Below are 57,671 nucleotides of genomic sequence, written 5' to 3' on the forward strand. Positions count from 1 at the left end.
GACGCGTGCCGGACCCTCCGCAAAGGAGGACAGGAGTGATCAACATGGTAAGGTCAAAATCCAATCTGGTTCAAGTCGGTCCTAGTCAATGGTATTCACACTAGCAAGTGCCTGGACAATGTCGCAAAGTTTTTTTGTGGAGATGCGGTATGCTTGCGATATCGCACCCAGTTCCATTGCAAATTCGGGCCTTCAAGGTTGGCGTTCTTCTCCACCGTTTCCTGTCATTGTTGGTCCGTGATGGCTTGCGGTGTACCGCTCTTTTCTTATCATCCTTCGAACTGTCTTCGGGCAGCTGGCGGTACCGCCTCAATTCACCCAGTTCCTGCTGGAGCTGGCGTACGGAAACGCAAAAAAGAACGGAGAGATTATGTCGGGTCATGGCTATGAATCGGGTCGTCTGAACCTGCCCTTTGTCGGCATCGCGACCTTTGGCAAGAAGCCCTATGTCGAGGACTGGGACAATATTGATGCCGATGTTGCCATCCTAGGCGCACCGTTTGATTTCGGATGTCAGTTTCGTTCGGGTGCCCGGTTCGGGCCGCGCGCCGTGCGCGAAGCCTCGACCCTATTCAGTTTTGGCCATGCTGGCGCTTATGACCACGAGGACGACGCTACCTATCTGGGTAGTGACGTGCGTATTGTCGATCTGGGTGATGCTGATATCGTTCATACCAAGACGGAGGAAAGCCACGCCAATATCGAATACGGCGTGAAGAAGATACTGGATGCGGGCGCTCTGCCTGTGACCATCGGGGGCGATCATTCTGTCAACATCCCCTGCATCCGTGCCTATGCCGAGGATTGCGAAAAGAACGGTCCGATCCACGTGGTCCAGATCGACGCGCATCTGGATTTCGTGGACGAACGCCACGGCGTCACCGAAGGTCACGGCAACCCGATGCGCCGCGCGATTGAAAAGGATTATGTGTCAGGGATGACCCAACTGGGTATCCGCAACGTGTCATCGACCGCTAGGGAAGGTTATGAGGACGCCCGCGCAAGGGGCTCGGATATCCTGTCGGTTCGGCAGGTGCGCAAACTGGGTACGGACGGAGTTCTGGATCGCATCCCCGAAGGGGCACGCTATTACGTCACCATTGATATCGACGCGTTCTGCCCCTCGATCGCGCCGGGAACGGGTACGCCCAGCCATGGCGGGTTTCTGTATTATGACGTCTTGGAAATCCTACAGGGGCTGAGCAAGCGTGGTGATGTGGTTGGCATCGACTTGGTCGAGGTCGCCCCGGCCTATGATCAGACGGAAAGCACACAGATTCTGGCAGCGCAGCTCCTGCTGAACTTCCTCGGCTTCATCTTCCACAACCGGAAATAGCGCCTATCCCAGATAGGCCCGCAAGCTGGGCGGCGGGTTGTCGAACAACTGCACCGTCGCTGCGGGCGGATGTGCCCGTTCGTCTGCCACAAGCACCGTCTGATCGGCAATGCGGCGGGCGTCCTGCGGGTCATGGCTAACCATCAGTAGGGTTGTTCCGGTCTCGGCCAGCAACCCTGCAACAAGGTCCAACATTTCAGCCTTTAGCGCAGGCCCCAGTGCCGCAAAGGGTTCGTCCAGTAGTAAAAGGTGCCGCCGTTGCACCAGAACCCGGGCCAGCGCGACCCGGCTTTGTTGCCCACCGGACAATTGGGCCGGTTTTCGTTCGCTATACCCGGACAGGTCAACACGGTCCAACGCGGATTGGACCATCGACTGTTCATCCACCGAAAGACGTCCGTTCGGGCGCAGGCCCAGGGCAACATTTTGTTCCACCGTCAGATGTGGGAACAGGTTGCCATCCTGAAACAGCATCGCCAGCGGGCGTTTGCCCGGGGCAAGGTTCGAAATGCGTTCCCCCTGCCACAGGATTTGCCCCTGTTTGAGGTCGCGAAACCCGGCGATGGCCTCAAGCAGCGTCGACTTGCCCGCCCCTGACGGGCCGACGATGGCGACACTGGCCCCGGTCTCGATGGCAAAGTCGGCCTGCAGGGCGAAACCGCCATTTTCAATGACGCAAGCTTCAAGTTTCAGCATGTAATCGCCCTCCGCGATCCAAAAGCCAGAACGCCCCCATCGACAGCACCAAAAGCAGCAGCGCCGCCCCGGCCGCCGCCTGCATCTGATAGGCCCCCATCAGCCGGTAAATCTGCAGCGGCAAAGTTGCGATCTGAGGGTCCGCAAACAAAGCAATCACGCCGAGATCGCCCATCGACAGCGCGGCGGCAAGACCTGCGGCAAAGCGGATTTGCGGGCGCATTCGGGGCAGCAAAATTCGGGTGAAAAAGGTCGTTTTGTCCATGTCCAACGACAGTGCCAGCCGCCCATGGCGCGTAACCACGTCCCGCGCGGCGGGCACCAGAATGCGCAGGGCAAACGGCAGCGCCATGGCCGCGTTCACCAGCGCCGTGACTGGCAGCGCCAGTGCGGTTGGGTTGGCCACAGGACGGATCAGGATGAACAGGCCAGTGCCGATCACCAAGGGCGACGCCGCCAGCCCCAGAATACCGCTGAGCTCGACGATCCCATACCGCCCGGTCGCAACGGCCATGGCCATTGGCAAGGCCAACATCAACAGAACAGCCGTGCTGGCCGCTGCCACCAGAACCGAGATCAGCGCGGCGCGGAACACCAGTGAAGGCATCTCGAACAGCCCCGAGAGCCCCGAAATCACCACCGCTGCCAAAGGCAGCAGCAGAAACGCCGCCGCCGCCAGTATCCAAAACGTATCAAACACAGGCGCACCACCGTCCCAGCGGCGGATGGCCCGGTCCAGACCTGCTCCGAACCCTTCGCCGCGCGAGAACTTCAGGGCGGCCAGTGCAGCCGCCGCAGTCAGGGCCAGTTGCAGCGCCGACAGCAACGCCGCCCGGCCGAGGTCGAAATCGTAGGTAAACGACTGATAGATCGCCAATTCTATCGTTGTCGCGCGTGGCCCTCCGCCCAAGGTCAGGGCAACGGCGAAGCTGGTCAGACAGATGGCGAAGATCACGGCCAGCACACCCGGCAGGATGCGCCTCAGCATTGGCAACTCGATCAGGCGGAACATCGCCAGCCCGTCACAGCCTAGCTGGGCGGCCAGGCGAAAGCGTTCAGCAGGGATTTCTTGCCAAGCCTGCAAGATCAGCCGCGTGGCCAGCGGCAGGTTGAAGAACACATGCGCCAGCACAACACCGTGCAACCCGTAGATCCGCATCGGCGGCAGGCCGAAAAACCCCAGAATGTCCGAAATCCAACCCGCGCGGCCAAAGACCTGCAATAGTCCAAGGATCGCCACGATGACCGGTAGAATGAAAGGCGCCCCTAACAGCGCGATCAACGCGCGCCGCCCAAAAAACCGCCGCCGGGCCAGTGCCCGCGCCACCGGCACCGCCAGCGCTGCACTGAACAGGGCCGACAATACCGCCTGCACAAGCGTAAACCGCAAGGCGGCCCAATCCGCTGGGCCAAACCCGCCCGCCGCATCGGCCCGCAGGGCAACAGCGGCAAGGGTCCCCAAAATCAGCGCGGCCACCAAAGCCGCCGCGCCAACGCCCGGCCAAGGGCTTACTGGCTGAGCGCGCTCAGCCATTCCGCAAGCGCCTGATCCCGCACCGTGGCAGCCTCATCCGGAGAAAACAGCAGGGATTTTTCCGGCTGAATCAGCGTGTCGAACCCTTCGGGCAGACCGGCTGCCGGGGTCACCGCCGGATACATCCAGTTGGTGGTCGGAATAATCTGCTGGAACGCATCCGAGACCATAAACTCTAGGAACTGATCCGCCAGCTCCGGCTGATCGGTTCCGGCCAGCTTTGCCGCAACCTCAACCTGCATATAGTGACCTTCGTCAAAGGCAGCCGCCGCTTTGCTGGCGTCTTCCTCGGCAATCAGGTGATACGCGGGCGATGTGGTGTAGCTGAGGACCATGTCGGCCTCACCTTCCAGAAACAACCCATACGCCTCGGACCAGCCCTTGGTCACGGTCACGATATTGTCGGCCAGACCGGCCCAGATGTCCGCTGCCTCATCGCCGTAAGCCGCCTGTACCCACAGGAGCAGCCCCAAACCCGGGGTAGACGAACGCGGGTCCTGAATGATGATCTTGGTGTCACCCTCGGCCAGTTCACGGAAGTTCGCGGGCGCTGCCGCATCAGCGTTATGAACAAAGGCGAAATAGCCCCAGTCATAGGGCGCGAACACCTCATCCGTCCATTCGATCGGCAGCGTGTATTCGGCGCTGACCGAGCTAGGCGCAAACAGGCCGGTTTCCTTGGCCGCAGTAATCAGGTTGGTGTCGAGACCCAGCACCACGTCGGCATCCGAGTTCTCACCCTCCAAACGGATACGCGACAACAACGCTGCGCCGTCCTCGACGCCGACAAGGTTCAGCTCGCAGTCACAGACCGCCTCAAACGCCTCTTTCACCTGCGGGCCGGGGCCCCAGTCCGAGACAAAGCTGTCATAGGTATACACGGTCAACTGAGGTTTATCGGCCGCCATAGCCGTAGTTGCGCTCAGGATTCCCGCAGCAATCATCAGATGTTTCATGTCATCCTCCATTGCGGCGAGAGGGCAAGGATGGATGAAACCGTCACCTTTCCCTCCGCCGGTTCTAGCCGGTTCAGGTTCAACGGGTTCGCCGAAGGCATCTCAGCGCGGCCACGCCACGCACCCCGAGGTGAGGCTCTGACTAGGCGGGAACCGATCAAAAGACAACCCGTTTCGCAGGCCGCCCGTTGATCGGTTTCAGCTCATTCCGCCGCAATGACCTGATCGGACGCGGCATTGATCGGGGCCCAGCTCAGGTCACCGGTATAGCGCCAGGCCAGCTTGCCCTGGTCGTCCATAGCGATCAGGTGCAGCCAGCCGTTGTCGAACAGCGCCCGCACTTGCGGGTGCCGGTCCAGGATTTCCGACATTGCCGCGCGCGGGGCTTCGATGACCACAGACAGTCGCAGCGGATCGTGCTGATACCCTTCGCCGTCATGGATCGATTGCCACGGCAAACCCGGACGGGGGGCGCCATTGTTGCCTTCCAGCACTCCGATACCGCCGACCACGTTATGCAGCAGCTTGTTGCCGCCGCCGAACAGGCCGGGTGCAACGGTCGAACCGTAATATTGCAGGCTGATCCAACTGACGACCACAACGGGCGCGGTCATGATCAGCTCCAGCACGCCAAAGCCGTCATCCTTGTTCCAATCGTAATTGTGCAGAAAGGCCTGCCCCGCCAGATCCGCCCCATCCGTCCGGTGACGCGGCGCAGCGATGAAGGCCCGGCACCCGGCAAGTCCCCATTCGGGGCGGGTTTCGGCCCAATCCTGTGCGCGGCGCTGAATATCCGTGGCCTTGTTAGCGCGCGGCAGGCGCGCGGCGCGTTCGGCCCGGGCCAACTGCCCGGCCGCATCCAGCCAGTTCTTCACCTGCGCAAGATCGTCGGACTGGTTTCCCGGCGGAAAATCCTGCTCATACAGGCTGACCCGGTCGGTGGTGGTTGAGTGCATTGCAGCCACGAACTGCGTGTCGGCAGGGATGGCGATCCCCTGCCCCTCCAGCCCCAAGCGCACCTGCGCATCGTTCAGCAATCCGGCCAGAAGCCGCGCGTTCACATCGCCTGCATGACCGCCGCACGCGCCACAATGCAGTGCGCTTTCATGCGGGTTGTTGGTCACCTCGGCCCCGTGACCAACCAGCAGTACGATCCGGGCGAAATCGTCGGTCAGAGACATTGCCGTCAGCACCGCCTTGGCCATGCCAACGCGGGCCTCCAGATCGATATTCGGGTCCAGTTGCGGCGTGGGGTCGATTTTGCGTTTTCCGGCAATCCCCAATGCGTCGCGCATCAGTTTTCCGGCGTACAAGGGCCCGGTCGCCTCAACAAATGCAAAGGAAGAAACCGCCGCCAGTTTGAACCGGCCCCAGGCCCGTTTGGCCCGCGCCGAATAGCGACGGGTCAGGTCCTTGCCCGCAGATTCTTTGGCCTGAGAGCACACAGAGGGTTGCAACAACACCGGCCCATGGACCTCGGTGACATCTGACCCCGCCGCTTTGTGTGCACTGGCAAGGCCAAAGAACCCCGCAAAGCCAAACGTTTCGATCCCAGTATCCTGCGCCTCGAGCGCGCGGCGGAACACCTCGGACCGGACGTCGATGCAGAACGCCGCCTGCACCTGCGCCCGACCGTCGGCCTGACGCGCGGTGCCGGGCAGCAGCCTTTCGGCCAGCGCGCGTTGCTGTGCCCGTTCGGCGGCCTCTTGCAGGACAGCATCGATCACGAAATCGGCGGTTGGCGTCAGCGGTGCCTCATGCGCAGCCACAACCTCAGCCCAGCGTTCACCGATCTGATCTTCGTAAAGCGCCAACAGCGCCTCATCGAATACCATGCGCACGGCCAGCAGCTCGGTCACGGTATTGTCCTGTTCGCCTTTCAGGTCGGCGTCCCATAGCAGATAGCGCGCGTATTGCGCCCAACCGCCCAGGGTCGTCAGCCAGCGGTGATAGGCGGTTGCCGCCGCCTCTGTGCTGAGGCCCAACCGTTCTGAAGACCGGCCAATCGCGCGCCAATGCGACCGGTTGGTACCCGCAACAAACGCGCCGAACCCGGTCAGGCCGTGAATTTCCGGCGTCAGGTCGCGAGACGCAAACTCGCGCCAGGCGCTGAAGGCGCCACCCGTCCGAGCCTGTTGCCACAGCGCCTGTCCCTGGTCGAAATGGCTGGCGGCCCAGATGCCTATCCGATCCTCGATCAGGCCGGGCCAGTCCGTGCCCGAGACCTCGGCCGCAAGCTCGGCTACGGTGGGCAGGGCTTGCGGTTGCCGGGCCTCTGATTTCAGCGCAGCCAAAACGTCCTCAAGGCTTGGGGCATTGAACGGACCCTCAATCGCAGATAGGGCGTCCAGAATATCCGCCTCGGTCATCTCACCAGCACTCAGCTTTGCCGCCCAATGCGCCCGATCCGGCGTGATCCGCGTACCCGCAACTCGCGCCAGCCGGGCCGAGGTCACGGCCAACGGCTCATCGGCCTGACCCAGAAACGGGTTCACCGCAACATTCGAGGACAGAGGGAACAAGGGCGGGATCGCATAGGCGGCGGATTTTGCTTCGGCCACCAGTTCCAGCAGCGGCGCGGGATAAGCTTCGAGCTTTGCAAACATCAGATCTGTTCCTTTCAAGCTGCGGACTTTCTGGACCAACCGTCCAGAATCTTGTCGAAAATCGCATTGGCATAGAGGCCGTTTGACAGATGCACCCGCAGGCCCGCAGCAGCCGGGTGCGCCGCCCAGAGCGGGAAGGTCGCCTGCGCCACGGCAACAAACCCAAAACTAAGAAGGGCCAGCACGATCAGCGCCCATTCCAGCGGCCCCGGTGCGGGGGTGGCGGGCAAGGCTCCGGCGGTGACATGCTGTGCAATAACCTGCAGCGCGAAATAACTGACCGAGGTCACCAGCGCGTAGACCACCGTGCGCTGTGTCAGTTGGCGCGGCGCGGCATCGGCAAAGCCCTGCGCCAGCAGGTAGGCCACCCCAAAGATCAGAATGACGCCAAGCGCAATGGCCTGCACAGATTTGCCATCAAAACCCAGCACCGTACCGACCAGCGCATAGATCACGATCGCCGTCCCAAAGGCCCGTAGAACGTTGCTGGCACTGGGCACCGCGATCGGACCGGGGCGGTGAATGGCGGCCACATTTTTGACGGCCTCTCCCGAACTGAGAAAAGCGTGGGCCTTGTAAAGCGAATGCGCCACGATATGCAGCAGGGCCAGCGGAAACAGCGCCAAACCGCATTGCATCACCATGAACGCCATCTGCGCAATCGTGGACCAGGCCAGCGAAGTTTTCACCGCGGGCTGCGTCAGCATCACCAAGCCGCCGAACAGCGCGGTAAACCCGCCCAACATCACCAGCAGAGCCATCACTCCGGGTGCTGCCAGCATCACATCGGCAAAGCGGATCAGAAGGAAACCGCCCGCATTGATCACCCCCGCGTGCAGCAGGGCCGAGACCGGTGTCGGTGCCTCCATCACCTCGGTCAACCAGCCGTGTACCGGAAACTGGGCCGAGGCCAGAACCGCCGCAACAGCAATCAGTAACGCCGCCGTCATGGTCAGCCAGTTGGCCTGTACCGTTGTCAGGACCGTGTGGATATCGGTGGTTCCGGTTGCCGCGATCAGCATCACAATGGCTCCCGCCAGTGCCCCTTCACTGAGCCGCGCCACCAGCGCCTTTTTCCGGGCCGCCCGCTGGGCGGTTGCCCGTTCGGGATAGAACAACAGCAGCTTGTGCAGGGCAAGGCTGGTGGTGGTCCAGGCGAGCATAAGCTGGATCAGGTTGCCCGACATCACCAAGATCAGGACCGAGGCCAGCGTCAACGCCATCCATTGAGTGAACATGCCTTGTCTGGCCTCACCATCCATGTAGGTCGCCGAATACCGCAGAACGACCCAGCCGATGAAGCTGACCAGCACCAGCATCACCGCGCTAACCGCATCCAACCGAACCGAAAGACCCACGCCGAACGCCCCGATCAGGGCCGAGGTGCCGGGGCCACTAATGACCAACAACACCGCCACAACTGCGGCAACCAGAAAAGCCGCAAAGGCCGCGGCTTCGGCCAGTTTCGGAACCCGGCCCGGGCGTAGCCCCGGATGACGCCCGGCATGGATCGCGGCGGCGATCAAAATCAGTGGGCTGAGAAGTGGGAGATAGAGATAGAACATGGTGACTTCCCCTGGATCATCGGCTTGGGACAGTCAGTTAGGGCAGATTTTGTGCCATTAAAAATTCATTGTTCTATCAATTTCGTTCTATTAATTAGAACAATATGCCTTTGAACTATCATCACCTGCGGTATTTCTGGGCCGTGGCCCATGACGGGAACCTGACCCGCACGGCGCAGCGTCTGAATCTGTCGCAATCGGCTTTGTCGGTGCAGATCAAGCAACTGGAAGAACGGCTGGGCCACGACCTGTTCGAACGCCGCGGGCGGCAGCTTTATTTGACCGAGGCCGGGCGTATCGCGTTGGACCATGCGGATGCGATTTTCTCGACAGGACAGGAACTTGTCGCCACGCTGACCGAGACGGTGCAAACCCGTAAAGCCTTGCGTGTGGGGGCCTTGGCGACCCTGTCGCGCAACTTTCAGATCGGGTTTCTGCGCCCAATTCTGTCGCGTCTGGATGTTGAGGTGATCCTGCGGTCCGGCAGCCCGACCGAGTTGATGGAGGGGCTTGAGACGCTGAACCTCGATCTGGTGCTGATGAACCGACCGCCGCCGGATGACAGCCTGACCCCGTTTGAGACCCATCAAATCGCCGAACAGCCCGTCAGCATTGTCGGCACGCCCGACCGGCTGAACCCGAAAACACCGATCAAAGAGCTGTTGCACACGCAACCCTTCATCCTGCCCACCACCGACAGCAGCGTGCGCACCGCATTCGACGCCATGGCCAGCCGCCTGTCCGAACGCCCGCAGATCGCGGCCGAGGTCGATGACATGGCCATGATGCGCCTGTTGGCGCGCGAGGATATCGGGCTGGCCCTTGTGGCACCCATCGTCGTGACGGATGAGCTGAACTCGGGCCGGCTGGTCGAAGCGCAGGAACACCCGCGCATCAAGGAAACCTTCTACGCAGTCACCCTGCGCCGCCGTTTTCCAAATCCACTGGTTCAGGATCTGTTGTCACATGAACCTGACCCCATGCTTCTACCCTGACCGTCAGGAACGAGAGAAATCGAACTCTTCCGCGTAGTGGCAGGCGACGAAATGTTCCGGCTCAATCTCACGCCATTCGGGCTGCTCGGCGCTGCAGCGCTCCTTGGCAAAGGGGCAGCGGGTGTGGAATCGGCAGCCGGACGGGGCGGCCAGCGGGTTGGGGATTTCTCCCTGCAGCCGGATCGGATCATAGCTTGCATCCGGATCGGCGGTGGGGATCGCGCTCAGCAGTGCGTGGGTATAGGGGTGCTTCGGCGCGAAAAACAGTTTTTCCGTCGGGGCGTATTCGACGAATTTCCCGACATAAAGCACTGCAACCCGATGCGACATCTGCGCCACGACGCTCAGGTCGTGGGCGATGAACAGGAAGGACACGCCCATCTCGTCCTGCAGGTCTTTCAGCAGGTTCACGATCTCGGCCTGAATCGATACATCCAAGGCTGAAACGCTCTCGTCACACACCACAAACTTGGGCTTCGAGACCAGCGCCCGCGCAATACAAATGCGCTGGCGCTGACCGCCTGAGAACGCGTGCGGAAAGCGCCGCAAATGCTCCAAATTCAGCTTACAGCGCGCCGCGATCTCGCGCACGCGAGCGTCGATCTTTTCGCGATCCTTGATCTTGCCCGCGGCGACCAACGGCTCGGCAATGATATCGCGCACGGTCATGCGGGGGTTGAGCGAGGAATACGGGTCCTGAAACACCAGGCTCATCTCGGGCCGGAACGCGCGCAGCAAGTCTCCGGCCAACGTGTGCACCTTGATACCGCCGCCGCCTTCGCTGAAGGCCATGTTCATTTTCGATCGGACCTTGCGCAGCTCGGATTCCGACGCGTGGGCCAGATCGATGTCACCCTTTTTCTTGCGGTGAAAGATCACCTCGCCATCGGTCGGATCAATCGCGCGCAGAATGGCCCGGCCCACGGTGGTTTTGCCCGAACCGGACTCACCCACCAAGCCAACGGTCTCACCGCGTTTGATGTCGAAACTGACACCATCGACGGCGCGCAGCATCTGCACTTCGGTTTTGAACAGCTTGCGGGTCTTGATCGGGAAGTGGACGGACAGGTCCTTGACTTCGATCAGCGTGTCGCTTTTGGGGGTCATGCCGCGCTCCGATCTTTGTCGCTGTGCAGCCAGCAACGCACAGAGCGGCCGGGCAGCGGAGTGGTTTCAACGGGTTCCTGCGCGTCACAGATACCGGCGATGGCCTGCGCGCATCGGGTGTGGAACGGGCAGCCCGAAGGCCGGTTCGTCGGGCTGGGAATGTCCCCCGGCACCGGTTTCAAACGGTCATGCAGATGCTCGACGCTGGGGATCGCGTCCAGCAGGCCTTGCGTATAGGGGTGCTGCGGTTTGCGAATGACCTCGCGCGCCGGGCCACGTTCCACGATGGTGCCCAGATACATCACCGCCACATCGTCGGCGATCTGCGCGATCACACCCAGATCATGGGTGATGAAGATCATGCCCATGCCCAGTTCGCGTTGCAGGTCGCGCATTAGGTCCAGCACCTGCGCCTGGATGGTCACGTCCAGTGCGGTTGTCGGCTCATCCGCGATCAACAGCGCAGGACCGGCGGACAAGGTCAACGCGATCATGGCACGCTGGCGCATCCCGCCCGACAGCTCATGCGGATACTGGTCGATCCGGGCCGCCGTGTTCGAGATACCGACCTTGTCCAGCATCTCAACCGCGAACTCCCGCGCCTCGCGTTTTTTGAGGCCCCGGTGCAGCATGATGGCTTCCATCATCTGGTTGCCGATCGTGTAGACGGGCGAGAAGCTGGCCATCGGCTCCTGAAAGATCATGCCGATCTCACCACCGCGAATGCGGCGCAGCTCCTTGCTGCCATGCTTGAGGTGCCCCAGAGTGATGTCCTTGCCGCTTTTGTCGGTATAGGTCATCCGGGTGTTTTCCCCCAGCATCGCGGTACCGGGCAGCAGCTGCATCAGGGCTTTGGTTGAGATCGACTTGCCCGAACCGGACTCGCCGACCAGACCCAAGGTGCGGCCTGCCTCGACCGCGAAAGTGACGCCTTGCACCGGCGTGATCACGCCCTCATCCGTGCGGAAGGAAATCGACAGGTTTTCGACGCTGAGCATTGTGGACATGTCAGTGTGCCTCCGAATAGGGGTCAGCGGCATCGCGCAACCCGTCGCCGATCACGGTGAACGCCAGCACGGCCACAACCACGAACACGGCAGGGATGAACAGCCACGGGGTCTGTTCGATAGCCCGCACCGACTGCGCCTGCTGCAGCAGAACCCCCCACGAGACTGAGGGCGGACGCAGGCCAAGCCCAACAAAGGACAGCGCCGTTTCCGACAGGATCATATAGGGGAAGCTGATCACCAGATCGACGATGATAAAGCTGGTAAAGCTGGGCAGCATATGCTGCGCAATGATCCGACCCGGGCGGGCACCTGCCAGTCGTGCGGCAACCACGTAATCCTCATTCCGGATCGACAGCAATTGGGATCGGATACGCCGTGCCAATGTCGGCCAGCCGAACAGGCCAAGGATCAGCGTCATCGCGAAGTAGACCTGCGTGGTCGACCATTCCTTGGGCATGGCAGCGGCCAGCCCCATATAAAGCGGAATGATGGGAACGACGCGGATCACCTCGGTCACGCGCTGGATCACGTTGTCGATGAGGCCGCCGAAATAGCCCGCAACCCCGCCGATGATCAGCGCCAGCACGAACGAGATCAGCACCCCGATCACTCCGATCGACAGCGAGGTCCGGGTGGCATAGATTGTCCGGCTGAACACATCGCGGCCCAGATCGTCGGTGCCCCAGAAATGGATCTTCTGATCCGCATCGGGGCTGAGGCCGACAAGGTGGCGGTCAATCGGGATGAAGCCCAGCAGTTTGACCCGCTCACCTTTGACGAGGAACTTGATGTAGTGGCGCACGTCGGGGTCTGGCACTGAAATCGCGCGCAGGGTCACCGGGTCGCGTTCGGTTTTGGTGCCGTTGATGAAGGGCACTATCGAACAGCCGGCCGCATCGCAGAAGCGCGGCATCTGCGGCGCACCCTCGATATATTTTGTGTCGCGGCTCACCGGACCATAGGGGGCGACAAATTCGGCAAAGATACCGGCCAGCGCCATCAGCCCCAGCAAGGACGCGGCAATCATCGCCGCCCGGTGACGGCGAAACCGCCACCAGATCAGGGTCCATTGCGAGGCCGAGTAGTATTTCAGCTGGCGTTCGCGTTCTTTTTCTTCGGCGGCCGACAGATCGTCTATCTGATGGGTTGCGTCAGTCATGGTTCAGGCCCCCAGTTTGATGCGCGGGTCCAGCCACGCCAGCAAAAGGTCCGAGAAGAAGTTCATGAACACGATGGCAAAGGTCAGCATCAGCAGGATCGCACCCGCCACGTTCATATCGAGATCCAGGTATGCCTTCAGCAGCAGCTCACCCAGTTCGGTCAGGCCCAGCACCACGGCCACGATCGGCAGTTCCGAGAATATACGGTTCACGTCAAAGCCGATGGTCGAGACAACCGGGTTGATCGCCAGACGCGCAGGATATTTGATCAGCAGCTTGGTTTCCGGAACACCGCGTGCACGGGCAGCGGTGACCGAAAGCTTGTTCAGCTCATCCGACATCGTCGCCCGCACGGTCTGAATCTGATAGGCCACCGCCGACCAGGCCAGCACCACCGCAGGCAGCCACAGGTGTTTCATCATGTCCCAGACCTTGGCCGCCGACCATGGCGCGTCGCGGTACTGGGCCGAAAACAACCCGCCGATATCGGCCCCGAACCAGCGGTTGGCAAAATACAGCATCACCAGCGCCAGCAGAAAGTTCGGCAGCGCCAACCCAAGGTAGGAAAATACCGTCAGCCCGTAATCGACTGCTGACCCACGCCGTACCGCAGCAAAAATGCCGATGGGGATCGATACGATGTAGGTCAGCAGGAGGGTGGCGAACAGGATACCGGCCGTCAGCCAGACCTTGTCGCCGATCACTTTGGTTACGGATGTTTCAAAGGCAAAGGCCTGCCCGAAATCCCAGCGCAGGACGATGCCTCCGATCCAGTCGAAATAGCGCAGCACCATGGGCTTATCCAAACCCAGATCGCGCCGGATCGCCTCGATATCCGCCTCAGTGACATTCACCCCGGTGCCGGAATATTTGCGAAAGGCATACCGGTCGGCATAGTCGCCGGGCGGCAGTTCCATGATCAGAAAGACCATCACCGACACCATTGCCATGGTGATGACCATTCCAACAAAACGTTCCAGAGTGAATCTCAGCAAAACGGTGTCCCCCATCAGGCCGTCCAAGGCCGATACCGGAGCGCAGGTGGGCTGCGCTCCGGTGATTTGTTCAGACTGTGGTCTGAGTTACTGCTCCAACCACCACTGCGAGGGGCGGTACGGATAGGTCCAGTAGAAGTCGTAGGTTTTCGACTTGATCGGCTTCACGTTCTGCAGGTCGTTGCGATGCAGGAACGGAGAGACGATGTCGCCGACGGTCCCGATTTTCAGCATGTTGTCGGTGTGGATCTGAACGATCTCTGCGCCCAACTTGTTGCTTGCATCGGTGCCCATTTCCACCTGGATGAATTTCTCGCTCAGGTCCCAGAGCTTTTTGATGTCTTCCGGCGGCTCGATGCCTTCAGCGCCACCGGTGGTTTTCCACGCGGCCCAGTCGAACCCGGTGCCGGGGTTGAAGACATCGCCAAACGGCGGGATGAAGACGGTGACGTCCTGGCTGATGGTCGGACCGGCGTTGCCGTCATATTTCCAGGTGGTCACTTCCAGATCGTTGTTGTTGCCTGATGCGCGATACTCGTCCGAGGTGACCTCTTTCAGATCGACGCGGACACCCACGGCGCTCCAGTAATCACGCACCAGCTCCTGCATCTTCACCGGCACACCCTGCGACGAGTACACCAGACGGATCACCAGCGGCTTGCCATCGGGACGTTCCAAGGTGCCGTCGCCATCCGAGTCCGTCAGGCCCATTTCGGCCAGCAACGCCTTGGCGCCTTCGGGATCATAGGCGATGTCGCGGTTCAGAACCTCGTCCGAGACGAAGGACACGGTCTTGGGTTCCGCAGGCACACCCTGCATCGGAGTACCCTGACCCAGGTAGACGATCTCGTTGATTTCGTCGCGGTTCATCGCCTTCGACATGGCACGATTAAAGCGGATGTCATTGAAGATTTCGCGCAGAACAGGGTCCTGGTGGGTGCGGTTGAACGAGTAGAAAACGTTCTCGCCAAAGGTCGGGGCGAAGTTGATGGTGTAGCCACCCTTGCCTTCGTTTTCCTTCAGCAGCGGGAAGTCTTCCAGAAAGACGGCCTGCTGTTTCCAGACCACGTCGCCGTTCATGATCTTGAGGTTCTGAACCTCTTTGTCGCCGACATAAGTCTCAACGATTTCGTTGATGTAAGGCAACTGGTTGCCGGCGGTGTCGACCTGGTGGAAATAGGGGTTCGCCACCAGCTTGCGGCCTTCGGCATTTTCCTCGACCACGATGTAGCTTTCCAGCGTCGGAACCACGGCGCGGCCGATCTTGGCGGCTTTGTCGGCGTCCTTCAGCAGCGGGCTGGGAACGTCTTTCCAATCCGAACCACCATAGTAGAAGTCAACAGCGGCAGCGGCGTTTTCAAAGCCGTATTCCTGTGCCAGCGCATCGGCGTTTTCGTTGTACTTGGGCATGAACTGGCCCAGGAAGTGCTTGGGTTGGAACGACTGGCCGTAATCCACGGCAAAGCGGTTCAGAATGCCCGGGGTCGGCACCGGGAAGGTGAACTTGACGGTGGTATCGTCAACCGCCTCGACCTGAGCCTTTTCACCGGCGAACAGCCAGCGGTTGGGGGCTTGATCGTAAACATCTGTGTTGTAGATGACGTCGTTCATCCAGAATTCGACGTCAGCGGCGGTGAAGGGCTCGCCATCTGACCACTTGTGACCTTCGCGCAGAACAATGGTCAGTTCGGTGTAGTCGTCGTTCCAAGACCATGCTTTTGCAATGTTCGGGACAACGGTTTGCAGGTCATCGGCATAGCGTACGAAGTTGACGTGACGCACCGACAGCAGGTCGGATGTGCCCGATTCCGTACCTTTGGACAGGCCGGTGATGACACCGCCATATTGGCCAACCGTGTCATAAGGCATGACTACCAGCGGTTCGGCCGGCAGACGCTCAGCAACCGGGGCCAGGTCGGCGTTGCCCAGAATGCGGCCGTTCAGCTCGGCGATTGCGGGGTTTTCCGCAAAGCTCAGCTCGCAAGAGGCTGCATCCTGCAGCTCAGCCAGTTCCAACTGCTGCGGGTAAACGGGGCTCAGGCCCATGGGGTCCGCAACGGTGGCAGCGGGGCAATTGGCCAACACCGGCGTGCCCAAAGCAGCCAAAGCGGTGAACGAGAGCAGTGAGGTACGAAGTTTCATAACCATCCCAACATATTTGTGACGTCGGGTGTGCTAGGCTTGGAAGTTAACAAATTTATGATAGTTGGGGTGATATAGAAAAATGCTATGAGGCCTTCGGCGACACAAAAGCTTCACATTCATGCATTTCCTCGGTGATCCGGAAAAAGCTGGATACGGCGGCGGTCTGGCGCATGGCGGGTAAACAGGCCAGAAAGTGACATGCGATCAGGTTCTTGTCCTCAATTGGCACAAACCGGATACCGGATTCGCCCTCGCATTCCTGCGCGAATGCGACGCCCACACCAACCCCCGAATCCACCAGCGTCCGAATGGACCCCCACGACCCGAGGCCCAGAATCGTCGTCAGTTTCGCCCCTCTCAGCCGCGCCGCAGAATCAAATATCCGCCGTGTCGAGGATGTCGGCTCACGCTGAATCAGCTTTAGCAGCTCGACATCCTGCCATGTCGCTGTTTCGGCATCAGCCAGCGGGTGATCTTCCGGTACGATCAACCCGATCCGCGTTTCCGATATCTTGACCCCGGCCAGATCGGGCGGCAGTTCCTTGGCCGTGAACAGGCCGACATCGAATTCGCCAGAATACAGCAGCGGCAGCATGTCATGCGTGGCCAAAGCGCGCGCAGTCACATCGACCGCCGGAAACGCGCGCACGAACTCGGAAATCAGCGGAATCGCGATCTGAAAGGTCGTATACCCGATTTGCAAACTGCCAGAATGCAGATCCCGCTCAGAGGTCAGAACGGTATCGATGCTGTCACGTAGCGCGATCAGCGCCTTGATATCGCCCCGGATCTTGTTCAGCAGCGGGGTCGAGGTGATCGCCGCGCCGGACCGGTCCAGCAACCGGCACTGGTATTGTTGCTCCAACGAATAGACCAGATTGGACACCGTCGGCTGTGAAACGCCCAGTTCCTTCGCCGCCAGCGTGAAACTGCCCTGCCGGACAACAGCTTCGAGGGCCTGCAATTGCTTGAGGCTCATTTTCGATTTCATGCGTTCATCCGTTCTCTCGGCGTTCTGCCGTCACCATAGACAAAAAGCACGCGTGATCCATCGCGCATCTTGCGGCCCGTTGCCCTTGATCACAGGCGCCCGTCAGGCACCAACATTGATTTTCTTGAATGTAAGCGCGTATCCTTTCCATAGATCATTTGAATTACGGGGGTTTGCATGGACAGCTCTCTTTCTGATGAGGCGCTGGCACGGCTGCCCTTCTGGGTCACGCCGCCGGGCGAGACGGACGGCTTTCTGATCGTGGTCGGCATTCTGCTTGTTCTTGTTTTGCTGGGGTTCGGGGCGCTTTACTTCACCATCCAAGCCATTCCCGACCGGATGGCTGCAGGGTCGCACAAGGTGCAGATGCAGTTGGTGGGTGTTCTGGGGCTGATTTCGCTGTTCACTCTGAACAACGCGTTCTGGATCGCGGCCATTCTAATTGCCGCCGTGCCGCTGCACGAAATCTTCCCTTTGCAGGGTGAGGCCCGGCCGTCGGAGCAAACCGATGCTTGAACTGATCTTCTCGGCCCTGATCACGATTGTCCCCGATTACCTCTATCGTCGGTACAAACAGGGCAAACGCTGGGGCCATGAAATCACCCTGTTCAATATCTGGTACGAACTGCGCTGGGGCCTGACTGCCTGTGCCATACTCGCCGTGACCCTGATTACCGTCATTTTCTACTTCCACCCCTCCACCCGCAACGTGTCCGCAGTCTTTCGCACCGTAACCATCCTGTCGGATCGCGGGGGCCGCGTGGCCGAGGTTTATGTCACCAACAACGAAGCCGTCACTGCGGGCAGGCCATCTTTCGGTTGGACACCACCCGTCAGGAGGCAGCGGCAGAAACCGCCCGCCGCCGGATCGAAGAGGTTGACGCAGCCCTTGGCGTGATCGTCGCGGATATTGCCGCCGCACAGGCGCAGCTTGATGCGGCCGAGGCCGATTTTCGTCAGGCCACCGATGATCTTGAACGCCGCCAGTCGCTGGCAGAACGCAATGACGCAACTGTTAGCGAGCAAGAGCTGGAACGGCTTCAAACCGCTGTCTCGCGCGCCGACGGCCAGCGCGCTGCTGCGCTTGCCGCAGTCGACGGGATCAAACTGCGCCAGAACACCTTGCTGCCAGCCCAACGCGACAGCGCCCGCGCCGTATTGGCCGAAGCCGAGGCCGAAATCGCCAAATCCACCGTCTTTGCTGAGGTCGATGGGACAGTAACGCAGTTCCTGCTGAAACCGGGCGATATCGTGAATCCGATCCTACGGCCTGCGGGCATTCTGGTGCCAAACGTCACCGGGCAAGGACGTTTTGTGGCCGCGTTTGGTCAGATATCAACAAGTGTTCTCAAGCCGGGCATGCTGGTCGAGATCACCTGCGCGGCCAAACCGCTGACGATCATTCCAATGGTCGTCGATGAGGTGCAGGACGCCATAGCCGCTGGTCAATTCCGTCCCGGCGACGCGCTGCTGGACCCGCAGGACCGCGCCCGCCCCGGTAGCGTGACAGCTTTCCTTGCACCCGTTTTCCCGGACCACCTTGATCACATCCCGCCCGGCAGCGCCTGCGTCGGCGTCGCCTATACCAGCCGCGCGCAGGAAATCGAGGCCGGAGAGATCACCGGATTCTCGGCCTTCGTGGCGCGGATCGTGGATGGGATGGGGATCGCCAACGCCATTGTTCTGCGGGCACAGGCCATCCTGTTGCCGGTCAAGGCGCTGGTGTTTTCCTGACAGGCGGTCGAACGCCGCGTCGGAAAAAAATCAGGCCGGTTCTATCTGAACCGGCCTGAAAAATTTTAGAAGTGCGCCGACTTGGTGCTTTCCGGCACAACCGGCGGGGCGAACTTGGTCAGGTCGATGCCTTCAACCGCCGCCTTGTACTCTTCGATCTTAGGCGTCCGGCCCAGGATCGCCGACAGCACGACAACCGGGGTCGAGGCCAGCAGGCTTTCGCCCTTCTTGTCCGGCGCGTCCGCCACAACGCGGCCTTGGAACAGGCGGGTCGAGGTGGCCAGAACCGTGTCACCCTTGGCGGCTTTCTCCTGGTTGCCCATGCAGAGGTTACAGCCGGGGCGCTCGAGATAAAGGATGTTCTCATACTCGGTACGCGCCTGCGTTTTCGGGAACAGGTCGTCGAACTCGAAACCCGAGTATTTCTCGAGCACTTCCCAGTCGCCCTCTTCCTTCAACTCGTCGATGATGTTGTAGGTCGGTGCCGCGACCACCAGCGGGGCCTTAAACTCGACCTTGCCGGTTTCCTTTTCCAGGTTCTTCAGCATCTGCGCGACGATCTTGATGTCGCCCTTGTGCACCATGCACGAGCCGACAAAGCCCAGATCCACTGTCTTTTCCGCTTTGTAGAACGAAATCGGACGGATCGTGTCGTGGGTATAACGCTTGGAGACATCGGCGTTGTTGACATCCGGGTCGGCGATCATCGGCTCGACGATCTGATCCAGATCGACAACAACTTCGGCGAAGTATTTCGCGTTGTCATCGGGGCGCAGCGCGGGTTGTTCACCCGACTTGATCTGGGCAATGCGGGCGTCTGCGATGTTGATCAGCTTTTGCAGCATGCCGTTTTCATGCTCCATGCCCTTGTCGATCATGATCTGGATACGCGACTTGGCCAGTTCCAGCGAACCGATCAGGGTGTCGTCATTCGAGATACAGACCGAGGCTTTGGCCTTCATCTCGGCGGTCCAGTCGGTGAAGGTAAAGGCCTGGTCCGCCAGCAGCGTGCCGATATGCACTTCGATCACGCGGCCTTGGAACACGTTGTCGCCATGCTGGTCCAGCATCTGCGCCTGGGTCGCGTGCACCACGTCGCGGAAGTCCATGTGTTCGGCCATGTTGCCCTTAAAGGTCACCTTGACCGATTCCGGGATCGGCATCGAGGCTTCGCCGGTGGCCAGCGCCAGCGCCACAGTGCCCGAGTCGGCCCCGAAGGCCACGCCTTTGGACATGCGGGTGTGGCTGTCGCCGCCGATGATGACCGACCAGTCATCCACGGTGATGTCGTTCAGCACCTTGTGGATCACGTCGGTCATCGCGTGGTAAACGCCTTTCGGGTCACGACCGGTGACCAGACCGAAGTCGTTCATGAACTTCATCAGGCGCGGCGTATTGGCCTGCGCTTTGGCATCCCAGACCGAGGCGGTGTGACAGCCCGACTGATAGGCACCGTCAACGCTGGACGCCACGACAGTTGCAGCCATCGCCTCAAGCTCCTGCATGGTCATCAGACCGGTGGTGTCCTGCGAGCCAACGATGTTGACCTTCACACGCACGTCCGAACCGGCGTGCAGGGTCTTGCCCGGCGTGGTACCGACGGCGTTCTTGTTGAAGATCTTCTCAACCGCAGTCAGGCCCTGACCTTCGTGGCTGATCTCTTTCGACGGCGCAAAGACCAGCGGTGCTTCGACGCCCAGCGTTTCGGCCGCAAATGTCTGCAGTTTCTTGCCGAAAACGATGGCGTAAGACCCGCCCGCCTTCATGAACTCCACCTTTTGCGGGGTGAAGGACGCGGACACATCCACCAGTTCCTCACCATCTTCGCTCAGCAGCTTGTGGTCTTTGGAGTTGATCTTCAGAACCGTGCCGGTTGCGACCGAATAGGCCTCTTCCAGGATCGGGTTGCCATCATTGTTCAGGATTGCATTGCCGTCTTCGTCGACCTTCTTGACCCAGTTCTTCAGGTCAATGCCGATGCCGCCGGTCACGCCCACGGTGGTCAGGAAGATCGGTGAGATACCATTGGTACCCGCGACAACCGGGGCGATGTTGACGAAAGGCACATAGGGGCTGGCCTGCTTACCGGTCCACAGTGCCACGTTGTTGACGCCCGACATACGCGACGAGCCCACACCCATGGTGCCTTTTTCGGCGATCAGCATCACGCGCTTGTTGGGGTGCTGAATTTTCAGGGCTTCGATTTCCTGCTGCGCCTTCTCCGAGATAAAGCACTTGCCGTGCAGTTCCCGGTCAGCGCGCGAGTGTGCCTGATTTCCCGGCGACAGAAGGTCGGTCGAGATATCGCCCTCGGCCGCGACATAGGTGACAACCTCGATCTCTTCGTCGACTTCAGGTAGCTTGGTGAAGAACTCGGCCTTGGCATAGCTTTCCAGAATGTCCTTCGCCACCGCGTTGCCAGCCTCGTACGCGGCCTTCAGACGATCGGTGTCGGCATCATACAGGAACACTTGCGACTTCAGCACCTCAGCGGCCTGCTCCGCAATCGCGGCATCATCACCCAGAGCCAGATCCAGCAGAACCTCAACCGACGGGCCGCCTTTCATGTGCGACAGCAGTTCAAACGCGAAAGGAACCGAGATTTCCTCGACCACGGCTTCGCCCAGAATGATCTCTTTCAGGAACTTGGCCTTTTCACCAGCGGCGCTGGTTGTGCCCGGCAGCGTGTTATAGATGAAGAAGTTCAGCGACTCCGCACGGTGCTCGTTGCCGGCATCCTTGATCTGATCGACAATCTCTTTGACAAGGGCACCATCATCGATGGGCTTGGGGTGCAGCCCCTGTTCCTTACGGGTTTCGATTTCGCTGAGGTAGTCTGTGTAAAGGCTCATGGCTGATCCGGCTGTTTGCAATTTGTGACGCTATGTGCCGGATTCGCGGCGCTCTGACCAGACCCGGCATTCATTTGTATGCGGCGGTATACCATTCTGAAGAAAATATCAAGTGACCAACTGTGCAGTTCTGACAGCACGCGGTTTGGCATTGCCGCAAACTCTGAACGTACCTGTTAGGTCGACTGAAGTTTTAATAGACGCGTGAGCAACTGAATAGCTCTGCGCCACAGCATCCATGAGCTCACTGCGTCGCGGTGCCTTTCGTCCTCCGTCATCATTTCCAAGTCGATACAGAATATGGATAGAGGTTAGTTCAACGGCTGCTTTTCATCTTTCGCGACGTGCTGCGCGCGCAGCCCGCATTGCTGACAATCGCTGCGCGTGCATATTTGAGAACCGCCGAAGTAACAGATCGCGGACACGGCCAACTTTTGTGGAATGCAATCCAACGACCGGAGTGTGCCGCTAGTGCACAAAACACAGCTTGTTGAAAGTTCGCCTCCAGCTAGACACCTCTCCCCCCATCCCAGATTCTGTCAGGCCGCGCTTTATCAAATGCGCCAACTGAGGAGCGTCATCTGCGGTCATGCCCCAACGAACCAATTCAGGTGTCCCAATTCTCAAACCATTCATGTCGCCTTCAACAGCCGCGACGGGTAGTCCGATACCGCACGCCAGGAACCCGTTTTCTCTCAATATCTTGGACGCAGCTTGACCGCCTCCAAATGCCGAAGCTTCGACGGCGAACTGATGAGAATTTGTAAATCCGTCGCCACCAGCAAAGACCGGTATGCCAATGTCGTTCAAGGTCGTAGCCAAGGCCTGAGACATGGCAATCATCTCTTTTGCATAGGCTACACCAAATTCTTTCCAATCCAGCATGGTCACCGCCAATGCTGCTGTTTTCGCCGCATCGAAGTTGGCCGTCATGCCGGGAAATGCGATAGCATCGAGCGCCTTAGCAATGTCGGACTCGTTGGTGACGATCAAACCCCCTGCGGGACCGCCAAGACTTTTGTAAGTGCTCATCGTCATAAAATGAGCACCCTCAGCAAGTGGATTAGACCAGGCCTTGCCCGCGATGATCCCACATTGGTGCGCGGCATCGAACATGACTTTTGCGCCGATCTCATCAGCGATCGCGCGCACCTCGGCCACAGGGTGCTCGAACAGGTTCAAACTGCCACCAACGGTTATGAGTTTTGGGCGTTCGGCCAGGGCCAATGCGCGAAGCTGATCGAGATCGACCGTATAGCCCGCGGCGTCCACCGGCGCCTCGATCGTGCGCAAACCAAACAGTCCGGCGCATCCCGCGAGATGGTGCGTGACATGCCCGCCAATCGACGCAGGTGGAGCGATGATCGTGTCACCTGCTTTGCAGGTCGCCATGAAGCCATAAAGATTGGCCAGAGCACCCGAGGGGACACGAACCTCCGCAAACTTAGCATCAAATACCTCGGCACAAAGCTGCGCCGCAATCACCTCGATCTCTTCAATGGCCTCAAGACCCATTTCATATTTGTCGCCCGGATACCCCAAGGAGGGCCGTGATCCGATGCCTGAGGACAAAAGAGCCTCGGCCTTTGGGTTCATCACATTGGTGGCCGGGTTGAGGTTGAAACACTCTTCCTCGTGGATCACGCGGTTCTGTTCGGCAAGACCTTCAATTAGGGTCAGAAGGTCGGCAGATGTCGTGCCAGTAGCCTTTTGCACAATGTCCTGAACCCGCGTCTCGCAGGCTGCGGGTACCCAATCTCGTTCCACTAGCGTCATTGAAAATCCTCCGTTTGGCATAGTGTGCCGTTGAACGCGGTGACAGCGCAAAGCAGAAATGCTAATTCTTGGCGTAGAAAAACTAAGGCTAATGTCGTGAGTGTTGCCCCCAAACGCCCCAAAGGTCCTCCCCTAAACGCCATGCGAGCCTTTGAAGCGGCTGCAAGGCATATCAGTTTTGTCGCTGCCGCAGAGGAATTGAACGTTACGCCCGGTGCAATTTCGCAGCACATAAAAACGCTCGAGGGTTGGGCAGGCACGGCCTTGTTTCGCCGCAACGCACAAGGTGTAACGCTCACGGCCGCTGGTTCCGATCTACTGCCAAAATTCACTGCCGCTTTTGACGGATTGGCGGAAGCCACACATGCGCTGCGCAACCTGAGACCAGTTACTGATTTTCACATTGCGGCCCTTCCGTCCCTCGCCCAGCTTTGGCTACCCAAGCGCCTTGCTAGGATCAGAGAGCTGTTCCCCGAGATCAATTTCTCAGTCACAGCGATGGAAACCCCACCCAGCTTAACGCGCGAGCTATTCGATTTGTCCATTTTCATTGGCGTGCCAGATCCTGATCAAAATCAAATCCGGATTTGCCCCGACGAGATCGCCCCCGTATGCACGCCCTCAGTTTTGAAGCGTTTTGAGGGTTTCGATCATAGTGCATTATTACACGATCAGACTTGGATCGACGATTGGCGGCTTTGGTCAGAAGCCGTTGGCGCGACGGTGCAACATCCTCAAAGAGGTGCACAATTTTCACTGTATAGTCTTGCGGTGGAAGAGACGAAGGCTGGCGCAGGCTTATTGATGGGGCATTTGCCGCTGATCGAAGAGGCTTTGGAGTCCGGCTCGCTTGTAAAGGTAGACGAGCGGTCATGCACAACTGGCCGATTCATACTTGTGAACCTTCCAGACGCTTCTCGTCAGCGCCCAAAAACGCAACAGATCGCATTGGCGCTTTCCGATGAACCCAATCGAAGCTGACATTCGCCCGCTTCGCCCGGCCTGGAACAAGGAGCGCATCGTCGGTCAGAAGCGGCCTTTGAAGCCAAAGCATGTCTGGGCAATCCACATCCGACATGAATTAGCCTAGCACCATCGGGACTTGCACTGTGCATTATGGCGATCGACAGCAAGCTCAGCGGCTGTGATCTGGTGAAGATGAACGTCGCAGACGTAATGGCGTCGGGTCGGATCAAAGAACGCGCCTCCGTCCTGCAAAGCAATAATCAGAAACTCCTACGCTTCGAGATTTCCGAAGGCACACGTGCTTCTGTCGAAAAGTGGTTGAAGGAAAAGCTGATGGTCGGCTCAGGTTACCTGTGGACAGGCAGCTTCCATGGGCATCTTCACGTCCCGACCCGCCGATATACACGGATTGTCCGCGAATGGGTTACGTCGATTGGCCTAGAGGCGAGCGCATACGGCACGCATTCGATGCGGCGCACCAAGGTCACGCAGACTTGCAAGGAGACAGGCAATTTGCGCGAAGCTCAGCTATTGCTTGGCCACACAAAGATGGACAGTAAGGTCCAGTATCTCGGGGTGGAGCTGGAAGACGCACTCGCGATTGAAGAGACAATTGAAACCTGACTATCCGGGCCGTCTTCTCGGGCGGCCCAGAGCCGACCTTGAGCATAGCAGCCGAATGCTGCTTCTGCAGCCCGCATTACCGACCTTCGCTGCGGGTGCGAAGTCCGGTGTCAGGCAAACGGGCGCTTGGCGGACATTTGTTGCCGTTGGTATTTTCATTTCGAATGGGCCCCTTTGCGCGCTGTACGGCTGAAGAGAAAACTGCAACGGTGGATAGAGTTAGTTTCGCGGCGCATATTCGAATGCTAACCCTTTTGATTAATGAGCAGACATCCACTCTCGATGGGTCAGTGCGCCAGACTAAAACTTTGATACCTGTCTGGTATTTTCTTAAGTGAAGCGAGGAGAATTTGTGGTGACCAGTGGCGGGGTCTGGACCAAGAAAGGCAACCGCGGTTGCCGGTGCCTTTCCTGTTTTGGTCCCGTAATCTGCTTTCCAAAGGTCGGTAAAGGGTTAGTCAGAAATCAACTGGAGTACCTGCCTGTCCCTCTGTGATCAGGAAATGATCGATACCCAGATCGTCGAGATCCACTCCTTTCAACAAAAGGCTGGAATCCTCGGCATATTGCAATAGTGCACCGTCACTTGTTTGGACGAGGTCCAGCAGAGGATCATATGTTTCGCCGACCCCAATTTCGATCACTACGGAGTCGAAGTTGAAATCGAAGTCGTCAACGACGTCGTGACCATCCCCTGTTGTTACGCCAGTCGATGTGCTGCGCACCACGCCGATCATGTCATTTCCATCGCCGGTGATCAGCAGATCGTTCCCAAGGTTGCCGACGATCAGATCGTCTCCTGCACCGGCATCGATAGTGTCATCCCCGTCGCTGCCGATGATCAGGTCATTTCCTGCTCCGGTTTGCAGATGGTGAATGCTGCTTCCGGACAATTCCACCTGATCGTCATGATCCGTCGCTACGATGCGCTCAAAATCTGTGTAGACCGAGGCCGTTTGGCCGTCGGTCGGGGAGAATTCGATCAACTCGTACGAGTTAGACTCGACCCAATAAATCCCAACGCCTTCTGTGCTTGAGGAGAAATCCAGCGTGTCAAAGCCTGCGCCACCATCGACCATGTCAAAACCTGCTCCGGCAAAGGCAATGTCATCACCTCCAAGCAGGTCCACGATGTCTCCGCCTGCGCCACTGACCCAAACGTCATCCGCGTCGGTTCCAACCGAAATACCACCGACCAATGTCACGTCGGCAGTCGAGCTGTTGTTGCTAAGGTCAACGTCCGACGGGGCATCTGACACCAGAATGACTTGATAGTCACCGGCCGCCACGCTGCCGCCGATGTTTGCCGAGAAGGTAAGTGTTGTCATTCCCCCAGCTTGCAGGCTTGCGGCGCCGGTCCAAATCTCGATGTCATCGGCAGAAAGAGTTCCGTCCGTTGAAAGATAGGCTGTGAACCCGACATTGATTGCCGGACCTGTCCCAAGGTTTGATACGTCAAATTCCAGATCAAGCCGCGCACCGGTTGAACCGGTTGGAGTTGAGATAAGGCCGCCCGGACCCAGATCGAAATCTGATGAGGCTTCGATACTGACAGTGCCCACCGAGATGTCCACAGTCGGTTCTGGCGGCGGCGTCAGTGTGATCGTTTGGATGATCGTATTGTTGTCCAGCTGCGTGTCTGCGGTTCCGTCGCCCCACTCAACAACACTGATCAGATAGTAATCGCCCGGAGTATAATCCTCGGGCAGCCAATGCGAAGTTGAGGGGCTTGTCGTCAATCCGGAATAGGTGCCTCCGGTGATACCCGCAATCCGGTGATCGTCTGCAGAGATCGTTGCATCTGTGGAAATGTAGGTCGCAACACTGAAATAAGAGACATCCATGTTGGAGGCATCGTGGATGACGTAATTCATCTGAATTCTCGCACCGCCTTCCAGATCGAGATCTGAACTGCCGTCGACAGTTGCGGACACAAGTTGCAGGTCTGTGCTGGGGGCTTCGACCGTGATCTGCACCCATTCAGTCTGATTGTCCGCTTCACTTTCTTCGTCAAGAGAGTTGGTGCTGTCTACGCGCACGGCGACCCAGTACGTTCCCGGCTCCAGCGACCCCGGGTCAAGCGAGAACGAGATCGCGCCCGAATTTCCAGTGGCCATAGCGCCAAGCTGGGCAGTGTCGATAGTGCTTATCACAGACGCGTCGTCCGGGGCGGATGCGATCAAAAGCTCGACCGTGGACTCTGCTGCGTCGATCACACCGTTAGACGCGATATCCACGTGGATGTCGGTTGTCTCGCCGGGGGACAGGCTTACATCTTCAACTTCAAGGGTACCGGCGGTCAAATTGGCAAGGCGGGGCACGATGACCTCGGCCGCTGATTGTGTCATGTCCGCAAATTCGAACACTTCGACGCCCGAAATCGTATCGGTGCCTTCTGGGCCCGATACCTGGATGCGCCCGTCACTCAGCAGAGTGACGTCGTAGTCATCCCTGGCAAAAGTGAATACAGCTGTATCGGTGCCGCTTCCGCCATAAATCGTATCGTTGCCACCTCCACTGATCAGCCGGTCGTTCCCTCCCTTGCCGTCCAATATCTCGTCGGCGTCTGAACCTATGAGAACGTTGTCTCGTTTGTTGCCGGAAATGGTGTTGCTGTCACCGCCACCTTTATTTGGCTTGGGCATAATAACCTCCTTTAATCTATAGACTTACTGGTTGAGTGACAAAGAATTACGTCAACAATTTGGCAATGAGTGTCCCTGCAATTGAACAATCATAGGTAGATCTTCCCAGACGCTGAAAACCAGCCGCAGGGTGCTGTGGTGAATGTCTGTTTTGGTGAAGCTACACTGCTGCGCACTTGCAAAATGCAAGGAGCAGATTTGGACCGTAGGCACAGCGGCTAATGTCGGCTCACAATAGATCGCTGCTGTTAGTGCAAACTACAGCATCCGTCACATTGGGCGCATTGTTGCCGTTCGAAGTGACAAGTGCTGCAACCGGCGCGAATGGCAGTTCAGTGGCCTTCACAGCTATTTGGTCGAAATCTATCGAAACATGCCCGTACAATCTGCTATCTGAAATCAATGTACGACCAGGTTTATCGTTCCCGCGTTGATTTCAGGAGCGCTGCAGGTAGGTTTGCAGTCGCTTTAATGCGCAAACAAAATAGCTTCCAACGAAGTTACAGCCGTTCCTTCAAGGATGACTCGAGAACCATCATTTTCACAATAAATGACACCCCCCCGTGCCGATAACTGACGAGCCAACAGGTGTTTTTTTTCTAATCTCCGAGACCAATAGGGTGTCAAACAGCAATGCGAGACGCCAGACACGGAATCTTCTGGCACACCATTCGCCGGAGCAAAGAACCGCGAAACGAAATCAAACTCTCCTGCCCCTTGTGCGGATATGATGACTGCGGGCAAAGGCAGTTTTGCAAGGGCTGTCAGGTCCGGAGTGCAGTTCACGACGTCATCTTCGCTATCAAAGACAGCTAGGTAGTGCTTTGCAGCCAGCACTTTCGAGGGTTTCCTCCCAAGCGCGTCGATCAGACCCGACGGGGCATCGATCACCTCCGGCACAAGCGCGGGCATGTCCAGGCGCAATCCGTTTTCCCCGCGACGAACCGTCATCCGGGCGGATGCGGAATGGAAAGTTGCCGCTTCCAACCCGACCTCGAGGTAGGAGAACACGACATGAGCGGCCGCGAGCGTCGCATGTCCGATCATATCCACCTCTCGCGTGGGGGTGAACCAACGTATGTCGAATTCGGCAATTGCATCGCGGTTGCGCGTATTTGCTCGAGGAACAAAAAATACCGTTTCAGATTGGTTCAGTTCACTCGCGATGGATTGCATGACCGGTACTGGCAGCCATTGGTCCAGCGGGCACACGCCAGCCGGGTTTCCGCTGAGAGGGCGGTCTGAAAAGGCATCGACGATAAAAGTCTGAAGTTTCATCTATTGTCCTTGGCTGCAGGGCTGGCTGCCGACATCCCGTGTCAAGGAAGCGTGCGCAGGAAGAAGCAACTGAAGGTGCAAATCCATCCTGTTAGCCATCTACTCTTGGGTGCGGGATTGAGAACGCCCCATCGTTTTCAATGGCAAAAGCGACACGAAAAATCGTGCTTTCTTCGAAATACCTTCCCACCAGCTGTAACCCTATCGGCAATCCTTCCGAGTGCATTGCACAGGGCATCGTCAACGCTGGGTGGCCGGACATGTTAAAGAAGGTGGTAAAGCGTGTGATGGCATTGCCAACAGCTTCTTCCACTCCGTCACGGGTTGTTTTCACGGTTCCCAGCTTTTGAGCAATTTCCGGTGTCGCCGGCGTCAGGATCAGGTCGACCTCATCAAACAGCGCGTTGGTCTCTTGACGATAAAGTTCCACGAAGCGCTTGGCGCGTATGTAGTGTTCCGCCAACAGCGTCTGCCCCAGAGCCAGCCCGGCGCGAAAGTCCTGCCCATAAAGCTCACCTCGTTCCTGCAAATAGGCCGAATGCGCACTCAGAGCTTCCGGCATTTGAACGGTGAGAGACACGGCGCGGCTATGTTCAAGATCTGGAAATGTCACGGGAAGCAGAGACGCACCCTTCGCGGTCACGAAGCTTTTGACATCCTCCAACGCAGCCAGAATTTCCGGATCGGTCCGCTCGTAATAGAAATTGGTCGGAATGCCGATGCGCAACCCCGAGATATCATTGTCGAGAGCAGCGGCATAATCTTCGACCGGAAGGTTTTGCGAACCTGGATCGCGAGGGTCATATCCTGCAATGATTCCCAATAGATCAGCGCAATCCGCGACGCCTCGTGTCATGATGCCCACATGATCCAGCGTCCAGCAATACGGCACCACACCCGTAGTTGGCACTCGGCCAATGGTCGGTTTCAGTCCGACCAGTCCGTTCAGCGCGGCTGGAGCGCGCACGGATCCGCCAGTGTCCGTCCCAAGACTGGCGGGGACCAAGCCGAACGCTACTGCAGCCGCTGATCCGCTGGATGATCCTCCGGCCAGGCGGTTTGGATCATATGCATTCACGCAGGTACCGTAGACCTCGTTCTCGCCGGTTGCGCCGTAGGCAAACTCATGCAGGTTGGTCTTGCCCAGACTCAGTGCGTTTACCTTTCGCATTTGGGCGATGGCAAAGGCATCCTCGGTTGCAATTCTGTCGTGAAATACGCGCGATCCGGCAGAGGTCAGAACCCCTTCGACATCAAATAGATCTTTGGATGCGTATGGAATACCCGCGAAAGGCGATCGGTCCAGATCGTCGCGCGTGAGGGTCCCGGCCACCTTGCGCGCAGATTCGTCTGTCACGGTGATGAAGGCTTTGGATTGGTCATTGTGCCGTGCAATCCGCTCTGCAAAAACCTCGACCAGTTCAGTTGGCGTGATTTCACGGGCGTCGAGCCTGGATTTCAGGCCGCGGACAGTTTCAAACGCTATTTCTTTGGTCATCAGGCTATCGCTTTTGAACGGTCAGAGACGGAGGTATCGTGCCAAGGTCGATCTTGCGAAGGACCTCCAACTCGTCCAGCAACTCCTGAAATCCGGTTATGATGCCCAGTTTCGGGTCTACAAGCTCGTCTATTTCCGCATCGCTCCAGTCATGCGAGGCCATCTGGCTACAGATACCTGTCAGAGTCTCTTTTTTCAGTTTTTGCATGTTACCCATCCACGCAGGTTCCGATGAAGCCTCCGGCGCTCCAATACGCGCGCCGGACTCGTACGTAACAGTTGCGGCAGTTCGCGCGTATGGCAACGTGTTGCCAAGTTTGGATCTGCCGTTTTTGAGGGCTCATTTACTAAGCAGGATCTCACGCGGATAGTTGGTGATGTAATCGAATCCGGTTTCCGTCACGACCACCGAGTCTCCGATCCGGCCGGCGGTGACACCATCTACCGAAATGCCGCCATCAACCGCAAAGGTCATGCCCGGCTGCAGCACGGTCTTGTCACCGGCTTTCAGCTCTGGCGCTTCCAGGTAAGCAACACCGATGGATCGACCGGTGCGGTAGCCGGTTTCATAACCACGTTCCTGATAGACTTCGTTGGCGGCTGCAGCGATGTCTTCGGCCAGAACGCCCGGGCGGATCGCGTGGATCGCGGCTTGCTGCGCGTCAATCGCGGCCTGCTGCACTTCGCGGTCCAGATCCTTCACTTCACCGATGTGGAACATGCGGTCAAAGCCCAGCTTGTACTGTTTGAACTGCGCCATGTTGCAGAAGCAGAAATAGACGGGATCAAACTTTTCATAAGCTTTCACACCGGCGCGACCATGCACCATCGAGGTATTCTTACCGCTTTGCACAATCTGCAGATTGTGGATCATCGGCGAGACAAAGCTGTCCCAACCCTTGTCGGTCAGAAAGGTTGCCGCTTTGCGCGAACCTGCATCAATCACCGCCAGCGCGCTCTCGTATTCCTGCGCGCCTTCTTTCAAGGAATTATGCGCAGCAAGCATCATCGCGCCAGCAATCTCTCCAGCCTGTTTCATCACCTCGATTTCGAAGGGCGATTTGATGGTCCGCATCGCGCCCAGCACCGGAGAGATATCCTTGAGCGGAACGCCCGGATAGGTCTCGTCCAGATGGTTGCGGACAATTGCAGGGACCGAACCCTTTTCAACCCAGATCTCGGATGGGTTCTCACCCAAAGCACCGGCCAGCGCCCGGCCCCATGTTCGTTGCCCGATATCTTCCCAAGTACGCACATCCTCGACCCATGTCATGGCGTCGACCATTTCCGATTCCATCAGCGGCGTGATGACGACGGGCGAGTCATCTGCGTCCACCACCAGCATCGTGGGGCGCCCGAACTCGATCCCTAGGTAACCCCAGAAACCTGCCAGGTAGGCCATCGAGCTTTCATCGGTAAACACGGCCTTTTGGATGCCTGCATCCTTCATGCGGCTCTGAAGCTCGATAGTTCTTTGTTTTGCGTGTTCAAGCATGTGCCTTCATCCTTCAAAATAAGCCAACGGCATGACACCAAAACCGTTGGCAGGGTTGATCCTGAGCCCGTCCAGTCATTGTCGCACGGACGGCCATTTCGAATGTGAATTTCAACGCCGCCCGCCTTCCACGCGGGCGGCGTGTTCGCGCCTCAGTCGAGGAGACCCGGCAAGAAGAGAGCTACCGGCGGCACAAAGGTAACAACGAAGACCATCGGCAGGTGACCCAGCAGCAGGAACTTCAAGGTAGGGCCGACATAAGTGGACAGTGGTTGTCGGGTGACACCCCCGGCCATGTAAAGCAGCGGTGCGCAGGGCGGAGAGATGTTGCCCAGTCCCAGGTTCGTGCCGACAATGGCAGCGAAATGGATCGGGTCCAAACCAATCTTCTGCGTTACAGGCAGCAGAATGATCGCGGCTAGGACTCCACCCGATACATCGTCGATGATCATGCCCATGATCAGCAACAGCAGGTTGATCAACAACAGGATGACGATCTTGTTTTCCGAGATGGTCAGCAACAGATCGGCAAATTGGGTCGGCACCTTGGCCAGAACCATGCCGCGGCTCATGACGAATAGGAAAAACAGAACCATCAGGATCGCACCGGTCAGACGCGCGGCTTCGACGGTCGAGTCAAACAGCTTGTCGAAAGGCAACGTGCGGTAGATCAGTAAGCCGACGGCCAGTGTATAAACCAGCGCCATCGAACCGGCTTCGGTCGGCGTGGCGATACCGCTGTAGATCCCACCCAGAATGATCACCGGCATGATGATCGCAAGGCTGGCACGTTTACCGGTCTGGCCGATTTCTTTCACGGTGTCCGAAAAGGACAGTTTTTCTGCAACCGTGATCGTCGTATTGTTCCGCAGGAACCAGAAATTCAGCGCACAGTACGTGGCGGCCAACAATATCCCCGGACCCATGGTTGCCAGAAAACACTTGGCCACGGACTCGCGGATCGCAATCGCGAAGACAATCATCGGAATGCTGGGCGGGATCATCAGCGCCAGAACCGAAGACACAGCAACAAGCGCCGTCGCATGGCCCGGGGGATACCCTTCCTTGATCATGCGCGGGACCATGATTTTACCGATGGCCGCAATCGCAGCCGAGGCCGAGCCCGAAATCGCCCCGAACAGTGCGCAGGTCACAACCGTAACCGCGCCAAGCCCACCCTTGGTGCGTCCGACGAAGGAATTGACGAAATCCAACAGACGCTCGGATATCCCCGACGCGCCCATCAGGGTGCCCGACAGGATAAACAGCGGAATGGCAAGCAGCGAGAACGCACTGACCTGCGAATAGCCAAATCCGGCATGAAACGAGATGTCAGTGCCTTGCAAAGTGCCGAAAACAAGCGCTCCGATGCCGAAAGCAAAGCCGACGGGCACCTCGATCAGCAGCAGGACAATGACGATTGCGATGGCAACGAAAAACAGTGTCATGTCATTCCCCCCCTTTCCCGGTGATCAGGGCGCGGGCTTCGAGGAAGATCTGCAGCACCATGTAGAAACCCATCAGCACGAAGCCGAAGACCATGCTGAGGTCCCACATGTATTTCGGGAACTTCATGTAAGAGCTTTTGCGGTTCAGGTTGATATTGAACTGCGCAAAGTCCCACGCGTATTTGGCAAAGACGACCAGTGCGATAAGGCAGACGACCGACCCGAACAAACGGAAGGCAAGCAATGTCTTTCGATTCCGAAAAACCAGCGACATTACTCCACCTTCGATGTGGTCACGCTCGCGCGAGCAATAGGCCATTCCGATGAAGTAGATCCACAAGGCCATCATCGGCGCCAGTTCTTCGATGCCGAGGAACGGAGATGAAATGACATATCGCATGAAAACCTGCGCGGCCATGACCAGGCCAAGAGCAATCATGGCGACAAACATGATGACACGCATCAGCCACGCAATTTTGGCTTCGATCGAATACAGGCCACCCAAGCCGCGATAGACAGGCAGATCGCGATCCTCTGGCGCAGGCACCGGTATGATCGGCGATGGCACGAGGACATCGTCCAAGCTGTCTGTATGCAAGATATCCTTTGTCATTTTCCCTCCCATCCCCAAAAAGAAACACGCGCAAAGCGGGCTTTGCGCGTGTTCGTGAATGGCGTTATTCCACGCCGGCCGCCTGCTTGATGGCGCTCATCACTTCTGAGCCGATGATCTCCTCCATGTAGGGGTATTCAACGGCAACAACCTTGGTACGATAGGCATCCAATTGCTCGGGGGTCAGTTCGATGACTTCGATTCCAGCCGCTTCGATCTGCTCGAACCACTTGGGGCTTTCGGACTCGGCGTTTTCCCAGGCCCAGGTGACAGCTTCGTTGGCCGCTTCTTTAACCCAGCCCTGCTGTTCCTCTGTCAGGCCGTCAAACCATGCTTTGTTTGCGGTCCAGAAAGTGTGCTCGAAGTTTTCGCGTGTAAAAACGTAAGCGCTCAGCACGTCCTTGAACAACAGAACCTCGGATGGCGGCGAATAAGCCCGACCGTCAATGGCGCCGGTCTGCAGTGCTGTATGCACCTCGGAGAACGCCATCGGAACGGCCGAGAAGCCGGTTGCCTTGTAGCGCTCGATCGCCATGGGCATACCCGGCACGCGCATCTTGAAACCCTCGGCATCAGCCGGGAAGTTTACAGGGACGTCAACGCCTTTGCGCACAACGAAACCGGTAAAATCGGTCGGGATCGTTCCCAGCAACTCCATGCCCAGATCGTTCATGATGCCGTTGTAGACTTCGTTCATCGTCGAACCGGGACCGTAGACTTCCTTGCCCGACTCCCAGTCGTTGGCGACATAACCCAGAACCGACACGTCCCAGCGCGGATCAAGCTCGGAATGGTTCCACGACATGGTCATCTGAACGGCACCTTGGGCAACCTGTTCGACGATCGAGGTCCAGTCACCCAGATCACCGCCAGGGTGATACGAGATTGACATGCTTCCACCAGAAAGCTCGTCCAGCCGCTCGATGAACTGTTCGGATACTTTATGGAAGATGTGTTCCTGATCCATGACGTGACCCAGAATGATATCCTGAGCCGATACGCTGGACGCGGCGAACCCGGCAAAGCCGAGCGCGACAGCACCAGTTTTCAGAAATTTTGACACCAGCATTTACGAAGGTACCTCCCTTTGATCGAAACTCGGCCTGTGCTTGAGGAACCCCCAATCAGGCTGGCGGGATAATTGACCTGTATACAGCTATATGTCAATAATGGATTTAATTGAGGTTTTTTTGCATAAATACGACTGAGGTGCATGCAGGTTATGAGGATTGATCCGGAATCCATGTTTGATGAAGGTCGTCACAACAGGGCGAAAATAGGATTCGTTCTGCTTGCGACCGAGCAGACAATCGAAGACGATATGATGGCATTGATGCCCGACGGTGTAGGCGCGCATTTCGCCCGTGTAGCCATTCCGGACAACATAACCGTTGACAGTCTGACCGCGGTCGGGGTCGACTTGGCACGTGCTGCGTCGACCCTTTTGCCGGATGGAAGTCTTGATGTGATCAGCTATGCCTGCACATCCGGCAGCTTGGTACTGGGCGAAGACACCGTATTTCGTGAGCTGAACAAAGGTGCACCCAATGCAATTGCAACCTCTTTGATCACCTCCGCCATTCGCGCCCTCAAAACACTGACGGTAGAAAAGATCGCGGTGTGCACACCCTATTTGGAAGAAGTGAATCTGAAAGAAAAACAGTACCTTGAACATCAAGGGCTCCAGGTCACGGAAATACGTGGCCTCAATCTGGAAAAAGACAGTGACATGATCCGTGTGCGCCCGGACGTGATCGAAAAGTTGGCCCATTCGGTCGATTCCGGGGCGGCCGAAGCCGTGTTCATAAGTTGTGGTGCGTTGCGGTCACTCGAAGTCATTGAACGGCTCGAAGATGCCCTGAACAAACCCGTGATTTGCTCTAATCAAGCCATGGCTTGGGATGTCTTGCGCAAAGCGGGCGTTGATGACCAAGTTGCTGGATACGGTCGGTTGTTGAGAGACTACTGATTGTCAGTCTAAGACAGCACAGAGCACGCAGAGGGATCAGACCCGTGACTATTGCAGATTCAGGAATTGCGGCGCCCTCAAGGGCAACTGTAGACGAGATCCAAGAGCAAATCTTGGAACGCATCTGCTTCGCGCACTACCCTCCAGGCACTCAACTGAAAGAGGCTGCACTTGCCAAAGAATTCGGTGTCAGCAGAACCCCCGTCAGAGATGCCATTGCGCGAATCGGGCATCTTGGGCTGGTAGAGACGCGCAATGGTGTCGGCACAGTTGTCATCGAACTTTCAGCAGAACGTGTCCGCCATCTTTACGAAATGAGGATGGAGCTTGCCCAGATGATCGGGACATTGTCGCCGATCACTGTCACAGAATATCACCGCGAAGAAGCTCGTTCGATCTACGAAAGCGCCGTCGCACTGCGAGAGCGGCTGGACTCGCAGGAATATGTTAAACTGAACCAACGGCTACAGACACTGATCACCTCTCTGATCGGGAACCACTCGCTACGCGAATTCTGGAACCAGGCATATTTCCAGTCGTCCAGCGTCTGGCACCGCATGGAACAGATTGTTGGTATCGTCGCTTATGACGCATTGGTTCATGAAACCTTTGATTTGGCGAACGCGCTGGAGCGTGAAGACATCGCTGCTGTCGGATTTCTGCAGAGAATCTACATAGGGTATGCCTTTCAACTGATTGAGAAACATCTGCTGAACCCGCAAAAAAGTGAACGCGGATTTTGATCCAATTGCTCAGTGACTACTGGGGGTTTTAGTAAAAAGTCTACAAAAACGCAGGTTTTCTTTGGTAGCCTGCTTTTGTTGTTTTCAAATTTAATCTTTAAGTTCTTCCACCCTCAGGTTTAGGAACTCGCTAAGGGGGACTGGAATTTGCCGCTAGAGTAGGCGAGCGCTATAGCGTCCATGAGCTTGCAGTTATGGAAACACAAGTGTTTTCCGATCATTGGAAACCGAGATTGTCTTTATTCTGGAAAGTGAACGACAAGTTCAGGTGCAAGAAGCCGGTGGTTTCAGGCTACAGGCCTGATGCGCGAACAATCATGTTCAACGCGCATGGCGACTACATCAGCTAGCCCATCCGTGTAATCGCAGCGGACGCCAGTTCGGGCGTGGAAATATCCATGCCTTCGGGCACGTCCGGCAGACGGGTCGTTTCAAGGAACGCATTTCGGATCAGGACCGGTTCAGACAGGGCCGCGTCCGCCAGTACGGTCGCACCCTTCTGCGCCCGAATGGCGGGCAGCGTCGAACGCGTCCGCATGAAACCGCGTTTCGCCGGTATCGATTTACTCCTGCAACGAGCCCGCCTGCTTCACCAACGACAGAACCTTTTCCGTACTGTCGGATTCGTGGCTTAGAAGCAGGGCAAGCCTGGCGAGAAATTGCTCGGATTGCTGCGGACCGACCAAATCAATGGACTTGGCGATTGCCTCATAGACTGTTTCGATGTTGACCTGAGCCATCAACTTCTCCTCACTTGCAAACTGCAGTTTTGTAAGCCGCAAGTACCTCAGTTGGCGTGGCGGCTTTCCAGCGTGCTGCGACATGCCGGTCGGGCCGGATAAGATACGCCGTTTCTTTTGTCGCGCCAAAGATCTCCGCCACTGGACTGTCTGACGACAGGACAATGACGCATAAGTGTTCACGCGAAGCTGCGGATTGAATGGCGTCGGCAAGTGCCTGATCAAAACACAAAACCGTAAAACCATCGGCCAACTCGTCGGACAAGTAGCCTCGGTCCAGCTTGACTTCAGACAGAACCTTTCCGACCTCGGGGCCCGTCGTAAATTCACCGGAACACGGAGTCACAACCGGGCTGTCGGCATAGATGTAGGGGCGCATCTGCCGCGGATTGGCCAATTGTCCTGCGAATTCATGGTCCATTGCCAGTGACAAGGCAGCATTGCGCATCACTTCCCAACCATGTGTTGGCGGTGTCATGAAACGTGCACTCTTGGAGGCATTCGCAAACACGTCCATCGTCGCGCCACGCCGCTCGGGTGTGTAACTGTCCAGCAAATCCGGTCCGGCCTTGCCGCTCAGCACCCAGCCCAATTTCCAGCTGATATTGATCGCATCGGCAAAGCCGTTATTCAGGCCGCGCACGCCGAAAATTGGCACGATGTGGGCGCTATCGCCGACAAAGAACACCCGACCGTCGCGGTAGTCATCCAAGGCCAGCGTGTTGGCGGTGTAAACGCTCCACCATTCCAGGTTCCACGGACCCTCATAGTCAATTTCGTGCAACACACCTTGCACACCGGCTCTGATATGGTCTTCCTGAATGGCGTCTTCCGTCGCCTCGTCTTCGAACAACTGGTAGTCGATCCTCCAGATATTGTCGGGCTGCCGGTGGATCAGGACCGTACCGCCGCGGCGGCAGGCCGGATCGAACAGTGCCCGCCTGATCGTGGGATAATCATGGTCCAACTGTACGTCTGCAATGACATAGCGGCCTTCATAATTCTCACCTTTGAGCCTCAACCCGCGCATTTTGCGGATCGGGCTTTTTCCGCCATCGCAAGCCAGCACCCAATCGGCGCAAATGTCATAGACGTCCTCGCTGTCCTTGACGGTCAGTTCCACACCGTCTTCCATGTCTTCGATTGCAACGACCTCGCTTTGCCAGCGCATGTCGATCAGATCGTTCCGGGCAACCACATCATGAAGATATTCTTCGATATATTGCTGCTGGATATTGTACATCGGGCGGTATTTTTCGTTCTCGCCGTCCGGCATCTCGAACTCGAGGATTTGCCGATTGCGGTAGAATGACCGACCTGTCGTCCATCCCAGCGATTTCTCCAGAAACGGGTCCAGTGCACCAATGCTGTCCAGCATGTAGTAGCTCTGACGCTCGATGCAGATCGCGCGACTGCCATCATTAAATGTCGATTTGTTGTCGAGCAGTACAGACGGGATGCCTTCTTTTGCCAACGCCAGCGCCGCTGTCATGCCAACGGGACCAGCCCCGACAATGACGACTTTTGCCCGATTTGAGAGCCCTCGCCGTTTAGCATCTTTCGGGGCATCAAAATGTGGATATGTGAAGTACAGCGACTCCAGTTGGCCTTTTCCTGTGGGTCTCATGCCGTCCACCTTTTGAATACCGCGCGTTCCTGCTCAGTCTTTCATTGCAGCGACTCTCCTGTCTGTCCTCTGAGTTAAGGGACAAGGCAGGATGAACTGGTAAGCCATTGGACTGCTGTCAACAGCGTCACGCGCACAAGGCGAAGAGAGCAGACTTTGAATTGATCCCCAGTTTTTCATAGGCCCGTTTGCGGTAGGTGTTGACTGTGCTGGCCGCCACATCAAGTTCCCAGGCGATGGCGTCTGTTGTCAGGCCTCTCAGGATTGCCTCGCAAATCTCTTTTTCGCGGCCTGACAACGAATTGAGCGGGCTTTGCAGTTGAGCAGGCTGGTTTTCTGCATAGTGCAGCAATACGATTTTCGATACGAGGGTCCAGAAGTCGCGGCGGAGTTCATCTTCGCTGATGATAAATGGCCCGCTCTCTTGAAAACGGTAAAAATTCATCCCAACCACCTCGTCGTCGCTTCGCGCAAGCACCGTGATCTTGTCGACAATTCCCGTCTTCTGAAAAAACTCCTGCCAATAATCTGGCGGCATCCGATCGGACAGCTCGCTCAGCGTGAGAATACGCATCTGTCCGTCTTGTTTTGTGGCCTCGATATCTGTGCGCAGAGGGTCGCGCAAATACCCGCCTCGCAGGTATTTGTGCGCCAGGTTTTTTGCCGCCTGCTTCTGCCGTTCGTTGAACGACAGATAGCAGTGCGGGCGGTCGCGCTTGTATGAGAAAATCATACATTGATCGGCTTTGACGACATGTTCGATCATATCCAGAAAATGCGCATTGAAGTCCGCAGAGCCGACAGACGCCAGGCAAGACGACAATATTTTCAGGAACTTCGGGGCCCCTTCACCGCTGAAGAAGTTTTCAAGTGTCATGATCTCATGATGAGCAGATTTCGTGGTGTTGGCAACTTGAGGGCTTAACAAAAACCACGCTGTCCGACGTGTCCCCTGCAACAAGGGACATAAATCTCCAAGCTTGGTGCTTATCGTCACAGCCAGATTTTGACCGGTTCCCAGGGCATGGCGAAACGGCACCAACACTCGAGGAGCGCCTGAAGACTATGAGTGAAGCAACACAGATGGAATACACGGCCGGTCGGTCCGCAAATGACGTCAGCGCCCTTGCCCAAGGTCGCCCCGTGACGAAGCTTTCCTCGAATGAAAACCCGTTTGGCCCCTCTCCCAAGGCCGTGGCAGCGGCACAGGCAGCCCTTGAAGGGGCAAATGTATATCCAGAACGAAATGACGCAGCCCTGTGTGGAGCCCTTGCCGATTTTCATAGCCGTGGTCTGACGCCATCGCATTTTTTCGCCGCAAACAGTGGTGTCGAAGTGCTGTCCTTGATCGAAGATGCCTGTCTCACTGAAGGAGAGCGCGCGATCATCTGTCCCCCTTGCTTTGGTGCCTATTCGGCGTCGCTGCAAAAGAAGGGGGCAGCGATCGATACCGTGGCGCTGCAAGGTGCCGATTACCGTGTTGATGTGGACGGCATTCTGTCGGCGGTGACTTCAGAAACGCGTCTCGTCTACCTGTGTAACCCCAACAACCCGACGGGTACCTGGTTTGGCGAGGAAACCCTGTCTGCAGTTCTGGATGGTCTGCCGGATCATGTGACACTTGTCTATGACGAGGTCTATTTCCAGTTCGCCACCGAAACGGGCTTGCCCGATGCAATACGGCACGTGCTGGACGGGCGAAACATCGTGATCGTGCACAGCTTTTCCAAGGCCTACGGTCTGGCGGGAATGCGTCTTGGATACGGCATCGCGCCGCCGGAAAAAACCGCCCGAATCCAGCGTCTGAAGCGTGCCTTTCACATCAATTCCGCAGGCATGGCAGCCGCCATCGCCGCCCTGAAAGATGCAGAACATCTGAAGAAAACCGTCGACAACAACCATTCAGAGCGAGAGCGGTTGGCCAGCGGTCTGCGCGATCTGGGTTTGGAGACGAGCCCCAGCCAGGCCAATTTCGTGATGTTCCGCTGCCCCGTCGGCCATGATGCAGACAGCTTGACCAATGCCCTGGTGCAAGAGGCGGTGATGGTTCGCCCGGCCTTCCATCTGCCGCACCACATTCGCGCCACCGTGGGGACACCTGAGGACAATACGCGGCTCATCGCTGCCCTGAAAACTGTGATCGGAGGCTGAACCATGACCACCAGAATGACGGGCGGGGAAGCCGCCGTCCTTTCGCTCCACAACCTTGGTGTCGAGACCGTGTTCGGTTTGCCCGGTGTGCAGAATGACTGGCTTTACAACGCGTTCTATGATCACCATGACAAGTTTCGGATCATCCATACGCGTCACGAACAGGGCGCGGCGTACATGGCGCTCGGCGCGGCCTTGGCCACGGGCGAAACCAGCGTGTTCAACGTGGTGCCTGGGCCTGGCATCCTGAATGCTAGTGCGGCTCTGTCCACGGCCTATGCCACCAATGCCAAAGTGATGTGCCTGACTGGCCAAATTCCGTCGCACAAGATCGACCGGGGTATGGGCGATCTGCATGAAATCAACGATCAGTTGGGTATCCTGAAACGCCTGACAAAATGGGCTGAGCGGGCGAACAGCCCCGCCGAGATTCCCGGCCGCATCAAGGAGGCCTTCGCCCAGATCGGTTCCGGACGCCCTCGACCCACGGCGCTGGAAATCCCAATGGATGTGCTTGCGGCGAAGGGTCCGGTGAACCTGGACGCAGGCGAGGTGACGCCGGAACAGCCGCCTCTGGACGAAGAAGGCCTGAACCAGGCGGCCGTGATGCTGGCTGGTGCTGAGAACGTGATGATCTTCGTGGGCAGCGGAGCAATGGATGCCAGCGAGGTGGTTCGCCAACTGGCCGAGAAACTTCAGGCGCCCGTTGTGGCCTTCCGAAACGGACACGGCGTGGTCGACAGCCGCAGCCCGCACGGTTTCCATATGCCCGCCGCCCGCCCGCTTTGGGCAAAGACAGATGTCGTTCTGGCCATCGGCAGCCAGATGCGTATCCCGATGGAGAAATGGACCCAGAGCCACCGCCCCGAAATCATCCGCATCGATGTCGATCCGGTTAGCCACACGGTTTTCTCCCGCCCCGAGCTTGCCATTACGTCACGCGCCGAAGAGGCGGTGCCTTTCCTGCTGGAACGGCTTGAGGGTTACAGGCGCTCATCACGTATTGAGGAGTTGCAGGAAGCCAAGGCTGCCTGGGCAAAGAAATCGGCGGTGCTGGAGCCCCAGCAAACCTATCTGCGCATCATCCGCGAAGAACTGGGCGAAGACGGGATCTTTGTGGACGAGCTGACGCAGGTCGGGTTCGCCAGCCGCTTTGCCTACCAGAGCTACAAGCCGCGCACGTTCATCTCGACCGGGTATCAAGGCACATTGGGTTACGGGTTTCCGACCGCACTGGGTGTCAAAGTGGCCCGCCCGGATGTGCCGGTCCTTTCCATCACCGGCGATGGCGGCTTCATGTTCGGGGTGCAAGAGCTGGCAACTGCTGTGCAGCACAAGATCCCGTTGGTCACCATCCTGTTCAACAACAACCAGTTCGGCAATGTCCAACAGATGCAGAAGAACGATTATGGCGGCCGTATTATCGCCACCGATCTGGTGAACCCGGACTTTCCGCGCATGATCGAGAGCTTCGGGGCGCAGGCCTTGCGGGCTACGGACGCAACTGAGCTGCGCGCTGCGATCCGACGCGGATTGGCAACAACCGACGGCCCCACCGTGATCGAGGTTCCGTTCGAAGAAATGCCCAGCATCGACCAGTTCCGATAGGAGCCAGACAGTGACACAGTTGGAACAGGACAAGATCGACGCCTTGCGCGCACTCGACGCTCCAATAGGGCACAACATCATCGGCGGTCGATTCCTTTCGTCGGCATCCGGGCGTGAGATGCCGGTCAGCAGCCCAATTGACGGGACGGCGCTTGGAACCCTTCCCGACAGTGATGTGGAAGACATCGATCGCGCGGTAGCGTCTGCTCGTGCGAGCTTTGAGGCGGGCGTCTGGTCTTCACTTGCCCCTGCCGCACGCAAGAAGGTGCTGTTGAAATGGGCGGACCTGATCGAGGGTGAGGCCCTGAGCCTCGCCGTTCTGGGCGCGCGCGACAATGGCACCGACATTCGCATGGCTTTGATGGCCGAGCCGACATCTGCCGTAGGTACCATCCGTTATTACGCCGAGGCTATCGACAAGATAAACGGCGAGGTCACACCTACGCCGTCTAATGTCTTGTCGCTGGTCCAGAGGGAACCGGTGGGTGTGGTCGGCGCGGTCATTCCCTGGAACTTTCCGCTGATGATCGGCGCGTGGAAGATGGCGCCCGCACTTGCGGCGGGCAATTCGGTAGTCCTCAAACCTTCGGAGGACGCCAGCCTGTCGACGATCCGTGTGGTCGAACTTGCACTTGAAGCCGGGCTTCCGCCGGGCGTGCTAAATCTGGTGACGGGACAGGGTGCAACAGCGGGCAAAGCCTTAGGACTGCACATGGATGTCGATGTGCTGGCCTTTACTGGTTCGGGAGTGGTTGGCCGAAAACTGATGGAGTACTCGGCGCGATCCAACCTGAAACGGGTCTATTTGGAACTCGGCGGCAAGTCCCCCAACATCGTCTTTGCCGATGCACCCGATCTTGAGGTGACGGCAGCCCAGACAGCCGCCTCGATCTTCCGCAACAACGGTCAGGTTTGCGTTGCGGCCTCGCGCCTGGCGGTCGAGCGATCTGTTTATGACGAGTTCATGGAGAAGCTGCGCCAACATGCCGAGGCACTGCACGTAGGCGACCCGCTTAAACTGGATCATACCACCGGCGCGCTGGCCAATGCTGCGCAACTGGACAAGACGAAAGCGGCAGTGAAATTGGCGTTGGAACAAGGCGCCATATTGGTCACCGGCGGCGAGGCATTACACACCGGCACCGGCGGGTTCTATCACCAGCCCACCATTCTGACGGATGTCACACGCGACATGAGCTTGGTGCAGAACGAGGTCTTTGGCCCCGTACTGGCGGCGCGAGCTTTTGACACTGAAAATGAGGCGGTCGAGATCGCCAACGAAACCGTCTACGGGCTGTCCTCGGCGGTTTGGACCTCGGACCTGTCGCGGGCGCACCGGATGGCTGGTCGCATAAAATCCGGTCAGGTGCATGTGAACTGCTTCGCTGGCTCGGACATGACATCCCCTCTGGGTGGTGTGCGCCAGTCGGGGAACGGTGCGGACAAGTCCCTGCATGCGCTGGAAAAGTACGAGAACTTCAAGGCGACATGGATCCAGCTATGACCGCACAGGCACCCTTTGCCCGGGACCGGGGAATGAACCTTATCGGCGACGCACTGGCGGCAGAGTTTCGGGGCGCTGCGCGGCTTCTCACAATCACCTGACCTTGCGGGCGGATCACATTCGGAGAGCGACATGGCCAAGGCTAAAAACATCCTGTTCATCATGTTCGACCAACTGCGCTGGGATTACCTTGGCTGCTACGGTCACCCGCACCTGCACACGCCCAACATCGACCGGCTGGCGTCAATGGGTGTGCGGTTTGATCGGGCTTACATCCAGTCTCCGATTTGTGGGTCGTCGCGCATGTGTTTCTACACGGGCCGCTACGCGCACAGCCACGGTGCGACCTGGAACACTGTCCCGCTGAAAGTCGGAGAGCAGACGCTGGGCGACCACTTGCGCAAGGCCGGTATGGGCTGCTGGCTGGTGGGCAAGACCCATATGGAGCCCGATCTGGAGGGCATGGAGCGCCTTGGCCTTAGCCGTGACACCATTATCGGTGCGCGTGTTGCCGAATGCGGCTTTGACGTGTTCGAACGAGATGACGGAATGCGCCCCGAAGGACCAGCGGGCCTGTATGATCCCGGCGGCGCGTTGAAATACAGCGAATACCTGTCGGAGAAGGGCTACGACAGCGACAACCCTTGGCATGACTTTGCAAACTCCGGGCTGGATGAAGACGGGAATGTGTTGTCCGGTTGGTTCCTCAGGAACTCTCCGCTTCAGGCCAACATCGCCGAAGATGACAGCGAAACCCCCTATCTGACCCGCCGGGGCATGGCGTTTATGGAGCAGGCGGGTGACGAACCCTGGTGCATGCACCTTAGTTACATCAAGCCACACTGGCCCTACATCGTCCCCGCGCCCTATCACGACATGTATGGTCCCGAACATGTTCAGGCCGCCCAACGCTCGGAAGAGGAACGCGAGAATGCGCATCCGGTAATGGACGCCTTCATGAAAAGCCGGGTCAGTCAGGCCTTTGCCCGCGACGAGGTGCGTGATGCGGTGATCCCGGTCTATATGGGGCTGATCAAGCAGATCGATGACCAGATGGGCGTGCTGTTCAAATGGCTTGAAGACACGGGGCGCATGGATGACACGATGATCGTGCTGACCTCGGATCACGGCGATTTTCTCGGCGATCACTGGCTGGGCGAAAAGTCATTTTTTTATGAGAGCTCGATCCGAGTGCCGTTGATCATTTATGACCCCTCGCCCGAGGCGGACGCCACCCGAGGTACCGCGTGCGATGCTTTGGTGGAAAGTATTGATCTGGCTCCGACATTCCTGGACTTGGCAGGCGGTGAGCCCGCAGACCACATCCTCGAAGGGGAATCCCTGTTGCCGATCCTGCATGGCAAAAAACCTGATACGGATCGTGAGGCAGTGTTCTGCGAGGTCGATTTCACCACCAACAACGAGGCCGTTTTATTGGGAGCCACCCCGGACCAAGCCGTGGTCTTCATGGTTGCGACACGCCGATGGAAGCTTATCCACTTTGAAACGGGACACCGGCCCATGTTGTTTGACCTGCAGACCGACCCGGAGGAGTTGGTGGACCTTGGCGCCTTACCCGAACATGGCGACACGATCCGCAAGATGTATGACCTGCTGGGTGCATGGGCCCGGCGGTTATCGCAACGCACAACGGTTTCCAAGAAACGGCTGGAAGAAATCCGCGCAGAAAAGGCGGACACCGGCGTGATGATCGGCGTCTGGGATGAAAACGATGTCCCTGCAAGGCTGACGACAAAATACACCGGACGCCGGGCCAAGGACATGCGGCAACCGGAATAGAGGCCTTCTTGTCATATGTTTCAGTGGACAGGCAGGAATTCATTCATACGTTAACTTGTTTTTCAACTCATCCCGGTTGCGGGTGGCGAGTTGGGAGGCAAGGCATGACACTGAAAAACCTGCTGGTTGCCTATAACGGCGGCGAAGCATCGGATACCGCCTTGCATCTGGGCGCCTTGATGTCGCGAAAATACGATGCCCATCTGACCGGCATCGTTGCGCATGGCGTGTCAAACATTGTACAGAACTTCCCCCCCTGGCTGGCACAGAAGGTGGCGGCTTCTCTGGATGACATCATCGCTGGTCGGGTGACGGAACTCGAAGACAGATTTCGCAGCTATCTCGATGGCAAGGTCGATCCCGACAAACAGCACTGGATCGATGTCCATGCCGATCCGGATCGGACCATTTCCTTTTACACGCGGATGTTCGATGTCACGGTTCTTGGACAGTATGAAAACTTGCCTGCCGCCGACGAATATACGCTGCACCCTGATCGGATTGCGCACGCAAGCGGCCGACCGATCCTGGTGGCGCCCAAGCGGTTTCGGCCGACCGAAATCAACGAAAGTGCCGTGATCGCTTGGGATGGTAAGCGTAATGCGTCCCGCGCCCTGTTCGACGCCATGAACATCCTGGAAACCAAGCGGATGGTGACGATCGTCACGGTGGGCGACAAGAGTGCTCACCGTGAAACCAAGGGCATCGATCTGCCGACGCTGCTGGCACGCCACGGTGTCGAGGCAAAACACGTCGTGGTGCCGAGGGGATCAGGCGGAACCGCCCGGACGATCCTCGACTTCTGCATGGAGCAGAAAACGGGACTTTTGGTCATGGGTGCCTTCGGTCACTCGAAACTTTCCGAGGACCTGTTTGGCGGGGTCACGAAACACATCCTTCGAGAGGCTGAAATACCCGTTTTTGTCTCTCATTAATGCAGGCGGGCAGGCCGGTCCGGAGGAGAACCAACGACCTGTTCCGCAAGCAAGATCCAAAGACACCTTGAAAGGGAGGAAACCATGAAGCTGAAACGGACAATCACCGGGTTTGTGGCCGGGGCATTGATGGCCTTTGCCGGAGGTGCAATGGCCGAAGACTGGGAGCCAACCGGTACACTGCGCCTGCAGATCGGCTTTGCCGCTGGTGGATCGACCGACACGATGGGCCGCGTCATTGCCAAGGTTATGAAAGAACAAACCGGCTGGAACATCATTGCCGAAAACAAGACAGGCGGCGGTGGCGTCGCCATGTTCACCGGCATCGCGAAAATGCCGCCCAAAGGGAATGTCATCGGCCTGGGTGTCAATATGCCTGTCCTGATCAATCTCGTGAAGCGCGGCGACCAGCTTGGCTTTGATCTCGACAGTTTCGAATATCTCGGCACTGTATCGCGGGCTCAACTGGCGCTGATCGCCCGGGCTGATGCACCGTTCGACGATCTCGCTGGCATGATCGAGTATTCCAAGGCAAATGACGGGTTGGCCATCGGCTTTGGTGCCCCGCCACAGAAGCTGTTGATGGAGGTGGTGAACCGCGAAACAGATGCAAATCTCCGCTTTGTGTCGACCAAGGGCGAGGCCGAAACCCAAAAGCTGATCCTTGGCGGGCAGGTGATGGCCGGGTTCTCTGCCGGTACTCACATCAAATACCTCGAGTCGGGTGACTTCAAGATGATCGCCAGCGCCAATGACGCCCGCCACGACTATGCGCCGGACGTGCAGACGGTGCGCGAAGCTGGGATCAGCGCCTATCTCGACCCTTACTTCTATTTTGCTACGACTGCCGGCACCGATCCCGCCGCTGTCGCGGCCCTGACCAACGCGCTCGAAAACGCAATGGCTACGGATGAAGTGGCCGAGATCGTGCGCAACGCCGCAACGACCGAAGTCCTGAACCTCGGCGCCGAAGGCACCGAAAAGATGATGGTCGACGGCGTGGAGAACGTCAAAGTCCTGTTTGGACAGTAACTGACATCCCCGCTGAACAAGCTTCGGCGGGGGCATTTTCAGGAGGGCACCATGAAGATCAACGCAGACCGCGCTTCCGGACTTTTCTTTCTGCTGTTTGGATTGGCGCTCTATCTGTTCATCATACCAACCTTCGTCGAACAGGTGGAAGGTGGCTGGGTTCACCCTGACACCGTTCCCAATGCTGTTGCCATCGTGTTGAGCCTCTGCGGAGCCTTGTTGATACTGCGCCCCACGAAACACCACACGCAAGAGGCAAGCGAATTCGTCCGGGCCGGACTCTACTTCGGCCTGCTTATGGTTGGTCTTGTTCTCATGGGCCGGTTTGGCTTCGTCTATGTCGCCCCCATGATTGCGCTGGCGATCATGTTACTTATCGGCGAACGACGTCCCTTCTGGCTGGTATGTGGGGTCGTGGGAATGCCCGGCGCGATCTGGTTTCTGGTCGTGCAGGTCCTCGACCGGGCCTTGCCCTGAGGAGAGTGGACATGGTTGATCTTTCCACAATTCTGGCGGGCTTTGCCGATGCCTTCACAATTTGGAATTTGGTATTCGTCCTGTTCGGCGTCGTCGTCGGCCAGTTCGTTGGCGCAGTCCCCGGAATCGGCCCGGTGATGGCCATGGCAATCGCCATCCCGTTTACTTTCGGTCTCGACCCGCTGCCTGCCATTGCTTTTTTGGTCGGGGTAAACAAGGGAGGGCTGGTTGGTGGCGCCGTGCCTGCGGTCCTCATGAATACGCCCGGCACACCCGATGCGGCTGCCACGGCCATGGACGGCTATCCGCTCGCACGGGATGGCAAGCCGCTGAAGGCCACTAAGATGGCGCTGTTTTCTTCGGTGACCGGGGACTCCTTCAGTGATCTGGTCCTGATCACGGTTTCAGCGCCCTTGGCAATTCTCGCCCTGCGCATGGGACCCGTTGAAGTCTTTGCCCTGATGGTCTTTGCATTTTCGGTGCTTTCCGGGCTTATCGGCAATTCGCTAATCAAAGGCATCATCGCCGCCGCCCTAGGTCTGCTCTGCGCATCCGTCGGGACCGACCCCGAAAACTACACGCCTCGCCTGATCTTTGGGATGTTCGATTTCTACGACGGGCTGCCCCTGGCATCGGTTGCCATCGGAACGCTGGCCATTGCAGAAATCCTGCGCCGGCTGACGAAGATGTCCGGCGAGGTGAAGCCCGCGGTCGAAGTCAAGGACACCGGCAATCCGCAGGACATGCGCGTGTCCTGGGCGGAATACTGGGCCTGCCGCTTTACCATGCTGCGGGGTGCGATGATCGGAACCGTTCTGGGTGCACTACCCGGGATCGGATCAACTGCGGCGGCTTTCATGTCCTATGCTTCTGCCAAAAGCGCATCGAAGGATCCCGGTTCGTTCGGTAAAGGCAATCTGCACGGCATCGCCGCTGCAGAATCCGCGAATTCGGCGGTTGTGGGTTCCAACCTCATTCCCCTTCTGACTCTCGGCATTCCTGGTAGCGTCGGTGCTGCCTTGATCATCAGTGCCTTCATGATCCATGGTATTCAACCTGGCCCGCTTCTGTTCCAAGATCAGGGTCGCCTGATCTATGGACTGTTTGGCGCCATGATCATGGCAAATTTCCTGAACTTGTGGGTTGGCCAAGTGGGCCTGCGATTTTGGGTCAAAGTTGTTTCGGCGCCGGAATCCATCATCTTCGCTTCAGCGCTGCTGCTCTGCATCGTTGGTGTTTCGATGGCAACCGGAGGCATTTTCGGCGTGATTGTCATGCTGGTCTTTGCCGGGATCGGCTATCTGATGAGCAGCTTCGGTTACTCGGTTGTGATCTTTATCATTGCCTTCTTTCTAGGACCACGCTTTGAGATCTCGCTTTCGCAGAGCCTTGCTTTGATGAACGGCGACTGGACACGGATAATCGAGTACCCGATCGCGCTACTCCTGCTACTGGTATCGATCATATCGATATGGTGGTTCCTTAGGCGTTCAGGGCCAGACACAACTAAATCATCACAAGTCACCGCCGAGGACTGAGATTAGGGCAAAGGTGCTATCGTCGAATACTCATTTGTTTTAGGTTCGGTTTTGCTAGCGCAGCGAATGTCTCCTCTGACGGACCGCACCGCAGAATCCCACCAGTCCAACAAAGGTCGGCTAAGGGCCGTTCGATACAATCCGATAAGTGGGCGGATACACATCAATGGCCCGCGGCAAATCTGCGTTTTCCCAAATGGTCCCTAGGGTCGCCCAAAAAGAGGGCATAACGTCCGTTTTTCGTGGAGATCTATAGAGCCATACCTTATTTACAAATTGTGAAGTCGCCCTGCTGTACTGAACTGTCTCCGTATGGTGTACGTTCCATGGGTTCACATAGATAGGTCAGCAGAGCGCAACCTCACCTAAATTCCCAAACATCGTTGATGCAACCTGACCTTTCGAGCATGTTGCGTCATTTAGCGCCGTCGCGGCGGATGTCTGAATATGAGCACGCGATTGGTGAAGTCGCACCAGCCGAATGCCGGATATACCATATGACCACCGACCTTGATGCGGAGATCCAGAAATACGCAATGGATTGCCCACTGGCACGGCGTCTGACACGCGTGCCTGGGGGTGGGTCTATCGTGGCCCTGAGTTTTATTGCCACCATTGACGACGCAACACGTTTCCGGAGCCCGGTGGATGTCGGTGCGTACTTCGGATTGACGCCGAGGCGCTACCAATCGGGCGAGACCGATTGGTCCGGCCGCATCTCTAAGCGCGGCGCCCTCGACATGCGCAATTTGCTCTTTGAAGCTGCAAAAATACTAATCCAACGGGTCGCAAAGTTCAGCCCATTCAAGGGTTGGGCAATGCGGGTTGTGCAACGCAAAGGGCTCAAAAAGGCGACGGTTGCAACTGCGCGCAAAATAGCGGTCATCTTGACGCGGCATTGGCGAGATGGAACCAAATTTGACCAAACAAAGGAGGCCTTGCCTACATGATTTGAAACTCAGAGTTCTGCAAACTGCGGAATCTGGTCCTGTCGGGACGGAGGCAGGATGACCTTGTGATGCAAAGTCGCGGCACATTTCCAGGTGACTTCGCAGCGGACTTTTGGAAGGCATCCCATCACCGACGCAGTAATGGGGCGGCTCGTTCAACCCCGGAGAGAACCATGAGCCCGACGCGACCTGAAGCCGTCCTTGAATTCGAAGTCGCAGATAGAAAACTTTGCAAAATGTCCCGCGAATTGTTCGGAGCGGACGCCCCACGGAATACGTTTTAAGGGGGTTTCGCGCATATAACTGCCGCACACAAAGCGATTGCCGACAACCATTTTGGCAGCGTTGACCAACAGGTTTATTTAAACAAACATCGAAGTGGACAGAAAACCCGACAGGCAAGGATGGTCAGCTGACACGCTCCTTCTATATCGCGTTAGCGGTGACAATTCTGAACACGATGCCGATTTGGCTGGCTGAACTGGCCGCCAAAAGCGGGATTTCCGAAGTTGTGGTCGGCCTGCTGGCCAGCGTTGTCCTGCTGACCGCCGCGATCGGATGTGTGATTGGTGCTGTCGCCGGACATGTTTTGCCGCGGGTCGCCGGGGCTGTTGCGTGCATCGGAATTGCCGCTGCTGCGATGGAGCAAACCATTGCGACGGCGATACTGTTTGTCGGCGCAGCTATCGTCGGTTTGTCGCTGGGCATCGTTTTGGCTGTGCCTCTGTCGCGCAGTTCCGGCGTAGCCAGTGTTTTGCGAATGATCAGCAATGGAATGGCGATCGGCTGTGCCGCTTCATTCGTTCTGTTGGCTGGAGTCCATGCAACCGGGATATCAATGCTGTTTCCCTTGGCCCTTCTAGCGGCGATACAGGCCATCCTGCTTCTGCTGTATCTGCCCGCTCCAGGTAAACGCTATGTCCGGCACTTCAACTGGAAACAGGATCTTAGTCTGTTGCCGTTCTTTATCTGCATGGGCGCCTACTGGGCTTTTCTGGAAGTTTTTTCGATAGAACAAGAGCTTGGCAGCCTTAGCGCCTGGCTGGCGGCGAGCCTGTGGCTTTCTGCGCTGGGGTCGATTCTTGCCGGCATTATCCTAGACCGGCTGAGGCTTCACGCCCAGATAGTTGGTCTGTTACTGGCCGCCTTTGCAGGTGGGCTGACCTATCTTTCAAGTTCCGAACTGCTGATGGGCGCGACGATCCTTGTCAACGCATTCGGCCTGTTTCTGTTTTTCCCGCTTTACCTGGACCGAACTGACGCCCCGGCGTCAGGCATGGCACGCTACCTTTTGGGGTTTGCAATTGGTGGCGGAATGGGGAGTCTGGCGATTGCCATGGGCGGCTATCCGGCCTTGGCCAGCGCGATTGTCATTTCGGGCTTGATCGCTTTACCCGCCCTGATGCGCGTGCGACCTAAGTCGGATATTCCGGGATTCTAAGCCCCGCCTTGCGCCATCCTCGAACAGCCATCTCTCCGTGTTCCGGGGTGATACCGGTCATCGCAAGCTCTTCATAGACGACGTCTTCGAAGATCGGAAACATTTCCCGCATGACTGCGGCTGCCGCTTGGGCTTTTTCTGTGTTGCCCAATTCGCCATGAAGCCATGCCAGATGTGCCTGGTACCAGAAGAAATCCGGCATCGGCACTTTCTCGATCTCAATCAGTGCAGCCTCGGTAAACCCCTGCGATGCATAGAGCCAGCACCGCGCATAGTGATACCAGCCTGGATGGACGGGGCTCAGATCAATCGCCCGGTCCAGTAGTTCGACCGCTCGATCATATTCGCCCAGAAACAGGTGACAGGAGCCGATCTCGGCCAGAACATCGCAATGGCCGGAATTCAGCTGGAGCGCCCGATCCGCGGCAGCCCTGAACCTTGCTATGTCCATCTGGTAGAAAATGGTCAGCGCCAGGGTCATTTGCGCAAAGGCGTTCAAACCGTCACACTCGACCGCCCTTCCGGCTGCCTCGGTTGCGAGTGCCAAGGCGTCGACATCTGGTCGCTGGTTGATGTGATAGCGGTACTCTTCCAGCAACAGCATGGCATAAGCAGCCCACCCATCTGAGGAATGGGTGTCTTTTTCCAGCGCGACCTTTAGCCTGTCCCGGATTTCGGCATGTATCGAATGATCATAGGATCTGTAATACTCGTAAAACTGCGCAACGAGAAAATAGGTCTCCCAGAAATGCGTGCGCCCGGCAGGTAGTGATCTAGCCACCTGCTTTGCCATCAATCCGTGGCGGCTGCCAAGACGGCCGGCAATGAGAGCGGCGATGTCTTCCTGAATCTCAAACAAATCTTCGGGCCCGCCACCGCGATCGAATTGTTCGGTCGCTACCAGTCTGCCGCCGCTGGCTTCGGTTACTTGCACAGTCACGCGCAACTGGTTTTGCGACCTTCTAATGCTGCCTTCGACCACGTGGGTGATGGCATATCGTTCCGACATTTCCGCGTTCGAAACCTTTTCTGCCGCCAGCTGTGCGGTTGTGCGATGGGACAGCAGCGTAAGTTCGCGAAACCGGGACAGGTTCGTGATCGCGTCTTCTGTCAGACCTTCGGCCAAAAAAGCGTCGTCGGTGTTTGTGCCCAGACTTTTGAATGGAAGAACCGCGAGGACAATACCATCAGACGTTGGCGCGTTTCGCGTGTCGGCAACGGGCATTTCGATTTCCGCGACAAAGCGGAACCCTGCGCCATGTACAGTTCGGATCGTGTGCTGATCCCGCCCTGTGTCGCCAACCGCCTGCCGAGCTTCTTTCATCGCGGTCGACAAGGTCGCATCAGTGATGAACCGGCCCTGCCACACCTGCTCGACCAGTTCATCTTTCAAAACCACCCGATCCCGGTTTGAAATGAGATATTCAAGAATTTGCAGGGTTTGCGGCGTCAGGCTTCCAGCGACACCGCCACGAGATATCTGAAAAAGATCGGTATCAATCGTGCAATCATTGAACTCGTACTTCATTTCCCAAAAAACCGGTCCTGTTGCGAACAATTCCCGTTTGTCTCAAGCCTACCCCTCATACTTTCTCAGGAAAAGCTCAGATGCGGCTCGAGGTTCAAAATTGGGGCGCTGCTATTCCCGTTTCATCCCAAACGGCCCGCAAAAGGGCCCAGAAACAGGAGAATGGCAATGAAATACCGAAACGCACTGCCCCAGTTGAACGGCACCCAGATGCTGGCCGATGGCGGGCTGGAAACGACCCTGGTCTTTCACGACGGGATCGATCTGCCGCTCTTTGCAGCGTTCAAGGCACTGGACAGCCAGGTCGGCATTGACGCTATCGACCGGTACATGCGCGGATTTGCCCAACTGGCGGTAAACAACCGTCGCGGCTTTGTCATGGACACACCGACATGGCGCGCCAGCCCCCGGTGGGCAGCCGAACTGGGCGTGGACCACGATCAGCTCAAGGAGGTTCATCGCGAGGTCATCGCCACGCTTGTAAAGATGCGTGAAGAACATGAGCAACCGGAGTCTCCCTTTGTGATCAATGGGGTGATCGGGCCGCATAGCGACGGCTACGCCCCGAGCGAAATCCTGAGCGATTCCGAAGCTGAAACCTACCACCGGACACAGGTGGAATGGTTCGCTGAGATGGGCGCAGACATGGTTTCGGCCATAACGATGACCTATGCTGACGAAGCCATTGGCATCGTACGTGCCGCACATCAGGCCGGCATTCCCGTGGTGATCTCATTGACCGTCGAGACCGATGGGCGCCTGCCTTCGGGTCAGGGGCTGCGCGCTGCCATTGAACAGGTCGACGCCGCCACTCAGAGCGCCGCGGCCTATTTCATGATCAATTGCGCGCATCCTGATCACTTCCGCTCGGTTCTTGAGCAGGGCGGCGACTGGACAAAGCGTATCATGGGTTTGCGGGCCAATGCATCGCGCCTTTCACATGCCGAGCTTGATGCTGCGGAAGAACTGGATGACGGAAACCCGCAGGAATTCGGTGAGCTTCATCAGGAACTTGCAAAGATTCTGCCCAATCTGACCGTTATCGGCGGGTGCTGCGGCACCGACCACCGTCATGTCGAGCATGTTTGCAAAGCGGCCCGGCAACCTACTACCGAAACCGTCTGACCGGCGTTTCGGATCACACAAGTCCGGGCCGCTTTCGCCAGTTTTCCCTCGCAAAATTGCGGAGGTTCGGCAGCACAGTGGTTCGGGCGAAATCGGCGCAAACGTACCAAATTCAGGAGGCCAAAATGACAATTGATCGTAGTTCTATTTCCCAACCGCAGGGCGTGTTGTTTCGTCCAGAGGGAGGAGCAAGCTCGCCAGTTAAGAAACTGTACAACCTGTTTTCACACCTGGGCATGGCCGCAATCCGCGAATACCGAATTCGGCGCGATATCCGACATGTTTCGCAGTTTGACAAACGCCTGTTGAAAGACATCGGCCTGGAGCCGGATCAGTACACCGACGCCTTGCGTTACGGGCGTGACGCATATTGGAGGGTATAAGGGTTCGCACGCGAAGGAAGGCGCAAACAACCGCTGGCCAAGGATCTTCGGGGCGTGCTCAACAAGTTCAGAGCACGCCCCAATTTCAAAATGATGACAAGCTCGATGACACGGTTGAGCCAGTCTGAACTGGGGCGTGGCTAAACATCCGGAATAGTCTGAGAAAAGAAACTCGCTTAGTGCCCGGACTTCAATTGAGTTGGATTCTCGTCACTTCCAGCGGTATTCTGGTGGCGATAGGAGGTCGTCTTGGAACGCCGGCTTGCCGCCATTTTAGTTGCCGATGTGGTTGGTTACACGCGCCTTATGGGGCAGGATGAAGCCGGCACTCTCGAGTGTTTGAATGCTGTTCGCAGCGAAGTAATCGAACCACTTATTTCCCAATACCATGGTCGAATTTTCAAGCTCGTCGGTGACGGGATGTTGGTGGAGTTCGCCAGCATCGTCGACGCCGTCGACTGTGCGATCCAATGGCAAAAGGTCCTAATTCAGGAAAGGAGAGCGGGTGAAGGACACAGACGTCTAAGTTTTCGCATCGGGCTTAATCTTGGCGACGTCATTGTCGACGGCGAAGACCTTTTGGGAGACGGTGTCAACATAGCCGCTCGACTTGAAGCCCGGGCTGAACCAGACGGTATCTGCCTGTCCGAAGATGCCTATCGTCAGGCTAATGGAAAAAGCAATGCCGAGTTCAAGGACTTGGGCAAACTTGAACTCAAAAATGTGGATCAACCCATTCGCGCTTATAGCATAACGTTGGGCGGTGCCGATCCACCAAGAGATGTTTCGCCAACACCGATTGCGGCTACGAAGAAACCCTCCATTGCAGTTCTTCCGTTCCACAACTTGAGCGGTGAAACAGATCAAGAATATTTCGCCGATGGTGTGTCGGAAGACATCATTTCCGCACTGTCCCGTAACCGATGGCTGATGGTCATCGCCCGCAACTCAAGCTTCGCTTACAAAGGTGAAGCGACAGACCTGAAGAAAATCGGCGGGCAACTCGGGGTACGCTATGTGCTCGATGGAAGTGTTCGCAAAGGAGGAAACCGGGTCCGGATTGCCGCTCAATTGATCGATGCAGCATCTGGAAAGCAAATCTGGGCCGAGCGGTATGATCGCGTCCTCGAGGATATTTTTGCAGTCCAGGATGAAGTAACCGCAGCCATTGTAGGAGCCATTGCGCCTGAATTGGACAAGGCAGAGCAGCAACGGGCGACATCCAAGAAGTCCGGTAACCTGAACGCATGGGATGTCTATCAACGAGGCATGTGGCATCTTTATAAGCGGACCAAAGAAGACCTGATGGAGGCGCGTACGCGGTTTGAGGCAGCTCTTTCACAAGATCCCAACCTATCGCTGGCATATTCCGGATTGGTGGATGCTTACTACTATGAAGTGGTGCTTGGTCTGGCGGATTCTCCTGCAGAGAATTGCGAACGTGCACTGCAGGCGGCCCGGATGGCGGTAGAATTGGACCCCGATGACGCCGCCGCGCACTGCGCTATGGGAAAGGCCCGGATCGTTGCTCGCGAACACGAAAACGCTATTCCGGACCTCAAGCTGGCCATTGAACTCAATCCCAGTCTTGCTTGGGCTCATTACGGTCTCGGCGCTGCCGCAGTGTTTTTGGGAAATGCTGATCAGGCTATTCCACATTTGGAAGACGCCATTCGCCTGAGCCCCCGCGACCAGCATATGGGATCATATATGGTGAGGTTGGCAGAGGCGCACTTGTTGAAACGCGACTACAGGCTGGCGATTGAATGGGGAAGGAGAGCGCTTCAACAACAAGGATTCCAGTGGTCCCGCTACTCTGTCGTTCTCGCCGGCCTGGGCTACTCAGGCAAAACTGAGGAAGCTGCGCGTTTAATCACCGAGTGTTCAGCCCGCCGACCTGACTTTTCTGTTTCAATGGTCCGACGATGTCATCTCTACACACACGCCCCAGCGCTCGAACACTATCTGCAAGGCTTACGAAAGGCCGGGTTGCCGGAATGATCTGTTTTGCTCAACAACCGACTTTGAAAGCCCATTATTGAGCAATGGCTTTTTTGCGCTATCCGTGAGTTCGCGACCGCAAACAATTTACAGC

The 57,671-nt window shown here is 57.5% G+C and carries 47 protein-coding genes, 1 pseudogene and 1 riboswitch; of the genes and pseudogenes, 22 read left to right on the forward strand and 26 right to left on the reverse strand.

Annotation, left to right across the window (positions count from 1 at the left end):
• Positions 1-370: 370 nt before the first annotated feature.
• Positions 371-1,336 carry an agmatinase gene (gene speB / locus ACR0KW_RS20070; RefSeq protein WP_480806632.1) on the forward strand — a complete coding sequence of 322 codons (966 nt, stop codon included), beginning with the start codon at positions 371-373 and terminating at the stop codon, positions 1,334-1,336.
• A gap of 3 nt (positions 1,337-1,339) precedes the next feature.
• On the opposite strand, the gene ACR0KW_RS20075 is transcribed toward speB, so the two are convergent.
• The 5 genes from ACR0KW_RS20075 to ACR0KW_RS20095 form a co-directional block, all read right to left on the reverse strand.
• On the reverse strand, positions 1,340-2,032 hold the full coding sequence (locus tag ACR0KW_RS20075; RefSeq protein WP_480806577.1) for a thiamine ABC transporter ATP-binding protein: 693 nt from the start codon (positions 2,030-2,032) through the stop codon (positions 1,340-1,342).
• A complete protein-coding gene (locus ACR0KW_RS20080) occupies positions 2,019-3,566 on the reverse strand; it encodes an ABC transporter permease family protein (protein ID WP_480806578.1) in 1,548 nt (515 codons plus the stop codon). The genes ACR0KW_RS20075 and ACR0KW_RS20080 overlap by 14 nt, the downstream gene beginning before the upstream one ends.
• Positions 3,542-4,522 carry a thiamine ABC transporter substrate binding subunit gene (thiB, locus tag ACR0KW_RS20085; RefSeq protein WP_480806579.1) on the reverse strand — a complete coding sequence of 327 codons (981 nt, stop codon included), beginning with the start codon at positions 4,520-4,522 and terminating at the stop codon, positions 3,542-3,544. Before thiB ends, ACR0KW_RS20080 begins: the two co-directional genes overlap by 25 nt.
• Before the next feature lie 32 nt (positions 4,523-4,554).
• Positions 4,555-4,660, reverse strand: a riboswitch (TPP riboswitch).
• 65 nt (positions 4,661-4,725) lie between these two features.
• Positions 4,726-7,128: a YbcC family protein gene (locus ACR0KW_RS20090; RefSeq protein WP_480806580.1), complete on the reverse strand. Its 2,403-nt coding sequence runs from the start codon at positions 7,126-7,128 to the stop codon at positions 4,726-4,728.
• Positions 7,129-7,142: 14 nt separating this feature from the next.
• Positions 7,143-8,693 (reverse strand): proton-conducting transporter transmembrane domain-containing protein, encoded by a 1,551-nt coding sequence (locus ACR0KW_RS20095; RefSeq protein ID WP_480806581.1) that lies wholly within the window; start codon positions 8,691-8,693, stop codon positions 7,143-7,145.
• 104 nt (positions 8,694-8,797) lie between these two features.
• Between ACR0KW_RS20095 and ACR0KW_RS20100 the strand changes: the two genes are divergently transcribed.
• A complete protein-coding gene (locus ACR0KW_RS20100) occupies positions 8,798-9,688 on the forward strand; it encodes a LysR family transcriptional regulator (RefSeq protein WP_480806582.1) in 891 nt (296 codons plus the stop codon).
• A gap of 3 nt (positions 9,689-9,691) precedes the next feature.
• Here ACR0KW_RS20100 and ACR0KW_RS20105 read toward each other — a convergent pair whose 3' ends face one another.
• The 6 genes from ACR0KW_RS20105 to ACR0KW_RS20130 all read right to left on the reverse strand — a co-directional run bounded on the left by ACR0KW_RS20105 (position 9,692) and on the right by ACR0KW_RS20130 (position 17,096).
• Positions 9,692-10,795: an ABC transporter ATP-binding protein gene (locus ACR0KW_RS20105; RefSeq protein WP_480806583.1), complete on the reverse strand. Its 1,104-nt coding sequence runs from the start codon at positions 10,793-10,795 to the stop codon at positions 9,692-9,694.
• Entirely contained in the window at positions 10,792-11,802 is a 1,011-nt protein-coding gene (locus ACR0KW_RS20110; RefSeq protein ID WP_480806584.1) for an ABC transporter ATP-binding protein, read from the reverse strand. The genes ACR0KW_RS20105 and ACR0KW_RS20110 overlap by 4 nt, the downstream gene beginning before the upstream one ends.
• 1 nt (position 11,803) lies before the next feature.
• Complete coding sequence (locus tag ACR0KW_RS20115; protein ID WP_480806585.1) at positions 11,804-12,964, reverse strand: ABC transporter permease; 1,161 nt, start codon at positions 12,962-12,964, stop codon at positions 11,804-11,806.
• A 3-nt stretch (positions 12,965-12,967) separates the two neighbouring features.
• Complete coding sequence (locus ACR0KW_RS20120; protein WP_480806586.1) at positions 12,968-13,975, reverse strand: ABC transporter permease; 1,008 nt, start codon at positions 13,973-13,975, stop codon at positions 12,968-12,970.
• Positions 13,976-14,047: 72 nt separating this feature from the next.
• Positions 14,048-16,102, reverse strand: coding sequence for an ABC transporter substrate-binding protein (locus ACR0KW_RS20125; protein WP_480806587.1), 2,055 nt, complete (start codon positions 16,100-16,102; stop codon positions 14,048-14,050).
• An 85-nt stretch (positions 16,103-16,187) separates the two neighbouring features.
• The gene (locus ACR0KW_RS20130) at positions 16,188-17,096 is read right to left on the reverse strand and encodes a LysR substrate-binding domain-containing protein (RefSeq protein ID WP_480806588.1); all 909 of its coding nucleotides are present in this window, start codon (positions 17,094-17,096) and stop codon (positions 16,188-16,190) included.
• A gap of 177 nt (positions 17,097-17,273) precedes the next feature.
• On the opposite strand from ACR0KW_RS20130, the gene ACR0KW_RS20135 reads away from it, so the two are divergent.
• Genes ACR0KW_RS20135 through ACR0KW_RS20145 form a run of 3 tightly spaced genes read left to right on the forward strand, consistent with a single transcriptional unit; the run spans position 17,274 to position 18,830 of the window.
• Positions 17,274-17,612: a hypothetical protein gene (locus tag ACR0KW_RS20135; protein WP_480806589.1), complete on the forward strand. Its 339-nt coding sequence runs from the start codon at positions 17,274-17,276 to the stop codon at positions 17,610-17,612.
• Positions 17,605-17,994: a hypothetical protein gene (locus tag ACR0KW_RS20140; RefSeq protein WP_480806590.1), complete on the forward strand. Its 390-nt coding sequence runs from the start codon at positions 17,605-17,607 to the stop codon at positions 17,992-17,994. Before ACR0KW_RS20135 ends, ACR0KW_RS20140 begins: the two co-directional genes overlap by 8 nt.
• Complete coding sequence (locus ACR0KW_RS20145) at positions 17,916-18,830, forward strand: HlyD family secretion protein (protein ID WP_480806591.1); 915 nt, start codon at positions 17,916-17,918, stop codon at positions 18,828-18,830. The genes ACR0KW_RS20140 and ACR0KW_RS20145 overlap by 79 nt, the downstream gene beginning before the upstream one ends.
• Positions 18,831-18,895: 65 nt before the next feature.
• Here ACR0KW_RS20145 and ACR0KW_RS20150 read toward each other — a convergent pair whose 3' ends face one another.
• The gene (locus ACR0KW_RS20150) at positions 18,896-21,682 is read right to left on the reverse strand and encodes a bifunctional aconitate hydratase 2/2-methylisocitrate dehydratase (protein ID WP_480806592.1); all 2,787 of its coding nucleotides are present in this window, start codon (positions 21,680-21,682) and stop codon (positions 18,896-18,898) included.
• A 468-nt stretch (positions 21,683-22,150) separates the two neighbouring features.
• The gene (locus tag ACR0KW_RS20155; RefSeq protein WP_480806593.1) at positions 22,151-23,458 is read right to left on the reverse strand and encodes an aminotransferase class I/II-fold pyridoxal phosphate-dependent enzyme; all 1,308 of its coding nucleotides are present in this window, start codon (positions 23,456-23,458) and stop codon (positions 22,151-22,153) included.
• 96 nt (positions 23,459-23,554) lie between these two features.
• On the opposite strand from ACR0KW_RS20155, the gene ACR0KW_RS20160 reads away from it, so the two are divergent.
• Both ACR0KW_RS20160 and ACR0KW_RS20165 read left to right on the forward strand, forming a co-directional pair.
• Complete coding sequence (locus ACR0KW_RS20160) at positions 23,555-24,439, forward strand: LysR family transcriptional regulator (RefSeq protein WP_480806594.1); 885 nt, start codon at positions 23,555-23,557, stop codon at positions 24,437-24,439.
• Positions 24,420-25,048, forward strand: a pseudogene (locus ACR0KW_RS20165) (site-specific integrase). The gene ACR0KW_RS20160 and the pseudogene ACR0KW_RS20165 overlap by 20 nt, the downstream one beginning before the upstream one ends.
• A gap of 458 nt (positions 25,049-25,506) precedes the next feature.
• Here ACR0KW_RS20165 and ACR0KW_RS20170 read toward each other — a convergent pair.
• The 8 genes from ACR0KW_RS20170 to dctP all read right to left on the reverse strand — a co-directional run bounded on the left by ACR0KW_RS20170 (position 25,507) and on the right by dctP (position 35,094).
• The gene (locus tag ACR0KW_RS20170) at positions 25,507-27,693 is read right to left on the reverse strand and encodes a CARDB domain-containing protein (RefSeq protein WP_480806595.1); all 2,187 of its coding nucleotides are present in this window, start codon (positions 27,691-27,693) and stop codon (positions 25,507-25,509) included.
• 468 nt (positions 27,694-28,161) lie between these two features.
• Complete coding sequence (locus ACR0KW_RS20175; protein WP_480806596.1) at positions 28,162-28,971, reverse strand: PhzF family phenazine biosynthesis protein; 810 nt, start codon at positions 28,969-28,971, stop codon at positions 28,162-28,164.
• 91 nt (positions 28,972-29,062) lie between these two features.
• Positions 29,063-30,469, reverse strand: coding sequence for an amidase (locus tag ACR0KW_RS20180; protein ID WP_480806597.1), 1,407 nt, complete (start codon positions 30,467-30,469; stop codon positions 29,063-29,065).
• Positions 30,470-30,473: 4 nt separating this feature from the next.
• The gene (locus ACR0KW_RS20185) at positions 30,474-30,677 is read right to left on the reverse strand and encodes a hypothetical protein (protein ID WP_170494472.1); all 204 of its coding nucleotides are present in this window, start codon (positions 30,675-30,677) and stop codon (positions 30,474-30,476) included.
• Between the two features lie 132 nt (positions 30,678-30,809).
• A complete protein-coding gene (locus tag ACR0KW_RS20190; RefSeq protein WP_480806598.1) occupies positions 30,810-31,964 on the reverse strand; it encodes a M24 family metallopeptidase in 1,155 nt (384 codons plus the stop codon).
• A 152-nt stretch (positions 31,965-32,116) separates the two neighbouring features.
• Entirely contained in the window at positions 32,117-33,412 is a 1,296-nt protein-coding gene (locus tag ACR0KW_RS20195) for a TRAP transporter large permease (protein WP_480806599.1), read from the reverse strand.
• A 1-nt stretch (position 33,413) separates the two neighbouring features.
• Positions 33,414-34,025 (reverse strand): TRAP transporter small permease, encoded by a 612-nt coding sequence (locus ACR0KW_RS20200; protein ID WP_480806600.1) that lies wholly within the window; start codon positions 34,023-34,025, stop codon positions 33,414-33,416.
• A 64-nt stretch (positions 34,026-34,089) separates the two neighbouring features.
• Positions 34,090-35,094, reverse strand: a complete 1,005-nt coding sequence (dctP, locus tag ACR0KW_RS20205) for a TRAP transporter substrate-binding protein DctP (RefSeq protein WP_480806601.1) — start codon at positions 35,092-35,094, stop codon at positions 34,090-34,092.
• Between the two features lie 153 nt (positions 35,095-35,247).
• Between dctP and ACR0KW_RS20210 the strand changes: the two genes are divergently transcribed.
• Positions 35,248-35,994 carry a maleate cis-trans isomerase family protein gene (locus tag ACR0KW_RS20210; protein ID WP_480806602.1) on the forward strand — a complete coding sequence of 249 codons (747 nt, stop codon included), beginning with the start codon at positions 35,248-35,250 and terminating at the stop codon, positions 35,992-35,994.
• Positions 35,995-36,038: 44 nt separating this feature from the next.
• Positions 36,039-36,737, forward strand: coding sequence for a GntR family transcriptional regulator (locus ACR0KW_RS20215; protein ID WP_480806603.1), 699 nt, complete (start codon positions 36,039-36,041; stop codon positions 36,735-36,737).
• Between the two features lie 346 nt (positions 36,738-37,083).
• Here the strand turns inward: ACR0KW_RS20215 and ACR0KW_RS20220 are convergent, their stop codons facing one another.
• The 4 genes from ACR0KW_RS20220 to ACR0KW_RS20235 all read right to left on the reverse strand — a co-directional run bounded on the left by ACR0KW_RS20220 (position 37,084) and on the right by ACR0KW_RS20235 (position 40,149).
• Positions 37,084-37,275, reverse strand: coding sequence for a hypothetical protein (locus tag ACR0KW_RS20220; protein WP_480806604.1), 192 nt, complete (start codon positions 37,273-37,275; stop codon positions 37,084-37,086).
• 25 nt (positions 37,276-37,300) lie between these two features.
• The gene (locus ACR0KW_RS20225; RefSeq protein ID WP_480806605.1) at positions 37,301-37,477 is read right to left on the reverse strand and encodes a hypothetical protein; all 177 of its coding nucleotides are present in this window, start codon (positions 37,475-37,477) and stop codon (positions 37,301-37,303) included.
• Positions 37,478-37,487: 10 nt separating this feature from the next.
• Positions 37,488-39,104 carry an FAD-dependent monooxygenase gene (locus tag ACR0KW_RS20230; protein WP_480806606.1) on the reverse strand — a complete coding sequence of 539 codons (1,617 nt, stop codon included), beginning with the start codon at positions 39,102-39,104 and terminating at the stop codon, positions 37,488-37,490.
• A gap of 127 nt (positions 39,105-39,231) precedes the next feature.
• Positions 39,232-40,149 (reverse strand): helix-turn-helix transcriptional regulator, encoded by a 918-nt coding sequence (locus ACR0KW_RS20235; RefSeq protein WP_480806607.1) that lies wholly within the window; start codon positions 40,147-40,149, stop codon positions 39,232-39,234.
• A gap of 20 nt (positions 40,150-40,169) precedes the next feature.
• Here ACR0KW_RS20235 and ACR0KW_RS20240 point away from each other — a divergent pair, with 20 nt between their 5' ends.
• The 10 genes from ACR0KW_RS20240 (at position 40,170) to ACR0KW_RS20285 (ending at position 52,540) form a co-directional block, all read left to right on the forward strand.
• Positions 40,170-41,255, forward strand: a complete 1,086-nt coding sequence (locus ACR0KW_RS20240; RefSeq protein ID WP_480806608.1) for a pyridoxal phosphate-dependent aminotransferase — start codon at positions 40,170-40,172, stop codon at positions 41,253-41,255.
• 3 nt (positions 41,256-41,258) lie between these two features.
• Positions 41,259-42,863 carry a thiamine pyrophosphate-dependent enzyme gene (locus ACR0KW_RS20245; RefSeq protein WP_480806609.1) on the forward strand — a complete coding sequence of 535 codons (1,605 nt, stop codon included), beginning with the start codon at positions 41,259-41,261 and terminating at the stop codon, positions 42,861-42,863.
• A 19-nt stretch (positions 42,864-42,882) separates the two neighbouring features.
• Positions 42,883-44,367: an aldehyde dehydrogenase family protein gene (locus ACR0KW_RS20250; RefSeq protein ID WP_480806633.1), complete on the forward strand. Its 1,485-nt coding sequence runs from the start codon at positions 42,883-42,885 to the stop codon at positions 44,365-44,367.
• Between the two features lie 132 nt (positions 44,368-44,499).
• A complete protein-coding gene (locus tag ACR0KW_RS20255) occupies positions 44,500-46,167 on the forward strand; it encodes an alkaline phosphatase family protein (RefSeq protein WP_480806610.1) in 1,668 nt (555 codons plus the stop codon).
• Positions 46,168-46,271: 104 nt separating this feature from the next.
• On the forward strand, positions 46,272-47,102 hold the full coding sequence (locus ACR0KW_RS20260) for a universal stress protein (protein WP_480806611.1): 831 nt from the start codon (positions 46,272-46,274) through the stop codon (positions 47,100-47,102).
• Positions 47,103-47,186: 84 nt separating this feature from the next.
• Entirely contained in the window at positions 47,187-48,134 is a 948-nt protein-coding gene (locus ACR0KW_RS20265) for a tripartite tricarboxylate transporter substrate binding protein (RefSeq protein WP_480806612.1), read from the forward strand.
• A gap of 51 nt (positions 48,135-48,185) precedes the next feature.
• A complete protein-coding gene (locus tag ACR0KW_RS20270; protein WP_480806613.1) occupies positions 48,186-48,611 on the forward strand; it encodes a tripartite tricarboxylate transporter TctB family protein in 426 nt (141 codons plus the stop codon).
• A gap of 11 nt (positions 48,612-48,622) precedes the next feature.
• Complete coding sequence (locus ACR0KW_RS20275; protein ID WP_480806614.1) at positions 48,623-50,149, forward strand: tripartite tricarboxylate transporter permease; 1,527 nt, start codon at positions 48,623-48,625, stop codon at positions 50,147-50,149.
• Between the two features lie 497 nt (positions 50,150-50,646).
• On the forward strand, positions 50,647-51,099 hold the full coding sequence (locus tag ACR0KW_RS20280; protein WP_480806615.1) for a transposase: 453 nt from the start codon (positions 50,647-50,649) through the stop codon (positions 51,097-51,099).
• A 442-nt stretch (positions 51,100-51,541) separates the two neighbouring features.
• On the forward strand, positions 51,542-52,540 hold the full coding sequence (locus ACR0KW_RS20285; RefSeq protein ID WP_480806616.1) for a hypothetical protein: 999 nt from the start codon (positions 51,542-51,544) through the stop codon (positions 52,538-52,540).
• Here ACR0KW_RS20285 and ACR0KW_RS20290 read toward each other — a convergent pair.
• Positions 52,515-54,068 carry a winged helix-turn-helix domain-containing tetratricopeptide repeat protein gene (locus tag ACR0KW_RS20290; RefSeq protein WP_480806617.1) on the reverse strand — a complete coding sequence of 518 codons (1,554 nt, stop codon included), beginning with the start codon at positions 54,066-54,068 and terminating at the stop codon, positions 52,515-52,517. The genes ACR0KW_RS20285 and ACR0KW_RS20290 overlap by 26 nt on opposite strands.
• 168 nt (positions 54,069-54,236) lie before the next feature.
• Between ACR0KW_RS20290 and ACR0KW_RS20295 the strand changes: the two genes are divergently transcribed.
• The 3 genes from ACR0KW_RS20295 (at position 54,237) to ACR0KW_RS20305 (ending at position 57,577) form a co-directional block, all read left to right on the forward strand.
• The gene (locus tag ACR0KW_RS20295; RefSeq protein WP_480806618.1) at positions 54,237-55,193 is read left to right on the forward strand and encodes a homocysteine S-methyltransferase family protein; all 957 of its coding nucleotides are present in this window, start codon (positions 54,237-54,239) and stop codon (positions 55,191-55,193) included.
• 125 nt (positions 55,194-55,318) lie between these two features.
• Positions 55,319-55,576 carry a DUF1127 domain-containing protein gene (locus ACR0KW_RS20300; protein WP_480806619.1) on the forward strand — a complete coding sequence of 86 codons (258 nt, stop codon included), beginning with the start codon at positions 55,319-55,321 and terminating at the stop codon, positions 55,574-55,576.
• Positions 55,577-55,825: 249 nt separating this feature from the next.
• The gene (locus ACR0KW_RS20305) at positions 55,826-57,577 is read left to right on the forward strand and encodes an adenylate/guanylate cyclase domain-containing protein (protein WP_480806620.1); all 1,752 of its coding nucleotides are present in this window, start codon (positions 55,826-55,828) and stop codon (positions 57,575-57,577) included.
• The last annotated feature ends 94 nt before the right edge of the window (positions 57,578-57,671 follow it).

The organism is Ruegeria sp. CG11 (genome assembly GCF_056537245.1).

What these genes read in the sequence shown, in the direction of transcription:
- ACR0KW_RS20240 (WP_480806608.1), top strand. Translation starts at nt 40,170, where the DNA reads ATGAGTGAAGCAACACAGATGGAATACACGGCCGGTCGGTCCGCAAAT.
- ACR0KW_RS20150 (WP_480806592.1), bottom strand. Translation starts at nt 21,682, where the DNA reads ATGAGCCTTTACACAGACTACCTCAGCGAAATCGAAACCCGTAAGGAA.
- dctP (WP_480806601.1), bottom strand. Translation starts at nt 35,094, where the DNA reads ATGCTGGTGTCAAAATTTCTGAAAACTGGTGCTGTCGCGCTCGGCTTT.
- ACR0KW_RS20180 (WP_480806597.1), bottom strand. Translation starts at nt 30,469, where the DNA reads ATGACCAAAGAAATAGCGTTTGAAACTGTCCGCGGCCTGAAATCCAGG.
- ACR0KW_RS20120 (WP_480806586.1), bottom strand. Translation starts at nt 13,975, where the DNA reads ATGGGGGACACCGTTTTGCTGAGATTCACTCTGGAACGTTTTGTTGGA.
- ACR0KW_RS20245 (WP_480806609.1), top strand. Translation starts at nt 41,259, where the DNA reads ATGACCACCAGAATGACGGGCGGGGAAGCCGCCGTCCTTTCGCTCCAC.
- ACR0KW_RS20190 (WP_480806598.1), bottom strand. Translation starts at nt 31,964, where the DNA reads ATGCTTGAACACGCAAAACAAAGAACTATCGAGCTTCAGAGCCGCATG.
- ACR0KW_RS20275 (WP_480806614.1), top strand. Translation starts at nt 48,623, where the DNA reads ATGGTTGATCTTTCCACAATTCTGGCGGGCTTTGCCGATGCCTTCACA.
- ACR0KW_RS20210 (WP_480806602.1), top strand. Translation starts at nt 35,248, where the DNA reads ATGAGGATTGATCCGGAATCCATGTTTGATGAAGGTCGTCACAACAGG.
- ACR0KW_RS20185 (WP_170494472.1), bottom strand. Translation starts at nt 30,677, where the DNA reads ATGCAAAAACTGAAAAAAGAGACTCTGACAGGTATCTGTAGCCAGATG.
- ACR0KW_RS20100 (WP_480806582.1), top strand. Translation starts at nt 8,798, where the DNA reads ATGCCTTTGAACTATCATCACCTGCGGTATTTCTGGGCCGTGGCCCAT.
- ACR0KW_RS20280 (WP_480806615.1), top strand. Translation starts at nt 50,647, where the DNA reads ATGACCACCGACCTTGATGCGGAGATCCAGAAATACGCAATGGATTGC.
- ACR0KW_RS20265 (WP_480806612.1), top strand. Translation starts at nt 47,187, where the DNA reads ATGAAGCTGAAACGGACAATCACCGGGTTTGTGGCCGGGGCATTGATG.
- ACR0KW_RS20115 (WP_480806585.1), bottom strand. Translation starts at nt 12,964, where the DNA reads ATGACTGACGCAACCCATCAGATAGACGATCTGTCGGCCGCCGAAGAA.
- ACR0KW_RS20290 (WP_480806617.1), bottom strand. Translation starts at nt 54,068, where the DNA reads ATGAAGTACGAGTTCAATGATTGCACGATTGATACCGATCTTTTTCAG.
- ACR0KW_RS20140 (WP_480806590.1), top strand. Translation starts at nt 17,605, where the DNA reads ATGCTTGAACTGATCTTCTCGGCCCTGATCACGATTGTCCCCGATTAC.
- ACR0KW_RS20170 (WP_480806595.1), bottom strand. Translation starts at nt 27,693, where the DNA reads ATGCCCAAGCCAAATAAAGGTGGCGGTGACAGCAACACCATTTCCGGC.
- ACR0KW_RS20295 (WP_480806618.1), top strand. Translation starts at nt 54,237, where the DNA reads ATGAAATACCGAAACGCACTGCCCCAGTTGAACGGCACCCAGATGCTG.
- thiB (WP_480806579.1), bottom strand. Translation starts at nt 4,522, where the DNA reads ATGAAACATCTGATGATTGCTGCGGGAATCCTGAGCGCAACTACGGCT.
- ACR0KW_RS20080 (WP_480806578.1), bottom strand. Translation starts at nt 3,566, where the DNA reads ATGGCTGAGCGCGCTCAGCCAGTAAGCCCTTGGCCGGGCGTTGGCGCG.
- ACR0KW_RS20155 (WP_480806593.1), bottom strand. Translation starts at nt 23,458, where the DNA reads ATGACGCTAGTGGAACGAGATTGGGTACCCGCAGCCTGCGAGACGCGG.
- ACR0KW_RS20195 (WP_480806599.1), bottom strand. Translation starts at nt 33,412, where the DNA reads ATGACACTGTTTTTCGTTGCCATCGCAATCGTCATTGTCCTGCTGCTG.
- speB (WP_480806632.1), top strand. Translation starts at nt 371, where the DNA reads ATGTCGGGTCATGGCTATGAATCGGGTCGTCTGAACCTGCCCTTTGTC.
- ACR0KW_RS20125 (WP_480806587.1), bottom strand. Translation starts at nt 16,102, where the DNA reads ATGAAACTTCGTACCTCACTGCTCTCGTTCACCGCTTTGGCTGCTTTG.
- ACR0KW_RS20175 (WP_480806596.1), bottom strand. Translation starts at nt 28,971, where the DNA reads ATGAAACTTCAGACTTTTATCGTCGATGCCTTTTCAGACCGCCCTCTC.
- ACR0KW_RS20300 (WP_480806619.1), top strand. Translation starts at nt 55,319, where the DNA reads ATGACAATTGATCGTAGTTCTATTTCCCAACCGCAGGGCGTGTTGTTT.
- ACR0KW_RS20200 (WP_480806600.1), bottom strand. Translation starts at nt 34,025, where the DNA reads ATGACAAAGGATATCTTGCATACAGACAGCTTGGACGATGTCCTCGTG.
- ACR0KW_RS20225 (WP_480806605.1), bottom strand. Translation starts at nt 37,477, where the DNA reads ATGGCTCAGGTCAACATCGAAACAGTCTATGAGGCAATCGCCAAGTCC.
- ACR0KW_RS20255 (WP_480806610.1), top strand. Translation starts at nt 44,500, where the DNA reads ATGGCCAAGGCTAAAAACATCCTGTTCATCATGTTCGACCAACTGCGC.
- ACR0KW_RS20130 (WP_480806588.1), bottom strand. Translation starts at nt 17,096, where the DNA reads ATGAAATCGAAAATGAGCCTCAAGCAATTGCAGGCCCTCGAAGCTGTT.
- ACR0KW_RS20135 (WP_480806589.1), top strand. Translation starts at nt 17,274, where the DNA reads ATGGACAGCTCTCTTTCTGATGAGGCGCTGGCACGGCTGCCCTTCTGG.
- ACR0KW_RS20260 (WP_480806611.1), top strand. Translation starts at nt 46,272, where the DNA reads ATGACACTGAAAAACCTGCTGGTTGCCTATAACGGCGGCGAAGCATCG.
- ACR0KW_RS20220 (WP_480806604.1), bottom strand. Translation starts at nt 37,275, where the DNA reads ATGCGGACGCGTTCGACGCTGCCCGCCATTCGGGCGCAGAAGGGTGCG.
- ACR0KW_RS20110 (WP_480806584.1), bottom strand. Translation starts at nt 11,802, where the DNA reads ATGTCCACAATGCTCAGCGTCGAAAACCTGTCGATTTCCTTCCGCACG.
- ACR0KW_RS20270 (WP_480806613.1), top strand. Translation starts at nt 48,186, where the DNA reads ATGAAGATCAACGCAGACCGCGCTTCCGGACTTTTCTTTCTGCTGTTT.
- ACR0KW_RS20090 (WP_480806580.1), bottom strand. Translation starts at nt 7,128, where the DNA reads ATGTTTGCAAAGCTCGAAGCTTATCCCGCGCCGCTGCTGGAACTGGTG.
- ACR0KW_RS20230 (WP_480806606.1), bottom strand. Translation starts at nt 39,104, where the DNA reads ATGAGACCCACAGGAAAAGGCCAACTGGAGTCGCTGTACTTCACATAT.
- ACR0KW_RS20105 (WP_480806583.1), bottom strand. Translation starts at nt 10,795, where the DNA reads ATGACCCCCAAAAGCGACACGCTGATCGAAGTCAAGGACCTGTCCGTC.
- ACR0KW_RS20075 (WP_480806577.1), bottom strand. Translation starts at nt 2,032, where the DNA reads ATGCTGAAACTTGAAGCTTGCGTCATTGAAAATGGCGGTTTCGCCCTG.
- ACR0KW_RS20095 (WP_480806581.1), bottom strand. Translation starts at nt 8,693, where the DNA reads ATGTTCTATCTCTATCTCCCACTTCTCAGCCCACTGATTTTGATCGCC.